General features: G+C 60.6%; 48 protein-coding genes, 1 tRNA gene and 2 pseudogenes (1 of these 51 only partly in view). 27 read left to right on the forward strand and 24 right to left on the reverse strand.

Annotation, left to right across the window (positions count from 1 at the left end; genetic code table 11):
- From HGHM_RS23390 to HGHM_RS14975, 3 genes and pseudogenes are all read right to left on the reverse strand, one after another.
- Positions 1-696: pseudogene (locus tag HGHM_RS23390) on the reverse strand (hypothetical protein); the annotation flags it as partial.
- A 75-nt stretch (positions 697-771) separates the two neighbouring features.
- The gene (locus HGHM_RS14970) at positions 772-1,092 is read right to left on the reverse strand and encodes a hypothetical protein (RefSeq protein WP_019142360.1); all 321 of its coding nucleotides are present in this window, start codon (positions 1,090-1,092) and stop codon (positions 772-774) included.
- 91 nt (positions 1,093-1,183) lie between these two features.
- On the reverse strand, positions 1,184-2,227 hold the full coding sequence (locus HGHM_RS14975; protein WP_075111752.1) for an AraC family transcriptional regulator: 1,044 nt from the start codon (positions 2,225-2,227) through the stop codon (positions 1,184-1,186).
- A 194-nt stretch (positions 2,228-2,421) separates the two neighbouring features.
- On the opposite strand from HGHM_RS14975, the gene HGHM_RS14980 reads away from it, so the two are divergent.
- Entirely contained in the window at positions 2,422-3,609 is a 1,188-nt protein-coding gene (locus tag HGHM_RS14980; protein ID WP_019142362.1) for an alkane 1-monooxygenase, read from the forward strand.
- A gap of 46 nt (positions 3,610-3,655) precedes the next feature.
- On the opposite strand, the gene HGHM_RS14985 is transcribed toward HGHM_RS14980, so the two are convergent.
- A complete protein-coding gene (locus tag HGHM_RS14985; protein ID WP_161603785.1) occupies positions 3,656-4,366 on the reverse strand; it encodes a response regulator in 711 nt (236 codons plus the stop codon).
- 223 nt (positions 4,367-4,589) lie between these two features.
- The gene (locus HGHM_RS14990) at positions 4,590-6,884 is read right to left on the reverse strand and encodes a putative bifunctional diguanylate cyclase/phosphodiesterase (RefSeq protein WP_019142364.1); all 2,295 of its coding nucleotides are present in this window, start codon (positions 6,882-6,884) and stop codon (positions 4,590-4,592) included.
- Positions 6,885-7,029: 145 nt separating this feature from the next.
- On the opposite strand from HGHM_RS14990, the gene HGHM_RS14995 reads away from it, so the two are divergent.
- The 4 genes from HGHM_RS14995 to HGHM_RS21445 all read left to right on the forward strand — a co-directional run bounded on the left by HGHM_RS14995 (position 7,030) and on the right by HGHM_RS21445 (position 12,818).
- Entirely contained in the window at positions 7,030-7,404 is a 375-nt protein-coding gene (locus HGHM_RS14995; RefSeq protein ID WP_019142365.1) for a nucleotide pyrophosphohydrolase, read from the forward strand.
- 402 nt (positions 7,405-7,806) lie between these two features.
- Positions 7,807-8,370, forward strand: a complete 564-nt coding sequence (gene ahpC, locus HGHM_RS15000; RefSeq protein WP_019142366.1) for an alkyl hydroperoxide reductase subunit C — start codon at positions 7,807-7,809, stop codon at positions 8,368-8,370.
- Between the two features lie 183 nt (positions 8,371-8,553).
- Complete coding sequence (ahpF, locus tag HGHM_RS15005) at positions 8,554-10,134, forward strand: alkyl hydroperoxide reductase subunit F (RefSeq protein WP_019142367.1); 1,581 nt, start codon at positions 8,554-8,556, stop codon at positions 10,132-10,134.
- A gap of 506 nt (positions 10,135-10,640) precedes the next feature.
- Positions 10,641-12,818: a putative bifunctional diguanylate cyclase/phosphodiesterase gene (locus tag HGHM_RS21445; protein ID WP_019142368.1), complete on the forward strand. Its 2,178-nt coding sequence runs from the start codon at positions 10,641-10,643 to the stop codon at positions 12,816-12,818.
- Between the two features lie 53 nt (positions 12,819-12,871).
- Here HGHM_RS21445 and HGHM_RS15015 read toward each other — a convergent pair whose 3' ends face one another.
- On the reverse strand, positions 12,872-13,765 hold the full coding sequence (locus tag HGHM_RS15015; RefSeq protein WP_019142369.1) for a DNA ligase: 894 nt from the start codon (positions 13,763-13,765) through the stop codon (positions 12,872-12,874).
- 257 nt (positions 13,766-14,022) lie between these two features.
- On the opposite strand from HGHM_RS15015, the pseudogene HGHM_RS23830 reads away from it, so the two are divergent.
- Positions 14,023-14,094, forward strand: a pseudogene (locus tag HGHM_RS23830) (methyl-accepting chemotaxis protein); the annotation flags it as partial.
- A gap of 69 nt (positions 14,095-14,163) precedes the next feature.
- On the opposite strand, the gene infA reads toward HGHM_RS23830, so the two are convergent.
- The 3 genes from infA to HGHM_RS15040 all read right to left on the reverse strand — a co-directional run bounded on the left by infA (position 14,164) and on the right by HGHM_RS15040 (position 17,727).
- Positions 14,164-14,421 (reverse strand): translation initiation factor IF-1, encoded by a 258-nt coding sequence (gene infA, locus HGHM_RS15030; protein ID WP_019142372.1) that lies wholly within the window; start codon positions 14,419-14,421, stop codon positions 14,164-14,166.
- 623 nt (positions 14,422-15,044) lie between these two features.
- Positions 15,045-15,239: a hypothetical protein gene (locus HGHM_RS15035; protein WP_019142373.1), complete on the reverse strand. Its 195-nt coding sequence runs from the start codon at positions 15,237-15,239 to the stop codon at positions 15,045-15,047.
- 451 nt (positions 15,240-15,690) lie between these two features.
- Positions 15,691-17,727 (reverse strand): NADPH-dependent 2,4-dienoyl-CoA reductase, encoded by a 2,037-nt coding sequence (locus HGHM_RS15040; RefSeq protein WP_026076065.1) that lies wholly within the window; start codon positions 17,725-17,727, stop codon positions 15,691-15,693.
- Positions 17,728-18,208: 481 nt separating this feature from the next.
- Between HGHM_RS15040 and HGHM_RS21450 the strand changes: the two genes are divergently transcribed.
- Positions 18,209-20,041, forward strand: coding sequence for an ABC transporter ATP-binding protein (locus HGHM_RS21450; protein ID WP_019142375.1), 1,833 nt, complete (start codon positions 18,209-18,211; stop codon positions 20,039-20,041).
- Between the two features lie 92 nt (positions 20,042-20,133).
- On the opposite strand, the gene HGHM_RS15050 is transcribed toward HGHM_RS21450, so the two are convergent.
- Positions 20,134-21,333, reverse strand: coding sequence for an MFS transporter (locus tag HGHM_RS15050; protein WP_081583587.1), 1,200 nt, complete (start codon positions 21,331-21,333; stop codon positions 20,134-20,136).
- Positions 21,334-21,552: 219 nt separating this feature from the next.
- On the reverse strand, positions 21,553-22,446 hold the full coding sequence (locus HGHM_RS15055) for a LysR substrate-binding domain-containing protein (RefSeq protein WP_019142378.1): 894 nt from the start codon (positions 22,444-22,446) through the stop codon (positions 21,553-21,555).
- A gap of 107 nt (positions 22,447-22,553) precedes the next feature.
- On the opposite strand from HGHM_RS15055, the gene HGHM_RS15060 reads away from it, so the two are divergent.
- From HGHM_RS15060 to HGHM_RS15070, 3 genes are read left to right on the forward strand one after another with little or no spacing between them, the layout of a single operon-like run.
- Positions 22,554-22,883 carry a carboxymuconolactone decarboxylase family protein gene (locus HGHM_RS15060; RefSeq protein WP_019142379.1) on the forward strand — a complete coding sequence of 110 codons (330 nt, stop codon included), beginning with the start codon at positions 22,554-22,556 and terminating at the stop codon, positions 22,881-22,883.
- Between the two features lie 16 nt (positions 22,884-22,899).
- Entirely contained in the window at positions 22,900-23,307 is a 408-nt protein-coding gene (locus HGHM_RS15065) for a tautomerase family protein (RefSeq protein ID WP_019142380.1), read from the forward strand.
- Between the two features lie 41 nt (positions 23,308-23,348).
- Positions 23,349-23,867: a DUF4865 family protein gene (locus HGHM_RS15070; protein ID WP_245549224.1), complete on the forward strand. Its 519-nt coding sequence runs from the start codon at positions 23,349-23,351 to the stop codon at positions 23,865-23,867.
- 64 nt (positions 23,868-23,931) lie between these two features.
- Here the strand turns inward: HGHM_RS15070 and HGHM_RS15075 are convergent, their stop codons facing one another.
- Positions 23,932-24,549 carry a LysE family translocator gene (locus tag HGHM_RS15075; RefSeq protein WP_026076067.1) on the reverse strand — a complete coding sequence of 206 codons (618 nt, stop codon included), beginning with the start codon at positions 24,547-24,549 and terminating at the stop codon, positions 23,932-23,934.
- Positions 24,550-24,976: 427 nt separating this feature from the next.
- Here HGHM_RS15075 and HGHM_RS15080 point away from each other — a divergent pair, with 427 nt between their 5' ends.
- The 7 genes from HGHM_RS15080 (at position 24,977) to cphA (ending at position 34,828) form a co-directional block, all read left to right on the forward strand.
- Complete coding sequence (locus tag HGHM_RS15080; protein ID WP_026076068.1) at positions 24,977-25,417, forward strand: carboxymuconolactone decarboxylase family protein; 441 nt, start codon at positions 24,977-24,979, stop codon at positions 25,415-25,417.
- 1 nt (position 25,418) lies between these two features.
- A complete protein-coding gene (locus HGHM_RS15085; protein WP_026076069.1) occupies positions 25,419-26,288 on the forward strand; it encodes a sigma-70 family RNA polymerase sigma factor in 870 nt (289 codons plus the stop codon).
- A 302-nt stretch (positions 26,289-26,590) separates the two neighbouring features.
- Complete coding sequence (locus HGHM_RS15095; protein WP_051155300.1) at positions 26,591-28,027, forward strand: sensor histidine kinase; 1,437 nt, start codon at positions 26,591-26,593, stop codon at positions 28,025-28,027.
- Entirely contained in the window at positions 28,017-28,562 is a 546-nt protein-coding gene (locus tag HGHM_RS21455; RefSeq protein WP_148415529.1) for a hypothetical protein, read from the forward strand. The genes HGHM_RS15095 and HGHM_RS21455 overlap by 11 nt, the downstream gene beginning before the upstream one ends.
- Positions 28,559-29,923: a sigma 54-interacting transcriptional regulator gene (locus tag HGHM_RS15105; RefSeq protein ID WP_019142388.1), complete on the forward strand. Its 1,365-nt coding sequence runs from the start codon at positions 28,559-28,561 to the stop codon at positions 29,921-29,923. The genes HGHM_RS21455 and HGHM_RS15105 overlap by 4 nt, the downstream gene beginning before the upstream one ends.
- Positions 29,924-30,138: 215 nt before the next feature.
- Positions 30,139-32,181: a cyanophycin synthetase family protein gene (locus HGHM_RS21460; RefSeq protein ID WP_019142389.1), complete on the forward strand. Its 2,043-nt coding sequence runs from the start codon at positions 30,139-30,141 to the stop codon at positions 32,179-32,181.
- 37 nt (positions 32,182-32,218) lie between these two features.
- Positions 32,219-34,828 (forward strand): cyanophycin synthetase, encoded by a 2,610-nt coding sequence (gene cphA, locus HGHM_RS21465; protein WP_019142390.1) that lies wholly within the window; start codon positions 32,219-32,221, stop codon positions 34,826-34,828.
- Positions 34,829-35,608: 780 nt separating this feature from the next.
- Here the strand turns inward: cphA and HGHM_RS15125 are convergent.
- From HGHM_RS15125 to dnaA, 6 genes are all read right to left on the reverse strand, one after another.
- Positions 35,609-36,055, reverse strand: coding sequence for a hypothetical protein (locus tag HGHM_RS15125; RefSeq protein ID WP_019142392.1), 447 nt, complete (start codon positions 36,053-36,055; stop codon positions 35,609-35,611).
- Positions 36,056-36,133: 78 nt separating this feature from the next.
- Entirely contained in the window at positions 36,134-36,637 is a 504-nt protein-coding gene (locus HGHM_RS23205; RefSeq protein WP_148415531.1) for a hypothetical protein, read from the reverse strand.
- A 772-nt stretch (positions 36,638-37,409) separates the two neighbouring features.
- The gene (locus tag HGHM_RS15140) at positions 37,410-38,048 is read right to left on the reverse strand and encodes a hypothetical protein (RefSeq protein ID WP_019142395.1); all 639 of its coding nucleotides are present in this window, start codon (positions 38,046-38,048) and stop codon (positions 37,410-37,412) included.
- A 549-nt stretch (positions 38,049-38,597) separates the two neighbouring features.
- Positions 38,598-41,096 (reverse strand): DNA topoisomerase (ATP-hydrolyzing) subunit B, encoded by a 2,499-nt coding sequence (gene gyrB, locus HGHM_RS15145; protein ID WP_019142396.1) that lies wholly within the window; start codon positions 41,094-41,096, stop codon positions 38,598-38,600.
- A 112-nt stretch (positions 41,097-41,208) separates the two neighbouring features.
- A complete protein-coding gene (gene dnaN / locus HGHM_RS15150) occupies positions 41,209-42,315 on the reverse strand; it encodes a DNA polymerase III subunit beta (protein WP_026076071.1) in 1,107 nt (368 codons plus the stop codon).
- Between the two features lie 211 nt (positions 42,316-42,526).
- Complete coding sequence (gene dnaA, locus HGHM_RS21470) at positions 42,527-43,906, reverse strand: chromosomal replication initiator protein DnaA (protein WP_034348554.1); 1,380 nt, start codon at positions 43,904-43,906, stop codon at positions 42,527-42,529.
- A gap of 392 nt (positions 43,907-44,298) precedes the next feature.
- On the opposite strand from dnaA, the gene rpmH reads away from it, so the two are divergent.
- From rpmH to mnmE, 5 genes are all read left to right on the forward strand, one after another.
- Complete coding sequence (rpmH, locus tag HGHM_RS15165) at positions 44,299-44,433, forward strand: 50S ribosomal protein L34 (protein ID WP_019142399.1); 135 nt, start codon at positions 44,299-44,301, stop codon at positions 44,431-44,433.
- A 32-nt stretch (positions 44,434-44,465) separates the two neighbouring features.
- Positions 44,466-44,840: a ribonuclease P protein component gene (gene rnpA / locus HGHM_RS15170; RefSeq protein ID WP_019142400.1), complete on the forward strand. Its 375-nt coding sequence runs from the start codon at positions 44,466-44,468 to the stop codon at positions 44,838-44,840.
- Positions 44,837-45,085: a membrane protein insertion efficiency factor YidD gene (gene yidD, locus HGHM_RS15175; RefSeq protein ID WP_019142401.1), complete on the forward strand. Its 249-nt coding sequence runs from the start codon at positions 44,837-44,839 to the stop codon at positions 45,083-45,085. Before rnpA ends, yidD begins: the two co-directional genes overlap by 4 nt.
- A 40-nt stretch (positions 45,086-45,125) precedes the next feature.
- Positions 45,126-46,787 (forward strand): membrane protein insertase YidC, encoded by a 1,662-nt coding sequence (gene yidC / locus HGHM_RS15180; RefSeq protein ID WP_020693854.1) that lies wholly within the window; start codon positions 45,126-45,128, stop codon positions 46,785-46,787.
- Positions 46,788-47,012: 225 nt separating this feature from the next.
- Positions 47,013-48,407, forward strand: coding sequence for a tRNA uridine-5-carboxymethylaminomethyl(34) synthesis GTPase MnmE (gene mnmE, locus HGHM_RS15185; RefSeq protein ID WP_019142403.1), 1,395 nt, complete (start codon positions 47,013-47,015; stop codon positions 48,405-48,407).
- Positions 48,408-48,473: 66 nt separating this feature from the next.
- Here the strand turns inward: mnmE and HGHM_RS15190 are convergent, their stop codons facing one another.
- Both HGHM_RS15190 and HGHM_RS15195 read right to left on the reverse strand, forming a co-directional pair.
- On the reverse strand, positions 48,474-48,701 hold the full coding sequence (locus HGHM_RS15190) for a hypothetical protein (RefSeq protein ID WP_148415534.1): 228 nt from the start codon (positions 48,699-48,701) through the stop codon (positions 48,474-48,476).
- Positions 48,702-48,797: 96 nt separating this feature from the next.
- Positions 48,798-49,004 carry a hypothetical protein gene (locus HGHM_RS15195; RefSeq protein ID WP_019142405.1) on the reverse strand — a complete coding sequence of 69 codons (207 nt, stop codon included), beginning with the start codon at positions 49,002-49,004 and terminating at the stop codon, positions 48,798-48,800.
- 317 nt (positions 49,005-49,321) lie between these two features.
- Here HGHM_RS15195 and HGHM_RS15205 point away from each other — a divergent pair.
- A tRNA-Thr gene (locus HGHM_RS15205) sits at positions 49,322-49,397 on the forward strand.
- Between the two features lie 157 nt (positions 49,398-49,554).
- On the forward strand, positions 49,555-49,758 hold the full coding sequence (locus HGHM_RS15210; protein ID WP_019142406.1) for a hypothetical protein: 204 nt from the start codon (positions 49,555-49,557) through the stop codon (positions 49,756-49,758).
- A gap of 42 nt (positions 49,759-49,800) precedes the next feature.
- Here HGHM_RS15210 and HGHM_RS21475 read toward each other — a convergent pair whose 3' ends face one another.
- The 4 genes from HGHM_RS21475 to HGHM_RS15230 form a co-directional block, all read right to left on the reverse strand.
- A complete protein-coding gene (locus tag HGHM_RS21475; RefSeq protein ID WP_019142407.1) occupies positions 49,801-50,229 on the reverse strand; it encodes a phage protein NinX family protein in 429 nt (142 codons plus the stop codon).
- A 70-nt stretch (positions 50,230-50,299) separates the two neighbouring features.
- A complete protein-coding gene (locus tag HGHM_RS15220; RefSeq protein ID WP_019142408.1) occupies positions 50,300-51,280 on the reverse strand; it encodes a CAP domain-containing protein in 981 nt (326 codons plus the stop codon).
- A 394-nt stretch (positions 51,281-51,674) separates the two neighbouring features.
- On the reverse strand, positions 51,675-53,099 hold the full coding sequence (locus tag HGHM_RS15225) for a sensor histidine kinase (RefSeq protein ID WP_019142409.1): 1,425 nt from the start codon (positions 53,097-53,099) through the stop codon (positions 51,675-51,677).
- Positions 53,096-53,779: a response regulator gene (locus tag HGHM_RS15230; protein WP_019142410.1), complete on the reverse strand. Its 684-nt coding sequence runs from the start codon at positions 53,777-53,779 to the stop codon at positions 53,096-53,098. Before HGHM_RS15230 ends, HGHM_RS15225 begins: the two co-directional genes overlap by 4 nt.
- 249 nt (positions 53,780-54,028) lie before the next feature.
- On the opposite strand from HGHM_RS15230, the gene HGHM_RS15235 reads away from it, so the two are divergent.
- From HGHM_RS15235 to HGHM_RS15245, 3 genes are all read left to right on the forward strand, one after another.
- Positions 54,029-54,991 carry a Bug family tripartite tricarboxylate transporter substrate binding protein gene (locus HGHM_RS15235; RefSeq protein ID WP_019142411.1) on the forward strand — a complete coding sequence of 321 codons (963 nt, stop codon included), beginning with the start codon at positions 54,029-54,031 and terminating at the stop codon, positions 54,989-54,991.
- Positions 54,992-55,069: 78 nt separating this feature from the next.
- A complete protein-coding gene (locus HGHM_RS15240; RefSeq protein WP_019142412.1) occupies positions 55,070-56,170 on the forward strand; it encodes an ABC transporter substrate-binding protein in 1,101 nt (366 codons plus the stop codon).
- Between the two features lie 128 nt (positions 56,171-56,298).
- Positions 56,299-57,671: the 5' portion of an ABC transporter permease gene (locus HGHM_RS15245; protein WP_026076075.1), read on the forward strand. Its footprint extends 424 nt past the window's final position; only the first 1,373 of its 1,797 coding nucleotides appear in the window; its start codon is at positions 56,299-56,301; its stop codon lies beyond the right edge, outside the window.

The raw sequence follows: 57,671 nt of genomic DNA on the forward strand, positions 1-57,671 counted from the left end.
CCATTTGAACTGCACGCCGTCAGTCTTGTATTGCCCGCCGAAAAATGCCTGATAGGCCAGCGGCGCATCGACGAAATCCCACGCATGCGCATGGATACTGTTGAGATAGCCGATCGAGGACAGCATGCGCCCGGCTGTCAGATTCAGGCCATTCGACAGGCCCTTGGCCTGGAAGAAGGCTTCCTCGACGCCGACGCTGTTGTCGGAACCGAGGGCAAAGGTCAGCTGGCCGGCGAACAGCGGATCGATATTCGCGCTGAGCGTGAGCTCCGACTCGCCGAGATTGAAGCTGCGGCTGCCCGGGCCGATCTCCTCGCCGCCCGGCACGAAGCCCTGGATGCGGAATTGTTTCGGGTCCTGCGACAGGTTGGCATAAGTGCCCCCCAAGATAGCGGAGATGGCGGGATTGAAGGCATTGGCAGATGCTGCGGCGACGGGAGAAGAAGGCACGGCTTCCTGCGCCATGGTGGTTGCTGCGGCCGGCTGTGCTGCTGCGGGCTGGGCGGGAGCGCTTACCTGGACTTCGGTTGCCTGGAGGCGCTGCTCGAGCGCTTGGATGCGCGCTTCATAGTCTTGCCTCATCTGCCGGATTTCTTCGCGCAGCTGCGCCAGTTCGCGCTCGTCCGCGGCATGCGCGGCGAAAGGCATGGCAAAGGCGGCCGCCAGCGCCGCCGCCAGAACGGTAGGTTTGAACACGATGGGTTCCTCGCTTGAAAGACGAAACGTAGCCAGCACAGCAGGCTGCGCCGGTTTGTGCGTGAACAGTAATCTTTAAGCGAGTACGGGTGGGGCGCGTGAATCGAATGCGCGAATCGTGGAAGGAAGCCGCCTTGCGGTCGGGGAAGCAATTGCCATTTCCCGGATGACCGGATCAGCGCGCCAGCTTGGCGGCGATCCGGTGAGCGCCGCGCCGATGGAGGCAAAGGCGGTGCACTGGTCGCAGTGCAGTTCACCCGGCAACTGCTTGCCGGGTGCGGTGCTCGAAGCGATATCCGTCGAAAGATGCGACACGGCGTGCGTCATCCCGAGTTGCTGAGACAGCAACAGGAACAGTGCCAGCACCAGGTGGATCGTAGTTTGGCGGAGTTTCACGGAGGGCGGCCTATAGGGAGCGGCGCAGGTTGGCGAAGCGCTGATATTAAATGCAAGCGGCCGAGGTTTGCAAATTCATGGTTGTCCGGAGTCACTCGTCAGGCTGTCGCGGACTTCCCGCGGGCTTCCGGAAAGTATTGGGCGGCACGCCGAACCAGCGGCGGAAAGTGCGGCTGAAGTTGGAGGTGTCGAGGTACCCCAGCCGTTCGGCGATCGATTCCACCGAATAGGTGGTGTGCGCCAGGTACCAGAGCGCCTGTTCCTTGCGCACTTCATCCAGCAGCGCCTGATAGCTGCTGCCGTGCTGCTTCAGCTTGCGGATCAGGGTGCGCGCCGACATGTGCAATTGCGCGGCCATGGCTTCGCAACCCGGATAGCTCTCGCCGCACATCCGCAGGCGCAGCCGCACCTGGCGCACCACATCCTGATCCGGAGCGAGCCGGGCGAGGGCATCTTCGCAATCGCGTTGTGCCGACAGGTAGGCGGCCGCATCGGAGGTCACGCAGGGCAGGGCCAGCAACTCGTCCGGCAGCCGGATCTCCATGCCGTCCGCATTGAAGCGGATCCTGCCCCTGAAGCGCGCGGTATATGCCGACTGCCAGGGCGGAGCGGCGTAGGGCAGGTGGAATTCCGCGTCCTCCGGCGCAAAGCCGAGCACGGCTTCGATCAATTGCATGACGCCCATCAGCACGGCTTCCAGGATCGGAATGCGCACATCGCCCAACGCGAACCGTTCATGCACCTGCAGGCGGAAATTCCCTTCGGCGCGGACTAGGCAAAAGTCGACGGCGCCGCTGCGCAGCCTGCCGTAACGGGCGATGCCTTCCAGCGCCTGCGCCAGGTTCCTGCTCGCCACGACTGCATTTCCGACCTGCCCATGGGCGGACACCGGCATGACGAGGCCCAATTGCATGCCCAGCCCGGGCGCGCCGCTCAGCTGGATGGCGGTGAGGATCAGACGGCGCATCTGGGCAAAGCTGACGTCGCGCCGGCCTTCCAGCAGGTCCGCCCATGCCAGTCCGGTACCGGCCAGGAGGCGCTGCGTCTCGATGCCTCGTCTGCGCAGGAGCGCGCACAGCACCCGGGCATAGGTGGGATGGAATACCGGTTCGGGCAATGGTAAAGCCGAGGCCATGTTTTCCTTCTGGAAAAGACAGTTGCATTGCCGGCGCAGCGCCTGCCGCTTGTCCGAAACCACGGACGCCATAATCAGGATATGGTCAGGCGCTCCTTGTCATCTTATGACGATAGATTGCCAGTTCTTTCGGTGTTCGGCGAAGCCATATCACGCCATTCTTTGCGCATCATCATGACAAGGAAGAGAACAACATGGAGACGATGCAACTGCCATCCACCCTCGGCGGCTATCGCGACCGCAAGCGCTACGCCTGGCTGATGTCGCTCGTGGTGCCCTGCCTGATCTGCACCGGACCGCTGCTGTACACCATGACGGGCCAGGCCCTGCTGCTGTGGACGCCGGTATTCCTGAATTACCTGGTGATTCCCTTCATCGACATCCTGCTCGGCGATGACCTCAGCAATCCGCCGGAAGACGTGGTGCCGGCACTGGAAGCCGACCGCTACTACCGCTATGTCACCTATGCGCTGGTACCGCTCCTGTGGGGCGGCTTCATCTTCGGCGTCTGGTTCTTCACCACCCATCCGCTGCCCTGGCATGCGATGGTCGCCGGCGTGATGACGACCGGCGGGGTGGGCGGCTTCGGCATCAACCTCGGCCATGAACTCGGGCACAAGCGCGGCCGGCTGGAACGCAACCTGGCAAAGGCGGTGCTGGCGATGACGGGCTACGGCCACTTCACCATTGAACACAATCGCGGCCATCACCGCGACGTGGCGACACCGGCCGATCCGGCTTCTTCCCGCATGGGCGAAAACATCTACCGCTTCCTGCTGCGCGAAATGCCGGGTGGCTTCAAGCGCGCCTGGCAACTGGAGAAACAGCGCCTGGCGCAGGAAGGCAAATCGGTATGGTCACTCCAGAATGAAATCCTGCAACCCCTGTTGCTGACGGTGATTTTCTTCGGCGCGATGACAGCCTGGCTCGGCTGGACCGCGCTTCCTTTCATGCTGCTCGCCGCCTTCTGGAGCAATTTCCAGCTGACTTCAGCCAACTACATCGAACACTACGGCCTGCTGCGCCAGAAGCTTCCCAGCGGCCGCTACGAGCCCTGCCAGCCGCGCCATTCCTGGAACAGCAACCAGCTGTTTTCCAACTGGGCGGTGTTCCACCTGCAGCGTCATTCCGATCATCACGCCCATCCGCTGCGGCGCTATCAATCGCTGCGCCACTTCGAGGATGTACCGCAGCTGCCGAACGGCTATTTCGGCATGTTCCCGATCTCTTACATTCCGCCGCTCTGGTTCCGGATGATGGACCGGCGTCTGGTCGAGGCCGTCAAGGGCGATCCGGAGCGGATCAATTTCGATCCGGCAAAGCGCGAGCGGCTGATGCGCCGTTATGGAATGCAGGTGAGGGCGGCCGAGGCTGCGGGCTGAAGGAGCGCCGACGAGAGGAAGGGAGTACCACCATCACAACGAGAAGTTACCGGCCCCGCGCCACCTTGATCGAGCGCTCCTGCAGGAATTCCGCCAGGTCCACCAGGCGGTTAATGTTCGACTGGGTCAAGGTGTGACCGGCAGCAAGCAGCAAGGGGCCTTCGCGGAAATAGATGTCTTCCGCCACCAGCATGTCGGGTTGCAGGTGGCGGATTTCGACCTGCTGCACCGGGTCATCGGCATGGCGCAGGATCCGGGCACCGGGCTGGCGACCGAAAGCCCGGGCGGGGGCAGAGCTGGTCGCATCGGTCGCTACGCCAAGATACGCCGCGGGCGGCCTGGCGGCAAAAGGCTCGTTGAGCGCCTGCTCGATCTTGCTCTGGGCGGTGCCGATGCGGATGGGCTTGACCAGGAAACCGTTGGCGTCGAGCGCGAGCGCGGCACTCAGGACTTCCACGTTGGAATATGAAGTGAGGATGACGGCGCGCAGATCCGGTGCGGCATGCGTCTGTCCGGTCCTGATGTGCTTGATGAGTTCCAGCCCGTTCATCTCAGGCATCTCCACGTCGGTCACGATCAGATCCCAGGGTTCGCGCTCGAACAAGGCCATTGCCGTTTTGCCGTTCGGCGCTTCCGCGAGCCGTAAAAAATGAAACGTCCGCAACACCTGAACGACGATTCTTCTGGTGAAGGCATCATCGTCCACCACCAGCACGCGGGTGTTTTGAAAAGAGCCAGGAGCGGGATTACTGTTCATGGATACGGCAGATGGACTTGACCGATGCGGATCTTGATCGTTGTGGAGAAGCTGCTCGCATCGAGCGCCCATTATGCGCTTGAACCTGCCCGTGATGGGCATGCCTGCCGCTCGCGCGCAACAATGCTGCGCATGCGGCGGACGCCATGTAACCGACTCTCTGATTGGAAAATTGACCGCAAATAGCACACGTGAGGGCGGACGTGTGCGCCACCCTCCTGCGCTATCTCGTCGACGGCACGAGGGATTGCATGGCCAGGCTGCGCCGAGGCTCATGGCTGGCGGCGAAATGCGAAACGATTTCCGAAGCCGGCATCGGTTTGCCCAGCAAGAAGCCTTGCATCACATCGCAGCCGGCCAGGCGCAGGAAGCGCGCCTGAGCTTCGGTTTCCACGCCTTCGCCCACCACCTTGAGCCGCATCTTGCGGGCAATCGCGATGATGGCTTCGGTGATCGCGATATCGTCCTGGTCGAGCGGGAGATTTTCCACGAAGCTGCGGTCGATTTTCAGGTTGTCGAGCGGGTAGTGCTTGAGGCTGTTGAGCGAGGAGTAACCGGTGCCGAAATCATCGATCGACAGCGATACACCCATTTTGCGGATGCGGTGCAGCAGGGTGACCGCTTCTTCCGGATCCTGCATGATCGTGCTCTCGGTAATTTCCAGCTCGAGCATCGATGGCGGAAAATCATGATCGTCGAGCGCGGCGCGGATGGTATCGAGCAGCCGGGAAGAAGAAAACTGCTGCGCCGACAGGTTGACCGCGATGCGCCCGAAGCGCCAGCCGGCGTCCAGCCAGGCGCGACCCTGGCGGCATGCCTCGTTCAGGGCCCAGGAACCGATCGGAACGATCAGGCCGTTCTGCTCGGCCAGGGTAATGAAGCTGGTGGGCAGCACCAGCCCATGCCCGGGGCGATGCCAGCGCAACAGCGCTTCCACACCGGTGATGGTGCCGCTCACGCTGGCAAACTGCGGCTGGTAGTACAGCTCGAATTCGCCGCGCTCGAGCGCATGGCGCAGGCTGTTTTCCAGCAGCATCTGGGCGATGGCCTGCGCCGTCATGTTGCTCTCGAAGAACTGGAAGGTGTTCTTGCCGCGCTGCTTGGCGCGATACATCGCCGCATCCGCATTCTTCAGCAGGGTTGCCGCATCCTGCCCGTCCATGGGATAGGAAGCGATGCCGATGCTGGCCGTCACGAACACTTCCTGGCCATCGATCACGAAGGGCTGCGCGATACAGGAAATCAGGCGCTCTGCCTGCTTGGCCGCGGCGCCGGAACCAGCCGGGTCGTCCAGCAGCACCGTGAATTCATCGCCCCCCAGCCGTCCGATCACGTCGCCGCCCTTGACCTGGTTGCGCATCCGTTCCGCCGCCGCGATCAGCAGCCGGTCGCCGGCGGCATGGCCGAGCGTGTCATTGACGGCCTTGAAGCGGTCGAGGTCGATGAACAGCAATGCCAGCTGCCGGTTCCAGGCGCGCGCCTGATCGATCTCGGTAGAAAAGCGCAGCATCAGGCCGCTGCGGTTCAGCATCCCGGTCAGGCTGTCATGGCTCGCAAGGTGCTGCAGCCGGTTCTCGGCTTCCTTGCGGCTGGTGTTGTCGCTGAACACGCCGACATAGTTCGTGATGTCGCCGTTCTCGTTGCGCACGGTCGAGATCGACAGCCAGGCGGGGTACCATTCGCCGGTCTTGCGCCGGTCCGGCATCTCTCCCTGCCAGCGGCCTTCCTGCGCCAGGTGCTCCAGCATGGCGCGGTTGATCTCGGCCTGCGCGCCGGGGCCGGTCATCATGCGCGAGAGCTTGCCGATCGCTTCGGCGGCGGGATAGCCGGTGATGCGGGTGAAGGCGGGATTGACGGCTTCGATGCGGCACTGGGCATCGGTAATGACGATGCCTTCGCCGGCTGATTCGAATACACGGTTGGACAGGCGCGATGCCTGTTCGAAGGCGACCTGCCGGCTCACATCGAGGGCCACGCCCATCACCGCCGGCTGGCCGTTGAATTCGCATACTGCGCCCTGCACCTCTGCCCACACCATGGAGCCGTCGCGCCGCACCGCGCGGTAGGTATAGCGGATGCTGGCGACTTCGCCGGACAAGCGGCGCCTGTGGTTTTCCAGCAGCAGGGGCAAGTCCTCGGGCGCGGTATGCGTCGCCACCGACAGGCCGATGAGCTGCGCCGGATCATCGTAGCCAAGCAGTTCCGCGGTCTTCTTGTTGACGTAGACGAAATTGCCATCCTGGACTACGTACAGGCCGACCAGCGACTGGTCGACGAAGCTGCGCAGCCTCAGCTCCGCTTCGCGCAGCACGATGTCGGCCTGGCGCACCGGCATGGTCACGGTGATCCAGGCAAAATACGCGAGCAGGCCGGCGATGACCATCACCAGCCAGTCCGGCAGCACGGTCGCCAGCAGGGCAAAGATGGCGATGCTTGCCCCCAATGCCGGCCCGGCCCAGCGGCGGTGCTTGCTGATCATGCGGATCAAAGCGTCCGGCTGTGTCAGGGGTTTGAACATCGGCCTGGGAATTGTCGTGAGTGGATGTCGCCGGACATACTAGCGGCATGTTTGCATTAGGGCAACTACGTTGTGAAGCTGCGGTGGCGCGCATCCTCCACTACTATGCGGGGGACATGTGACCCCACTCCATTTCCGAAAACCCATGACCGACCTTGATACCTTGCGCGACGCGCTCATCCGCTTCCGTGACGAGCGCAACTGGCAGCAATTCCATACCCTGAAGAATCTGATCGTCTCCGTCAGCCTGGAAGCATCCGAACTGCTGGAGCTGACGCAGTGGAAGACGGATGAAGAACTGGTGCAGCTGAAGGCGGACGAGAGCTTCCGGCAGCAGCTGAAGGATGAATGCGCCGACGTGCTCATGTACCTGCTGCTGGTCGCCAACGAGGCTGGCATCGACCTCGCCGCTGCCACGCGGGAAAAGATGGCCAGGAATGCGCAGCGCTATCCGGTGGAGGCATCGTATGGTTTGGCACGGAAATATATGGAGCGGGAGAGGAAGGACGGGCAGTCCTGAGCCGCACGCATGTGCATGGGCCGACACGGACTCTGACTCCTTGGAGCAGAGCTGAATATCTCGCGCGTCGTGCAAGCCGGTCGCATCACGGTGTGCATTCCACGGTGGCGTTGGCGCCGCTCGCTCGGTCGGACTGCTCCGGGTCCTCCAACGCGGTGGAGCATATTGAAATACACTAGCTTAGGCTCCACGTATTGCCGATATTGGCTGCTTTCCGGCACGTGCCTCATAGGCCAGATCAGGCTTTCTGCGCGGCCACACTCCGCACGACCAGATCCTAGGCATAACGCCCAGCCAATATAGTTCAGCTATTTGATTAATTAAATAAATCAAATTGCAAGAACAATAGATTTATTTAATAATTACACCTGTACCGTTCAACACCACAAAGAGAGGAAAAACATGTCTTTGATCAATACCACCGTTAAACCCTTCAACGCTACCGCCTACCACAACGGCAAGTTCGTGCCGGTATCCGATGCCGACCTGAAAGGCAAATGGTCCGTCGTGGTCTTCTATCCGGCCGACTTCACCTTCGTCTGCCCGACCGAACTCGGCGACCTGGCAGATCACTATGCCACCTTCAAGTCGCTCGGCGTGGAAATCTATGCTGTGTCGACCGACACCCATTTCACCCACAAGGCATGGCACGACACTTCGGACACGATCCGCAAGATCCAGTATCCGATGATCGGCGACCCGACCGGTGCCATCACCCGCAACTTCGACGTGATGATCGAAGAAGAAGGCCTGGCGCTGCGCGGTACCTTCGTGATCAATCCGGAAGGCCAGATCAAGCTGTGCGAAATCCATGACAACGGCATCGGCCGCGACGCCAAGGAACTGCTGCGCAAGGTACAGGCTGCCCAGTACGTCGCATCGCACCCGGGCGAAGTCTGCCCCGCCAAGTGGACTCCGGGCGCAGAAACCCTGGCTCCTTCGCTCGACCTCGTCGGCAAGATCTAAATCTAAACGCTGCGAACCTGCCGCATGCCTTTTCCTTCCCCGCAAGGGGAAGGAAACCGGCAAGCCGGCAACACCGCAGTACCACTCTCCGATCGGCATTTTCCTGATCCGGCAGCGAAAGGCTGATCCGGCAGTGGCACTGCACACCTGACAATCATCGACACCAGGAATGGGAGAACCATCATGCTGGATACCAACATCAAGAACCAACTGCAAGCCTATCTCGAAAAAGTCACGCAACCCATCGAGATCACCGCATCGCTCGACGACGGCGACAAGTCGCGCGAAATGCAAGCCCTGCTGAACGACATCGCCGCGCTGTCGAACCGCATCACGCTGATCGAACGGCGCGGCGACGGCGAACGCGCACCGTCGTTCGCGCTGAATCGCAGCGGCGCCGACCTCGGCATCCGCTTCGCCGGCATTCCGATGGGCCATGAATTCACCTCGCTGGTGCTGGCGCTCCTGCAGGTCGGCGGCCATCCGCCGAAAGCGGACGCCGATGTGCTGGAACAGATCCGCAACCTCGAAGGCGATTTCGTTTTCGAAACCTATGTGTCGCTGTCCTGCCAGAACTGCCCGGAAGTGGTGCAGGCGCTGAACCTAATGGCAGTGATCAATCCGCGCATCCGCCACGTCATGATCGACGGCGCCCTGTTCCAGGACGAAGTGAACGCGCGTCAGATCATGGCGGTGCCGACGATTTACCTGAACGGCCAGGTGTTCGGCCAGGGCCGCATGGGCCTGGAAGAGATTCTCGCCAAGCTCGATAGCGGCGCCGCGCAGCGCGAAGCAGCGAAGATCGCGCAGAAGGATGTGTTCGACCTGCTGGTGGTGGGCGGGGGCCCGGCCGGCGCGTCGGCGGCGATCTACTCGGCACGCAAGGGGATCCGCACCGGCGTGGTGGCGGAACGTTTCGGCGGCCAGGTGCTCGACACGCTGGGCATCGAAAACTTCATCTCGGTGAAGGAAACCGAGGGGCCGAAGCTGGCGGTCGCGCTGGAACAGCATGTGAAGGAATATGACGTCGATATCATGAACCTGCAGCGCGCTTCTGCACTGGTTCCCGGCGACGTCATTGAAATCAAGCTCGAAAGCGGCGCCAGCCTGAAGGCGAAGACCGTGGTGCTGGCCACCGGCGCGCGCTGGCGCGAGATGAACGTGCCGGGCGAGAAGGAATACCGCAATCGCGGCGTTGCCTACTGCCCGCACTGCGACGGTCCGCTGTTCAAGGGCAAGCGCGTGGCAGTGATCGGCGGCGGCAACTCCGGTGTGGAAGCGGCGATCGACCTCGCCGGCATCGTGGCCCATGTCACGCTGCTCGAATTCGGCAGCGAATTGCGCGCCGACGCAGTATTGCAGCGCAAGCTGCACAGCCTGCCGAACGTGACCGTGATCACGGATGCGCAGACCACCGCAGTCACCGGCGACGGCAACAAGGTGAACGGCTTGCGCTATACCGATCGCAAGAGCGGCCAGTCGCACGCCATCGAACTCGAAGGCATCTTCGTGCAGATCGGCTTGCTGCCGAACACCGACTGGCTCAAGGGCACGCTTGCGCTGTCGAATCGCGGCGAGATCGAAGTGGATGCGCGCGGACAGACCTCGGTGCCCGGCGTATTCGCTGCCGGCGACGTGACCACTGTGCCCTACAAGCAGATCATCATCGCAATGGGCGAGGGATCGAAAGCGGCGCTGAGCGCGTTCGACCACCTGATCCGCACCTCCGCGCCGGCGGAACAGCCGATCGCCGCTGTGGCATGACAAGAGTCCCGGCCCTGACGCACGTATGACAGGGCCGGGCTTTTGCATGACCTTTGCACGGGCGGCATTTCCTGAAGCCTCCCGGCGGCCGATGACACCGCGCCCCGCCCTTTCCTTTCATTGCGGTAACCCGGCAAGAAACAGCCGGTCCGCATCCACTGCCCTTCAGCCTCTGCAATCCCTGTCTTCATAATCTTCCCGCTTGACCGATGCGCTCAGCGCTTCATGAAGCGTGGCTCGTCAGTCGCGCAGGATCACGGACGCGGCATCGGTGTCGGCACTCCATCTGCGTAGGCGAATTGCTCGCTTCCAGCATCTATCGCGTCTTTCGGCGTTGCAAGGAACACTTTTTGCTCAAAGGACCGATGACGCTGGAATGAATTTCCCTATAACGCCTGCGTCTGATTCAGGGAAGGGCAAGCTGCGACAGCTGGTGTTGCACTTGCTCATGCTGCCGCGGTGTTTTTGCCGCTGGTCAAAAGAAACTGGAGCGCAGGAGAACCTTCATGCCCTTGTCTGAAAATCCCGCCGGAAGGCCGCTGGAGGATGGTTCGAAAGCCGGAATCCCCAAACCCGATGGCGAGGTCTTGCCGGTGACGGAGACGTGCCTGCGCGAGATCCTGGACAACCTGAATCCCTCTATCCTTGTCGCCCTGCTGACGGTGGATGGCAGGGTCACTTATGTGAACCAGACGGCACTGGAAATCGTTGACAGGGATCTCAAGGATGTCCTGTTCGAGCCCTTTCCCAGCACGCCGTGGTGGCAGTTTTCCGGCACTGCACGGGCCCGTCTGGCCGAGGCGATCAGGAAAGCTGGCACCGGCCAGTCCTCGCATTTTGAGCATATGCTGCGCGATCATGAAGGCAAGCCGCGCGCCATGGATTTCTGGCTGCATGCGCTGTTCAATCCGGAAGGTCGCGTCGTGGCTCTGGTGGCGTCGGCACAGGACATCACCGAGCGCATGCTGGCGGAGAATGCCTTGCGGCGCACGCAATTCGCGGTGGACCATGCGTATGGGGCGATGTTCGAGCTGGGAATGGACGGCCGGCTGCAGTATGCGAATGATGCGGCGTGCCGGCTGGTCGGCTATTCGCGGGAAGAATTGCTGAAGCTGTCGATCGGGCAGATCGACATTGAGCTGGAAGGCGCGAACTGGCAGTCCCGCTGGGACCGGCTGAAATCCGAAGGCAGCCTGCGCTTCGAATCGCGGTTCCGGCGGCGTGACGGGCGCGACATCCCGGTTGACGTGGCAACGGTCTATCTCGAGCACGAGGGACAGCAGTACGGCTTCGCCTATGTGGAAGACATCAGCGAGAGGAAGGCGGCACGCGAGCGGATCGAACACATCACCTACTACGACGCGCTGACCGGCTTGCCCAACCGGGCCCTGCTGAACGATCGCCTGCGCCAGGCAATCCAGTTCGCTGCGCTGCACCGGCTGCGGCCCGGCATCCTGTGCATCGGGCTGGACCGCTTCAAGCTGGTCAACGATACCCTCGGTTCGGCGCGCGGCGACGAGGTGCTGCGCATTGCCGCACGCAGGATCGCGGGCTGCGTGCGCTCGGTGGACACCGTGGCCCGCGCCGGTTCCGATGAATTCGTGATTCTGCTGGCTGACGGGCAGGAGGTGCGCTGCGACCCGGGCGCCACCGCCAGCTGCATCCTCGAAGCTTTCCAGGCGCCGATGGATGTGCCGGGGCACCAGCTGTTCGTCAGCTGCAGCATCGGCCTCGCACTCTATCCGGAAGGCGGGACCGACCCCGATGAATTGCTCAAGAATGCCTATGCCGCCATGCAGAGGGCAAAAGCCTATGGCGGCGGCTCCATGAGCACCTATTCATCCGCAACCAGCAGACGCGATACCGAACGGCTGGCGCTGGAAGCGGCATTGCGGCGCGCTTCGGAGCGCAGCGAACTGCGCCTGTTCTACCAGCCGCAGGTGGACCTCGACAGCGGCCGTATCGTCAGCGCGGAAGCGCTCCTGCGCTGGCATCCTCCGCACCGGGAAATGGTGGCACCGTCACGCTTCATTCCGATCGCGGAAGAAACCGGCCTGATCATCCCGATCGGCGAGTGGGCCTTGCGCTCTGCCTGCGGGCGTATCAAGGCCTGGTGCCAGCCGGGCTCGGCGCTGAAGCAGATCGCAGTCAACCTGTCCGCACGCCAGTTCCGGAACAGGAACCTGGTCAGGATGGTGGCAGGACTGCTGGAGGAATTCGGGATCGATCCCGGCTGCCTCGAACTCGAACTCACCGAAAGCATGCTGATGGAAGACATCGAAACGACAACGCGCACCATGGCCGAACTAAAAGACCTCGGCGTGCGCATGGCGCTCGACGACTTCGGAACCGGCTATTCCAGCCTGAGCTATCTGCGGCGCTTTCCGATCGATGCGCTCAAGATCGACCAGTCCTTCATCCGCGAGATCGCCACCGACCGGAACAGCGCGGCAATCTCCGAGGGCATTATCACCCTGGGTCGTTCGATGGGCCTGAGCGTCATCGCGGAAGGTGTGGAAAACGAGGATCAGTTCGCGGCGCTGCAGGCCAGTGGCTGCGATATCGGCCAGGGCAACCTGTTTTCGCGGCCCCTGCCGGCCGAGGAATTTTCCGGCCTGCTGGCGCAGGCGCCGCCCTTCGCGGGACATGCCGGCCGTGAAGGTGCGGCGGGCAGGCCGATGTAATTCGCATGCCGGCTGTGGCCAAGGGACCGGTCCGGCATGGAGCGGGCTTTTGCCTATTCGCTTTCCCGCACCCGCAAGAAGCTTGCAAACCTCGGCAAGCCGCTCGACGTCACGTCACGGTAGCGATAGGTGACGGTGCTGCCGATGGCCGGAGGCGTGCGGCGCATCGCGTCGCTGAAGCCGGTACCCAGCCGGAAGCGCCGGCCTTCCGGTGTCATCACGATGACGGCGCCCATCATGCCCTCGTATTTTCCCCGTCCTGCTTCATAGGCGACGACGACCGCCTCCGCATCCCGGTGGGGCTTCAGCTTCAGCAAGACATCCGAGCGCCCACTCTGCCACGATGCGTCGGCGCGATGCAGCATCAAGCCTTCGCCGCCCTCAGCCGTGACCTGCGCCAGCTTGCGCTTCAAGCCTGCCTTGTCGGCCACGCGCGTCTGCGGCAGCACCTGCAGCCAGGGCACGCCTGCTTGCGCGACACTCGTTTCCAGGGCGGCGATGCGCTCCCCAAAGCTGCCTGCTCCACCGGGCAATTCATAGACCTGGTAAGTGATGCCCTTCCACTCCGCATCGAGCGGCTCCTGCCTGCGCACCGCGGCCGACAGGCGATCGAAGCTGCGCCGCCCCATCCACAATTCCCCATCCAGTGCATGTGCCGGAAATTGCGCCGTGAACCAGGCGGGCGCATGGATAGGCTTGCCGCTGCGGAATTTCAGGCTGCTGCCATCCCAGTAGGCCCGCACGCCGTCGAGCTTTTCGCTGACCAGATACAGCGCGGGGTCGTGCCGGTCCGAATACTCCTGGGCGAGCAGGAGCGGCGGCGCCGAGAGGTCCACGCCAATCGGCGCATGTTCGGCGGAATGCGCCGGCAGGGTCGGCTGCAGGACGCCACTGAGAATCAGCAGGGCGAGCAAAGGATGCAGGGAAGGAAAGCGGATGGGCTTCATTGGGCTTGAAAGAGGTTGTTGGAATAAAAAGCCGGCTGCGCGGCCGGCTTTTTAATTATACATTTTGCAACTTTCCATCAGCCAGAAGACGCCCGTAATCCGGGTTCCTGCCCTTCGTCCTAATTGTGAAGATCCTTGAAGCTAGGCTGGCCGGCCACACGGAGGTAGCGCGCAACATCATGCTGGCACAGGCGAAACCGGCCTTCGCCGAATGGCCGGCATCGACAAATTCATCAACCTGCAGGAAAAGATGAGCTGCCTTCCAGACCAATATCTTGGCCTTGAATGCAGCGGTGGAAGCGGCGCGTGCCGGTAGAGAAGGGCGCGGCGAATGCCGCTTTCCTGCAAGATCAGGCCGCCATGCTTTCGCGGGCGGTGAGCGTGTTCAAGCTTTGAACTCAGTGGCGGCGCCGATGTGTCGGTGCCGGGCCGCGCTTTTCGAGGTGGCGGAAGGTAATGCGGCCCTTGGTGAGATCGTATGGCGACAGTTCCAGCGTCACCTTGTCACCCGCCAGGATGCGGATATGGTGCTGGCGCATCTTGCCGGCGCTATAGGCAACCAGCTGATGGCCATTCTCGAGGCTTACGCGATAACGGGAGTCCGGCAGGATTTCGGTAACCTGCCCCTGCATTTCAAGAAGTTCTTCTTTCATCATTCACACTTTCATGTCATGGGTCTGCGGTTGCATGAGCAACCGGCGGCAAGCCAACACGTGAAGCGGGCTTGCATGGGAACCCGGTTGGAGGACCGGCCTGCATGAGCGGTCGGACGGGAGTGCTGCCGTACAGTCTGTGTGCAGCGAACGAGCGAGGCGCCTCTGAAAGGTGCGTGGTCAGAATGCCATTGTGTGCATGGAACCAATGGGAGCCATCGTCATGCCGGAAGGGAGCGGAAGAGAAGGACGATGAAGGCCATCGAATCGGGGAGATCGTTCAGGCAGCTTGATATGGATATGGGGCCGTTCTTCCGGAACGCAAGACCTGATTTCGGGAGCAGCTCGATTCTTCGCCTCGATCACCCGCATGGTACTGCCATGGCACTTGTGTCATCGGGCGCAATCTGCAATCGGGACAGGACTGCTGCGGGAAAAGGGAACCGGCGGGGAACTGACAGGATGAGGAGCGGCTGATTCCGCATTTCTCTCGTGCTTGATCAGCACGTCATGTCTGTATCGCCATCGCAATGGAAGAACGGGTGGAGGGGAGATCGATCAGCCGTCGACGGGATGTTGAACGTCGATCATCATCCCGTCGATAAGCTGTCGGTCTTGCGTGCGATTTAGAGCGGATGCAGATCGCCGCGCAGATCCATCGACCATTTCGACCCGTCACCAAAAGTCAGGACACCGCTCGTCGCGTCGATGTGGGTCGGCTTCCCTGCCGGCTGTTTCTTGTCACCTCCGACTACACGGGCCATGGCCGATGCATCCATTTCTTCAGCGCGCTCCAGGTCAGCAATCTTCAGGGTTGTCATGGCAGTTCTCCTAAAAGTTGAATTAGCAAAAAGCTTCGGATTCATGATGAGCAAATACTGTTTCGCTCGTGAAGACATAGAGCATGGCGCGTGCCAGCCTCATCTTCGCGACTCGATGCCGATCCTAAGGGCCTGTAAACAAAGGAGATATCGATCGAGACCGGGAATTTTCAGTCCTTCTGAAGGAGGCGTGATGGTGGGTCAACTCCCAACAGTTCCCAAGCTGGTGTTGGTTGAGGCGCGACATGTTGAGGAATCTCCGCCAGTGAGCATGAATGCAGGCTTGCAGCGACGGCAAGCGAAGTGCGCGGCCCCCCACGGCAATTGCCATCAGCCGCAGAGTGGAGTCGGGGATTGCACTGTCGAAGCCGACAAGCCTTGTCAAACTGCGATGCAAGAAGTGAAAAGGCCGGCTGCCGCCGGCCCGAACTTGATCAGGTTGGTGCGCCTGTCAAAGCCGCGCCGCCAGTTCCGCGCCTTCGCGAATTGCACGCTTGGCATCCAGCTCCGCTGCCAGTGCCGCACCACCGATCAGATGAAAGCGCGGACTGCCCGCCTGCTGCTCCGCCGGCATCAGCTCCTTCAGTGAATCCTGCCCGGCGCAGATGATCACATTGTCCACTTCCAGCAGGCGCGCTTCGCCGCTTACCGTAATGTGCAGGCCCTGATCGTCGATCTTGCGATACTCGACGCCGGCGATCATCTGCACGCCCTTGCGCTGCAGCGTCGCGCGATGCACCCAGCCCGAGGTCTTGCCGAGACTGGCGCCCAGCTTGGACGCTGTCCTCTGCAGCAGATACACCTGGCGCACCGGTTGCTCGGGATGCGGCGGGCGCAGGCCGCCGGGCGTGCCGGCGTCGAGATCGACGCCCCACTCCGCCGTCCACGTCTGCACCGGAACCGGCAGCGGCACGTGCGGATCGTGCAGCAGGAATTCCCCGATGTCGAAGCCGATGCCGCCTGCGCCGACAATGGCAACGCGCCTGCCTACCGGCGCATTGTTCTTCAGCACGTCGAGGTAGGACAGCACCTTAGGATGATCGATGCCGTCGATGCGCGGCGTGCGCGGCAGGATGCCGGTGGCGACGATGATCTCGTCATTACCCTGCGCCAGCAGTTCCTCGCGCGTGACGCGCTTGTTGAGCAAGACTTCGACGCCGGTGAGATCCAGCTTGCGCCGGAAGTAGCGCAGGGTTTCGGCGAACTCTTCCTTGCCCGGAATGCGCATCGCCCAGTTGAACTGGCCGCCGATGCGGTCGCTTGCTTCAAAGAGCGTTACCTGATGACCGCGTTCGGCTGCAACGGTGGCTGCGGACAATCCCGCCGGGCCCGCGCCCACGACCGCAACGCGGCGCGGCTTGCCAGTCTTCAGGTACACCAGCTCGGTCTCGTAGCCGGCGCGCGGATTGACCAGGCAGCTCGCACGCTTGTTGGAGAAGGTGTGGTCGAGGCAGGCCTGGTTGCAAGCGATGCAGGTATTGATCTCGTCGGCGCGGCCCTGCGCCGCCTTGTTGACGAATTCCGGATCGGCAAGGAATGGCCGCGCCATCGACACCATGTCGGCGTCGCCGCTGGCGAGGATATCTTCCGCTTCCTGCGGCATGTTGATCCTGTTGGATGCCACGACCGGAATCGACACCTCCTTGCGCAAGCGCCCCGCAAGGCTGCGGAAAGCCGCGCGTGGCACCGAGGTCACGATGGTGGGCACGCGCGCTTCATGCCAGCCGATACCGGTGTTGATGATGCTGACGCCCGCCTGCTCCAGCGCCTTGGCCACAGCCACCACGTCATCCCAGGTATTGCCGCCTTCGACCAGGTCGAGCAGCGAATGGCGGTACATGATGATGAAGCGCTCGCCCACTGCCTGGCGCACGCGGCTGACGATTTCCACCGGCAGGCGCATGCGGTTTTCGATGCTGCCGCCCCAACGATCGGTGCGGCGGTTGGTGCGTGCGCAGAGGAACTGGTTGATCAGGTAGCCTTCACTACCCATGATTTCCACCCCGTCGTAGCCAGCCTGTTGCGCCAGCTTCGCGCTGCGCACGTAGGCGCGGATGGTTTTCTCGATGGCGGCTTCGTCGAGCGCACGCGGCTTGAATTTCGAGATCGGCGACTTGATGGCGGAGGCGGATACGACAAAGGGCTGGTAACCGTAACGGCCCGCATGCAGGATCTGCATCACGATCTTGCCGCCTTCCTCGTGGACCGCGTTCGTCACGCGCCGGTGGTTGGGCACGTCGAAGACGCTGTTCATCGTGCCGCCGAATGGCAGCAGCCAGCCTTCGCGATTCGGCGAGATGCCGCCGGTGACGATCAGGCCTACGCCGCCCCGCGCACGCTCACGGAAGTAGGCGGCGAGCTTGGGATAGTTCCAGAAACGGTCTTCAAGGCCGGTATGCATCGAGCCCATGATCACGCGGTTCTTCAGCGTGGTGAAGCCGAGGTCGAGCGGTGCGAGCAGGTGCGGGAATGCGGGCGTGGTCGTCATGGTCATGCGGTCCTTCCTGTCTGTCTTGTATGCGGCCGGAGTCTACCCAATGCGCCGGCATTAGTGCCTAGTGCCCTTGCTCTAATCGACTTGCCGAAACGCCATTGGATTACGCCTGTCGTTGGCAGCGCTGCGTGAATGCATACTTGTACACGCTATGGTTCGGTGTATCTGGAAACAATGCATGATCGCCAATCCATCATGCAACCCATGCAATCATTCCGCCCACACTCTTTGCAGAACAACATCGGAAAGCTTTCCTTTATGCCGTCTCGTGTCGCATAACGGCCAATCCCCATCGGTAAGCAAAGCTGCTGCGTGATAACATTGGCCCACGGAAATATCTCAACCAATCCTCCACGTACGACTTCTCCCTTGCAGTAACCACAGCCCGATCGGCTGCCATTGCTTATCCAACATGCTTCTCAAGTTCATGCCGTCCGCACGTCTCAGGCGAGCGGGTGCGCGCAACCCCATAGGGATGCGCAACATCTTCCTACCCAAACCGGATGGTCTCTACTTCAACATGTGGCGCTATGCGTCAGGCGCACGGCTCAAGCTGGCTTTCGCATGGCTGCTGCTGATTGGCGCTGCCTTGATGGAGTTGCTGTCTCCATGGCTGGGCGCGCAGGCGCTCAACGTGCTGCAGAAGGAAGGTACACAGGCACTCTCGACTGCCGCCTGGTATGGCGCTGCCATTCTGCTTGCCGCAGTGGTCGCCTGGTCCCTGCATGGCCCTGGCCGGGTGGGCGAGCGCAGGATTGCCCTGCTCGTTCGAAGAAACTTCAGCAACGCGCTGTATGCAAAACTGATGCGTCTTCCCATGGCGTGGCATGACCGTCACCATTCGGGCGAAGTGCAGCAGCGCATCAGCCAGGCATCGCTGGCCTTGCACAACTTCACGCAGAACCAGTTCCAGTACCTCAAGGCCACGGTCCACTTCCTCGGCGCTGCCATTGCCATCATGCTGTTTTCCCCGCTGCTCGGATTGGTCGCCATGCTTGGATACAGCCTGGTCGGCATTGTGATGATGCGCTTCGATGTGGTCCTGATGCAGCTGGCCAGGGAAGAAAACGCCGCCGAGCGCAAGTACCAGGCCAAGCTGCTGGATTTTCTGGGCAATATCGCCACTGTCATGGCGTTCCGCATGCAGGACAGTTCGGGGCGCCAGGTCGACGAAAGACTCGGCAAGGTCTTTGTCCCGGCCAGGAAAGCGATCACGCTGGTGGAGGTCAAGTGGTGCATCGCCGACCTCTTCAGCGTGGCGCTCACCTGGGGACTGGTGGGCGCAGCGGTATGGATGAGCAAGCGCAACGGGACCATTCTGATCGGCGGGATCTTCCTCGTTCATCAGTATGCGCAGCAGGCACGGACAGTCGTCCTCGGCCTGGCGGACAAATTTCAGACAGTGGCGCGCTCGCGCACCGACCTGGCCAGCGCGGATGCGATCTGGACTGCAGCCGAGCGGCCCGAATCGGGCGCGGCGATCGCGCCGGAGTGGCAGCGCATCGAGGTGAGCAATCTGCACTACGACCACAGCGCAGCCGGTGCATCGGATTTGCACGCCGACAGCGGAAGCAAGACCGCCCCTGCAGGTGCCGGCCTGAAGAAAGTCGCGATCACGCTCGAACGCGGCGACCGCATCGCGCTGGTCGGCCCCAGTGGCGCCGGGAAAAGCACCCTCATGCGTGTACTGGCCGGGCATTACAGCGCGCATGGCCAGCACATTGCTGTCGACGGAAATCAGGTCCCGGCCGCGCTCCACCTTGGCAGCATTGCCACGCTCATTCCCCAGGAAGCCGATGTGTTCGAAGCTTCCATCCGGGACAACATCTCGCTGTCAGGTGATCATGGCGACAACGAGATCGGCGAGGCCATTCATGTCAGCGCATTCGCCGCCGTCATGGCCGACATGGCCCTGGGGCTGGATACGCCGCTGTCGGAACGTGGCTGCAATCTATCGGGCGGCCAGCGTCAGCGGCTGTGCCTCGCACGCGGTCTGCTCGCCGCGCGTGGCAACTCTCTCATCTTCCTGGATGAGCCGACCAGCGCGCTCGACCCGGTCACCGAGGAAACCGTGTTCGCGCGCATCACGGCGGCCTTGCCCGACGCCTGCATCGTGGCATCCGTGCACCGCATGAACCTTCTGCGTCACTTCAACAAGGTGGTGCTGATGGCAAACGGCGAGGTTCAGGATATCGGCACCATGGGCGAATTGTTGAGTCGCCAGCCCGCATTCCGGGAAATGCTGGCGCAGCACGGGAGCGAGGACGGCATATCTGCGGTGCCATCCATGGAACAGATCGACCGCTGAGCACAACGGCGCAGGCCGCGATTCAATTTCGCGGTCCGGAAGAAAAAGGCCAGCCGAATCCGGCTGGCCTTTTTCTGTTTCAGGTATCGCAGTCACTTCTTCACAGCTGATCCGGCAACGAAGCGCACCAGCGCCAGCAGGGGAAACAGGCTGCCGGCGAGCGCTATCCACTGCCATCCGCCGTGGCTGTACAGAGGGCTCGCCACGCTCGAGCCTATGGCGCCGCCGATGAAAATGCTGGTCATGTACAGGGCGTTCAGTCGGCTGCGGCTTGCCGGATCCAGCGAATAGATTTCGCGCTGCCCCAGCACCATATTCATCTGCACGCAAAAATCCAGCACGATCGCGGCGAAGGCCAGTCCGATGAAGCCCCACTGCGGATGGACCAAACCCGGCAGGTAACTCAGCACGCCGCCAAGAAGCGCTGCCAGCGTGGCAACCTGTGTGTGACCGGCATCTGCCAGGCGCCCGCTGATGGGTGCCGCGATCGCACCGATGGCACCGACCAGGCAGAAGATGGCAATCTGCGACTGCGAGAATCCATGCACCCGCACCAGTTCCAGTGGAGCGGCCGTCCAGAACAGGCTGAACGTGGCAAACATGCAGGCCTGGAAAAAGGCGCGCTGACGCAAGGCCGGAAAGCGCAGCATCAGCGTGCCGAGCGAACGCAGCAGTTCACCGTACGTTGCCTTGTGATCGGGCTCGCGCTTCGGCATCTTGGCGAACAGCATGGTGAAACCGGCCATCAATACTGCTGCAATGCCGAACACGGCGCGCCAGCTCAGATGGCCGGCAATGAAACTCGACAGCGGCCGTGCCAGCAGGATGCCCAACACCAGACCGCTCATGACGGCACCCACGACGCGTCCGCGCGAGGCCTCCGGCGCGAGATGCGCAGCCAGCGGAATCATGATCTGCACCGACACCGAACTGAACCCGATGAGCAGCGACAGCACCAGGAAGATGTTTGCCGACGAGGTCATGGCCGCCGCGGCCAGACTCAGGATGGAAACCGAGGTCGTGAGCATCATGAGCCGCCGGTTTTCCACCAGGTCGCCCAGGGGCACCAGAAAGAACAAGCCGAGCGCATAGCCGATCTGGGTCAGCGACACGATCAGACTGGCCAGGAAGGGCGACATGTGAATGTCCGGCGCAATCAGGCCGATGATGGGTTGGGCGTAGTACAGATTCGCGACGATCGCTCCGCAGCAGAACGCGAACAGCCCGATCGTGCCACTTGTCATGGTCGCAGCGGGCGTTCCCGCAGAAGCAATGCCTTGACGCATTTGCATGATTCCATCCTTTTCAATCTTTTCAACAGCTGCCGGCTGGCGGCAAAAGCCGTGCATGATGCCAGCAAGTTGGAATTCGTGCTTCACGAGGCAGCAATAGAAGGCAGTCGGAAGGATGGATGGCCGAGCGACCGGGGGATCACCGGGAGCAGGATGTCGAACCGCCTCGCGTAGCGTGGTCGCCTTACTGAGCGCCGGCAGCAGCGACGCTTAGTCGCCTCACTGGAACCGATCTTGCTGGTCCCGGATGCTTTCGCGGATGATCACGTGCAGCCTCTCGCAGGCAGGGGTCAGTGCGGACTCGGCGCGATGAATTGCCAGCTCCATGCTCGGCAGAGGTGGCAGCCCCAGCTCCCCGTCTGCCATCACACGCAGGCTGGCCGTCATGCCGAAGCGGCTGCGCACCGTCACCCCCAGTCCTGCAGCCACTGCCGCCCAGACGCCACCCAGGCTCGGACTGGTAAAGACCAGCCGCCAGGGAATGCCGGCATGGTCGAGGGCCTCGGTGGCGAATGTGCGCATGACACATGGAGCATCGAATGCCACCAGCGGAATCGGCTCGCGCTTTTCCTGCCAGCGCAGGAGCGACCGGTCGGCCGGCCCGATCCACTGCAGGGCATACGTGCCGATGGTTTCCATGTGCGGCGTACCACTCCCCGCGTTCCAGGCAAGCGCGAGGTCGAGATGTGCCGCTTGCACCTGGGAGATGAGTTCCGCATTGCGCGCCACCCTGGCCTCGATCCGGACGGATGGATGGGTGCGCGCAAATCGCCCCAGCATCTCGGATAAGAGCTGTTCTCCGAAATCTTCCTGCAGGCCGAGCCTGACCCTGCCTTCGAGGCCCGCACCGCCCAGCGCCATGCATGCTTCGTCGTTCAATTCCAGAATCCGGCGCGCATAACTGAGCAGCAGCTCTCCGGCGTCGGTGAGCATCAGGCCGCGCCCGGACTTGCGCACGATCGCCGTGCCTGCCTGCTCTTCCAGCTTCTTCAGCTGCGCGCTCACCGCCGAGGTCGAGCGGCCGAGCCGGTCGGCGGCCTTGGCGAAACTGCCCAGTTCCACGCCCGCGCTGAAAGTGCGCATGGCATCCAGATCGAAATTGATTTTGCGCATTCAATCGTCCTGATTTTCAGGATCATGGGTTCAAAACTTTCTGATTTTCCAAACGATGATCCGGAAATATCATGAGCCTGTCAATTTAACCCGAAAGGAAAATCACGATGAGCACATCGACAGGAAATGGACAGAAGGCGCTGGGCGCAATCGCACCGAAGCTGGCCGAGGTGACGGATAAGGTGCTGTTCGGAGATATCTGGGAACGCACCGAGCTTTCCAGCCGGGAGCGCAGCCTGATTACGGTAGCGGCCCTCATCGCGCTGTATCGGCTGGAGCAATTGCCTTTTCATCTCGCCAAAGCCGTCGAAAACGACATATCGCGGGAAGAACTCGCCGAAGTCGCTACTCACCTCGCCTTCTATGCCGGGTGGCCTTGCGCGGCAAGCGCGGTGAAGCTGCTGCAGAACCTCGAACCCGCAGCCCGCGCCGCCTGAAGGGGAGGGCCGCTCCATGCCCTATGTTCGCATCACGCTTCTACGGGGAAAACCGCCATCGTTTCTGAAGGTGCTTTCGGACAGCGTGCACCGCGCGCTGGTCGAGGACTTCGAAGTGCCTGTTGCGGATCGCTTTCAGATCATCCACCAATGTGAACCGAGTGAACTGGTCTTTGACCGGCATTACCTGTGCGGGCCGCGTTCGGACGACTTCGTGCTGATCAACGTTACGGCCGGCCGGCCGCGCACGGATGAGGTCAAGCAGGCGTTCTATCGGCGTCTTGTGGAGTTTCTCGGCGCTGCACCCGGCATGCGGCCGCAGGACGTGATGGTGGTCATCCAGACCACGGAGGCGGTGGACTGGTCCTTCGGCGAAGGAATTGCCGCCATTCAGAAAATTCCACTCGAAAGGGATGCACGATGATCGCAATGCAATACAGCTTTGTTTTACCGGCGGACTATGACATGTCGATTATCGATCGACGCATCGCCGAGAAAGGCCGCTTCACCGACGGCCTGACGGGCCTCGTGTTCAAAGCCTACCTGAGCACCCGCAAGGCAGTTGCGCAGGGGCCGGAAAGCGAGAACCGCTATGCGCCCTTTTACCTGTGGGAGTCTTCGGCAGGAATGAACGACTTCCTGAGCGGTCCAGGCTTCGTCGCCGTGTCGCAGTCCTTCGGCTGGCCTTCGGTGAAGACCTGGTCGGTGTGGCATGCGGAAGTGTCAGAGTTCATTGCGAACGCCCGCTTTGCCAGCCGCGAAGTGATTCCCATCCGTCCCCATGCGCGGCTGGATGAGTTGCGCGGCAGGGAAACCCGGTACGCGCGGGAATTCGTGGAACAGCATGGCGCATTGGCCGCGGTGGCCGGCTTTGAACCGACGACCTGGAGCATCGTCCGCTTTCAGTTGTGGAAGGAGACTCCGCCAGCCGCCTTGGTTGCGGATGACTGCATTTATGCTGTCGGGCATATCTCGAGACGATAAGCCGAGCAAATCCTATCGTGCAAATGCCGCGGCTCGAATACCCGCCGGTGCAAAGAGCGAACCCTCAAGCCTCACGCCGTGCCAGCGCCAGGTAGGCACCCAGTCCCAGCATTGTGATGCCTGACGCCTTAGTGAGCAGTCGAGCGCGTGCGGCACGCGCGACGCCCGACTTGAGCAAGCGCGCAGCTGCGAAAACCGCAACGACATCGACGAGCGTATTGAGGGCAACACAGATGCTTCCAAGCAGCACCAGTTGCGGAATCAAGGGCTCGCCCGGCGAGACAAACTGTGGCAGGAACGCCAGAAAGAACAGTGCGGTCTTGACGTTGAAGGCTTCAACGACGATTCCCTCCAAAAAAGCGCGATGCGCTCCTTGCGAAGCGACAGGTTCGAATGAGAGCGCCTGATCCTTGCGCAGAAGCAGGCGGATGCCCATGTAGAGGAGATAAGCAGCGCCGAGGTACTTGACCAGGTTGAAGGCCAGGGCAGACTGGGCAACGATCAGCGACAAGCCGAGTGCCGACGCGAGAACGTGGAGCATTCCACCAATTCCGGTACCAAAGCACGAGGCCAAACCTTCTGCGCGACCACAGGCGACCGTACGAGCGACAACATAGGCAATGCCTGGACCAGGGGTGATGGCAAGGACGGCGGCGGCGATGACGAAGGTCAGGAATGACATGGTCTTGGTGGCATTCAGGATATGGGCCAGTACCATCCGGCGTCGAGCTTCGGATCGGTAAGCACCAGGAGCCGGACATTGTCACACTCATACTGGTGTTGCAAGCCAGAACAAAGGGCTGCCCGGATGGCCAGCCCTGCATTCCTCAATGTGCTTCAATCCAAGCCACATTTGATGCAATCAGCCAATTGTAGCGTCAAATATATTGCAGTCATAAACATCCGGCCTTCAGCTGAGTATCTGCTTGCTGTCCGCATTTGCGCGCCGCTTCGTGAACTACGGGTTTATTGGAGCTGCCTGGGCGGCTGGAACGCCTTCTTCATACCTTGCCTTCCCATTGGGTCGCAAAAAAGAGCGGAGCATGTCACATTTCTAAATTCCCATTCGTCTTTGCATCAGGAAGGAATTTTTGACGAAAGGAGCAAACATGAAAGCAAGACTGGACCCCTTTGCCGTAGCCCCTCAGATGATGCAAGCGATGCTCAAGCTTGAAAATGCCGTGCGGGAAAGCGGCCTGGAACAGAGCCTGGTGGAACTGGTCAAGATCCGGGCTTCGCAGATCAACGGATGCGCCTATTGCCTGCATATGCATACCCGCGACGCACGCTCTTACGGCGAGTCGGAGGAGCGACTATACTTGCTCAACGGCTGGCGCGAATCGCCTCTGTATAGCCCGAAGGAACGCGCGGCGCTCGCATGGACCGAGGCCCTGACCCTGATCGCACAAACCCAGGCGCCGGACGAGGTCTATGCCGGGCTGGATGCCCACTTCGACGACACGGAGAAGGTGAAGCTGACCTTGCTGATCATGACCATCAATGCCTGGAACCGCCTGGCGGTCGGCTTCCGCGCGGTCCACCCCCATTGACATGGCTGCCCTCCCATCAAACAGTGCCGAAAGCTTCATGCGGATCAGGCCGCGCCTGGTCCGCATTGCCTATCGCATGCTCGGCTCCGTGGCGGAAGCGGAAGATGTCGTGCAAGACGCGTATTTGCGCTGGCATCGTACTGACCATGACGCGATTGAAAGCCATGATGCGTTTCTGGTCAGGATGGTGACGAGGCTTTGCCTGGATGTGCTGAAATCCGCGCGGGTTCAGCGTGAAGAGTACATTGGCTCCTGGCTGCCCGAGCCCTTTATCGATACGGAAGAAAGCCGCAGCGACGACATTACGCTGTCCCTGATGATGGTGCTGGAAAGGCTGTCGCCGCTGGAGCGTGCCGCCTTTCTTTTGTACGATGTCTTCGGGCTGGACTTCGAAGAAGTTGCACGAGCGGTGGAACGCGACGCGTCCACTTGCCGCAAGTTGGCCAGCCGGGCTCGGGAGCATGTACAGCAGGCGCGCCCGCGTTACCCGGTGCCGCCTGAGCTCGGCAAGAAAATGGCTGCCGCTTTCTTTGCGGCTTCTCGGGAGGGAAATCTTCAGGTTCTTGAAACGCTGCTTGCCGCCGATGTGACGCTTTATTCCGATGGAGGAGGGAAGCGCGTGGCCACCATCAAGCCGGTTTACGGTTCTCAGAAGGTAATCCGGTTTTTCATAGGCCTGTCTCAAAAGCCTGACTATGTGGCAGGGCGATTGCTGGCGGAATGCCTGATTGATGGCTTGCCGGGATATGTCACGCTGGAGCGGGACGACATCGTGCAGACCACCGCGCTGTCGATTGAAGCCGACAAGATCACGGGTATTTACGTGGTACGCAATCCCGACAAACTCAAGCATGTCCTTTCTTTCATCTAGTGCTCTTTGAGTGATGGCAATGGGTCACCAAACATGGTGCAATCGTCCGCTTATGTGAGTCGATCACTTGCAAAGGATTGCGTCAAAGTGCGGAATCGGCCCAAGCCCGGCTTGATGCAGTGGATCTGATTTAGTGCTTGTCTATTGCAAGCGTGAATTCACCTGCGTAGTGCAGCACCGGCCGCCAGAAGCCCCCATTCTTTCCTCGGGCATAATCACATTGTTTCGGCGCCGGGCAGGCGCCGCCATGCAGGCGGTATTTGCCTTGCAGAGCCCCAATCATTTTCAGGCATTGAGAAGTAATGCGTAAACCTATACTGGACGGCATGTCGGTCCGCCATTTGTTGCTCCTGGTATTTACCCTGATCGTCCTTCCCTTAAGCGGCACCTCGATCCATGCGCTTTTCACATTGGAGCGCCTGGTCGAGGACAGCCGGGAAGCGACGTATGACGCCATTCGCCTGACGGAAGATGTGCAGCGTTTAAGCGGAAGAACCATTGCAATGGAACGCAGCGCGCGCCAGTACCTGATTCTGAACGACCAGACTTTCGAGGCGCTTTACGAGGACGCATGGAAGGATGCGCAGGAACTGCTTGGTTCGCTGTCTGTCGCCTTACCCGGCATGGCGCCCAAGGCGTTTGAACAATGGCGTAACGAAAGCACGGCGGCATGGGGCATTCTGCAGCATCACTCACAGTACCTGCCCGCCACCAATGCAGCGAACCTGAGCCAGATTTTTTCGCGGCTTGCGCAGATCAACAACCAGCTCGCGGCGGAAAGCAAGAATGAAGTCGAGCGGCAGAATCAGCGGCTGCTGGCGGATCTCAAGCAGCGGCAGAACGTGCTGGCCTGGATGGTCATTTCCATGGTGCTGCTAGCGGCAGGACTGGCATCCGTTTTCGGTATATGGCTGTCGCGCTCGCTCGCGCAGATCGAGTCCGCCATCGGCGATCTCGGCAAAAACCGCCTGGACCAGCCGATAGAAGTGAAGGGGCCTGCCGACCTGCGGCAATTGGGCCTGCAATTGAACTGGCTGCGGCAGCGGCTGGGCGACCTGGAAAACGACAAGGCGCGCTTCCTGAGGCATATCTCGCATGAATTGAAAACACCGCTGGCGGCCCTGTCCGAAGGCGTTGCGCTGTTGGGCGAGGAGGTGGTCGGCGGACTCACGCAGCGCCAGCATGAAGTCGTGCGCATCCTGCGCCAGAACACTTCCGCCTTGCACGGGCAGATCGAGGATCTGCTGCGCTACAACGCTGCCGCTTTCGACGTGCAGCATCTCAAGCTGCAGCCGGTTGACCTTGAAGCGCTGTTGCATCAGGTGATAGACAGCCAGCGCCTGCAATGGCAGGCGCGCTCCTTATGCGTAAAGTTAGCGGGTTCCGCCAAACCGGTCATGGCCGACAGTGACAAGTTTTCCATTGTCTTCGGGAACCTGCTGTCGAACGCCATTCGCTTCAGTCCCGATGGTGGTACCATTCAGTTCACTTTGTCGGATGGACACGAGCATGTCCATATCGACTGCGCCGACGAAGGGCCGGGCGTGGCGACTGCGGACGTAACGCGCATTTTCGAGCCCTTCTATCAGGGCATCCATCAGCCCGCAGGGGCCCGCCGCGGCAGCGGCATCGGCCTTTCCATCGTGCGCGAATACGTCGAAGCACACCGTGGTACCGTTCAATTGCTGCCCAGCGAGAGGGGAGCTCACTTCCGTATCGAATTAGCCAATGAGAATTAAATACCTGGCATGCTTGCTTACCGTGCTGATCACCGGATGCGCTGCGCAGCCTCCAGCGCCGCTTCCGCCGGAGCCACAGGAAGTCATGATCGTTTCCCGTCCCAGCGAAGTGGAGGAATTGCTTTCATATCATCAGTCCCTGCTGATCCTCCCGCGCGCCGAAATCACCAGGGAACTCGAGAAACTGGATGTCCAGCCGAAAAGCCCGAAGCTTGCTATCCAAAAGGCAATGGCCCTGGCGCTGCTGGGCCGCAAGGCAGACCTCGCGCTCGCCCAGACGCATCTTCAGGGCGTAATAAATACCGACGACACGGTGCCGCTGAATCTCCGTGCATTCGCGCAGATGCTGTCGTCGAATGTTGCAAGCTCCCAGCGGCTGGCCGAACAACTCGACAAGACGGAACGGCAACTCGCTGAAAGCCAGCGCAACGCGGAACACTTCCACAGAATGCTGGATCAACTCAAGGCGATCGAGAGCACGCTGCCGGCTCGCCGCAGCAATTCGCCCTTGATCAGGCAGGACGGAACACGATGAACGATTTGCATATTCTGCTGGTAGACGACGATCCCGACCTGCTGCGCCTGTTGTCCATGCGGCTGACGGCTGCCGGCTATCGCGTTACCGAGGCCGCCAGCGCGGAAGCGGCCCAGCTGCAGCTGGCATTGGGCCGCCCTTCGCTGGTCATCACCGATGTGCGCCTTCCGGGCCGCGACGGACTGGCACTCTTTGACGACATCCGCACCCAGTATGCCGGCCTGCCGGTCATCCTGCTGACCGCGCACGGCACGATTCCGGATGCGGTCGATGCCATCGCACGTGGCGCGTTCGCCTATCTGACCAAACCTTTCGACGGCAAGGTGCTGCTGGATAAAGTATCGCAGGCGCTCAGCCTGGCCATGCCTGTGGCGCCGCATGCCCACGGCGACGAATCATGGCGGGCTGATATCGTCAGCCGCAGCCATTGCATGGAAGAACTGCTGGCCGAGGCCAAGCTGGTGGCCGGATCGGATGCCAGCATCCTGATTCGCGGCGAAAGCGGCACCGGCAAGGAAATGCTGGCGCGCGCCATCCACCGCGCCAGCCCGCGCGCGCAGGCACCTTTCGTTGCCATCAATTGCGGCGCGATTCCCGAACACCTGCTCGAGTCCGAGCTGTTCGGCCACATGAAAGGCGCGTTTACCGGTGCCGCGCAGAACCGGCGCGGCCTGCTGCAGGCGGCCGATGGCGGAACCCTCTTTCTCGACGAGATCGGCGACATGCCGCTTGTGCTGCAGGTGAAGCTGCTGCGCGTGCTGCAGGAACGCATGGTGCGGCCCCTGGGCTCGGACGTCGCGACGCCGATCGATGTGCGCATTCTGTCGGCAACCCACCGCGACCTGGACAAGGCCATGGCCGAAGGCCAGTTCCGCGACGACCTGTATTACCGGCTGAATGTGGTGACCTTGTGGATGCCGTCGCTGAATGAACGGCGCGAAGACATCGCGCCGCTTGCCAAGCATTTCATCCGCCTGCTCGCGGCCAAGTACCAGAAATCGGTCAACGGCTTCGCCCCCGATGCGCTGGAAGCCCTGGTGTCCGCCTCCTGGCCCGGCAACGTGCGCCAGCTGTACAACGTGGTGGAACAGCTTTGCGCGCTGGCCATCACGCCGCTCATCCCCCTTTCCCTCGTGCAGAGGGCGTTGCGGGTGCCCTCGCTGGAAGTATTGAGCTACGCCGAAGCGAAGCTGCGCTTTGAACGCAACTATCTGATCCACCTCTTGAAGCTCACCGACGGCAATGTCTCGGATGCGGCCCGGCTCGCCGAGCGCAACCGTACCGAGTTCTATCGCCTGCTGCAAAAACACGAGCTCACGCCCAACCTGTTCCGGCAGGATGGCGATCCTGTCGCCGAATAGCGACAGGAACAAACCCTTTCGAATCAATCACTTGCCATAAGCAGATAGCAACCGTGTCGCCATACAGCGACAAGCTCGGCTGCTTCCGGCCGGCACGGCATGTCTTCTTTTCATTTAAGTCGCTGAATTCATTCACCTTTTCCTGAGTGGCACAGGCCTTGCTCTAAGCAAGGCATTGTTCATCTGCCCATGGCAGCAAAGAGTAAAGGTAAGAAATGAAAATAGAGGCATGGCAGCTGGCGAACCCGCAATCCGACGAGATGCCGCTTTCCCCGGAGAAGGAAAAGGCGCGCATCGACATCCTCAGGACATTTTTCCTGCGCGGCCCCAGCATCTGGACTTACCGTCCCATCCTGGAAGCATGGATCGACATCGGCCATCTTGAAGAACGGCCTTCCAATACCATCCCGGGCCTGTACGAGCGCCTGTGCGCCTGGCTGCCCGGACTGATCGAGCACCACTGCGGCGTCGGCACGCGCGGCGGTTTCCTGGAACGGCTGCGCGACGGGACATGGGCCGGCCATATCCTCGAACACCTCATGATCGAGCTGCAGATGCTGGCCGGCATTCCGACCGGCTTCGGCAGGGCGCGGGAAAGCTCCAGGCGCGGCGTCTATAAAGTCGTGGTCAGAACGCCCGACGAGAAAATCGGTCTGGCAGCGCTGCACGCAGCGCGCGACCTGCTGATTGCAGCGATCGAAGGCGACGCATTCGACGTCGACGCAGCTGTCCTGCGTCTGCGCGGCATGTTGTCGGAAAGCGGGCTCGATCCCAATACGCTCTGCCTGCTTGAAGCAGCCACGGAGCGGCGCATCCCCGCCATCCGCCTGAATGATGGCGGGCTGCTGCAGCTCGGCTACGGCAAGAACCAGCGGCGCGTCTGGATGAACAAGGTGCCGCAGGGCGGCGCGATTGGCCAGAGCATCGCCGACGACCCCATGCTGGCGCGTGGCCTGCTCCAATCATGCGGCATACCGGTGCCTTACATGGAGCGGGTGGAAAGCGCAGAGGAAGCCTGGGCGCTGCGGCAGGACCGGGAGCGGCCGCTGGTGATCACGCCGGCGAATGCCGATGGCCGCAATGCCGCGCGCCAGGCAGCGGATACCCGCGAACAGATTGAAGCGGCATACCGCGCCGCCCGCGAAGAAGACAGCGAGGTGCTGGCCGAGGATTACCTTGCCGGAAACGACTATCGGCTGCTGATCGTCGGCAACCGGATTGCCGCCGCCGCTCAGTGCAACGCGGCCGATGGCACGAGTATGGCGCAGATCGCGGTCGCTGCTATCCACCCGGAGTTCGATGCAATGGCTACCCTGGCGCTGCGTGTCGTAGGACTGGACATCGCGGAAGTGCGCCTTGTCGCGGCCAACCTTTCCCGGCCGCTTTCCGAGCAGGACGGCTGCAAGGCTTGCATCACCCGCATCAACCCCTTGCCTGACCTGCAACACTACGGCAGCCGGGAACAGGGCAGCCTGCGTCCGATAGGACTGGCGATCGTCGATCACCTGATGGGGCACGTCAAGGAAGATCCGCTGCCCATCGTCGGCGTCAGCGGAAGCAGAGGAAAAACGGCAGTGGCGCGCCTGGTGGCAAAGCTGCTGCAGGACAGGTACAAGAAAGTCGGCTTGGCATGCGCGGACGGTCTTTACCTTGGATCACGACAGGTCGAGCGCGGCAATCAGGCTGGCTGGCACGCCGCGCAGCGCGTATTGCGCAATTCGCACATCGATGCCGCGGTGTTCGAACACGGCTGGCAGGAAATCCTCTCCGAAGGCCTCGGGTACGAACGCTGCATGATCGCCGTCGTCACGGGCTGGGACAGCCGGGATACCGTGCCCGAATACGACATGCGCAATGCGGAGCAGATGAAGAAAGTGATCCGTACGCCGGTTGACGTGGTGCTGCCCGAGGGCGCGGCTGTGCTCAATGCCGACGATCCTGCGGTCGCCTCCCTAGCGGACTATGCAGACGGCGAAGTGATTTTCTTCAGCCGTAGCGGCGAGGCGCCGTGCCTGGCCGAGCACCGGAACAAGGGCGGCCGCGCCGTGTTCCTGCGCAACGGGGATATCGTCTTCGCCGTAGGGCGGCACACCATCGCCATCCAGCTCGCTGCGGTGCAAGCTTCCGCACACAGCGCGGACAACATGCTCGCCGCCGCTGCCGCCGCCTGGGCGCTGGGCATGTCTCCTTCATCCATCTGCACCACGCTGAAAGCCGTTCACACGCAGCCTTCCGTGGCCGCACTTACCGCTGAATAAGGAAAAAGGGCGCCCTTCCAGGGGCGCACAAGCAGTTATGGAAATAACACGCATCAAGGCCTTGCGCGGGCCAAACCGCTGGAGCAGGAAAACCGCCATCGAAGCGACGGTCACCTGTCTGCCGCATGAACGGAACATCGACGGCATTGCCCGCTTCCTGGACCGGCTGAACACGCTGGCATCGCCGGAATCCATCCTGCAGAAGAAGGAAGACGGCACGCTGACGCTTGCGCACATTCTGGGCTCGGCCGCCCTGCATCTGCAGCGGCGCGCCGGATGCGAGATCAGCACATGCGTCGTTACGCGCACCTCGGACCCGGCAGTACTGCAGGTAGTCGTCGAGTATGCGGAAGAACCGGTAGGCCGGCTGGCCTTCGACATGGCCGCCGCGCTCTGCAATGCGCTGATGGAAGGCGCGGCATACGATATGCCGGCCGCCGTTGCACAATTACACGAGCTGTATGAAGACGTGCGCCTGGGCCCGAGCACCGGAGCGATCGTCGACGCAGCGGTCAGGCGCGGCATTCCCTATCACCGTTTGACCGAAGGCAGCATGGTGCAGTTCGGCTGGGGCAAGCGCCAGCGCCGCATCCAGGCAGCCGAGATGGACCGTACCGAAGCGATCGCCGAAGCGATTGCACAGGACAAGGACCTGACCAAGAGCCTGTTGCGCGATGCCGGTGTCCCGGTGCCGCAAGGGCAGGTTGTTTCCAGCGCGGAAGCGGCATGGGAAGCGGCGCGCGCGCTGGGCGGCCGGGTCGTCGTCAAGCCGCGCGACGGCAATCAGGGCAAGGGCGTGGCGGCCGGCATCAGCACATGCGAAGAAGTGATGGCAGCTTGCGTGCGTGCACAGGAAATCGATAGCGACGTCATTGTGGAGCGCTATCTTCCCGGCCGCGATTTCCGCCTGCTCGTAGTGGATGGAAAGCTGGTTGCTGCAGCCCGTCGGGACCCTCCGCAGGTGCGGGGCGACGGCAAACGCAGCATCCGTGAACTGGTGGAGCACATCAACCAGGACCCGCGCCGCGGCGACGGGCATGCCACGCCACTGACCCGCATCCGTCTCGACAAGCTGGCGATCGCCACTCTTGAAAACCAGGGCTTTGGTCCGGACAGCGTGCCTCCTGCGGGCGTGACGGTGCTGCTGCGTAACAATGCCAACCTTAGCACCGGCGGCAGCGCGACCGACGTCACGGACGAAGTGCATCCCGAACTGGCGGCGCGTGCGGTTGAAGCAGCATTGATGGTCGGCATCGACATCTGCGGCGTCGATGTCGTCTGCGAAACCGTCAGCAAGCCATTGGAAGAACAGGGCGGCGGCATCGTCGAGGTGAATGCTGCGCCGGGTTTGCGCATGCATCTGCAACCTTCTTTCGGCGCCGGGCGCCCGGTGGGCGAAGCCATCATTTCAGCCATGTTCGAAGACGGTGACAACGGCCGCATTCCCATAGTGGCAGTCACCGGCAACAATGGCAAGACCACGACGGCTCGCCTGATTACGCATGTGCTAAAGCAAACCGGGAGGCATGTCGGCATGACCAATACCGACGGCATCTACATCGACGGCCAGCGCATCGATTCCGGCGACTGCAGCGGCCCCAAGAGCGCGCGCAACGTGCTGCTGCATCCGGACGTGGACGCTGCCGTATTCGAGACGGCGCGCGGCGGCATCCTGCGCGAAGGACTGGGCTTCGATTATTGCGACGTGGCAGTCGTCACCAATCTGGGCGACGGCGATCATCTGGGCATGAATTACATCGATACGGTGGAGCAGCTTGCCGAGGTCAAGCGCGTGATCGTGCAGAGCGTATCGCCTTCCGGCATGGCCGTGCTGAATGCGGCCGATCCTCTCGTGGCCGCCATGGCCGATCATTGCGCCGGGAATATCACTTATTTTGCGCACGACCCGGACCATCCGGTCATGCTTGCGCACGCCAAAGCCGGCGGGCGCATCGTGTACCGCGACGGCGACAGGATCGTTGCTTGCGAAGGGCAATTCCGGCATGCCATTCCGCTGTCCAAGATTCCATTGACCATGCGCGGTGCGCTCGGCTTCCAGGTCGACAACGCGATGGCGGCCATCGCCGCCGCCTGGGCGCTGGGCATTGCATGGGACGACATGGCTGCCGCGCTGGCCCGCTTTGCCAGCGATGCGCAGACCGTGCCCGGCCGGTTCAACCGCTTCGACTGGCGCGGTGCAACCATCATTGCCGATTACGGCCACAATCCGGATGCGATGAAGGCATTGGTCCAGGCAGTCGGCAATCTGCCCGCACGGCGGCGCACGGTCGTCATCAGCGGCGCCGGCGACCGCCGCGACGAAGACCTTCGCCGCCAGACCGAGATCGTGGGCGACTTGTTCGACCGCGTAATCCTGTATGAAGACCAGTGCCAGCGCGGGCGTGCCGACGGCGAAGTGATCGCGCTGCTGAAGCAGGGACTGTCGTCAGTCGGCCGAGTATCCGAGGTGCAGGAAATCCATGGCGAAATGGCAGCGATCGATGCAGCGCTGAGTGGACTGCACGCAGGCGACTTGTGTCTCGTTCTGGTCGACCAGGTGGAAGAGGCGCTTGCCCATATCGGCCGGCGCACCACGGAGGCGCCTGATGCATGTAACGGGACGGTGGTACACGAGGCTGTGGCATGACGAGGCGCACCTGGCGCTCTTTCTAGGAGAGGAAAGATTGGCGCGGCAGGGGATAGCACCTGGAGCGGTCGTGCGATCGCGCGGAACATTTCGTGAGCCGGCACGACCGCGCGGGCATGGTGAAGCTGCATGAACAGGATAGGCGGGTCGCCGCCTGAATTTAATCGAGTGCTTTGCCCGCACGCGCGACACAACCGGCCGTCGCGTAAGCCCACTACCCGCACTTCAAAACGGCGCTGGCATCTCCTTCCTGCGAGAAATGCGGGGTTTGCGATGCCGCGGCGGGTTTCATGAGCAGCTCGCACATTTTGACTGACAATAAAAAAGACCCATAAATTTTCCAATTTATGGGTCGGCTTTTCTCAGATTATCCGTCTATCTACACGGAGGCCACCAAAGTTATAGCAATCGCGGGAGCGGGGGAGGACATAAATCAACGGCTTAGGGATCTCTGCTTCAACACGCAGCCTGGCGGGTGGGCAGAGTTAATGCAATTTGCCTACTTCCGCACCATAGTTGTTGCAATGAGCCTATTGAGAGATACCGACCCTGTAGGATCGCGAGCAACCCTCTGGGAGGCCCTTAAGATTTCTGATCCGGACCAGTAGCGTCTTCAGTTCGGTCCACTTGTGGGCACTTACCGGATACAGCAAGAGCATGGGTGTACGCCGCCTGTCGATCCACAACGGACGTTCGTCTTGCTCCGAAGCGGGCGTGCAATGTTCACAATGACCGACCCAGAAGCGTTCGGTGTCGATTGAATCGGCAAGAGTCGTCACCTTATTTCTGGCGTGCTATTTTCCCATTCGCCCAGCGGTATCGTTTGACCCTTTGTTTCTGACCTGTGCCATACGGCGATCTTAGCTCGATGACCGCGCCCGTTGACAGATACTTTGCGCCGACTAACTCGTTGCACTCGCCGAACGGCTTTGAGAACTTTACCGCTGTCGCCGACGTAATCTCCAGTACAGCAAATTCATGTCTGCAATGTAAGCCGTTAGTGCCTATATCAACGATTAGGTATTCGGAATCGCCTTTAGGAATTATTCGATATAGATCGATCCCATTACCGTCATACCTGGCAATTTCCTTCCCATTAAAGAAGACGGCGTAGCTGCCTGCTTCTTCTCGTACTTCGGCCGCCCCGTAATGTGTTTCGACCGGACCGCAATAGGCGGTTGCGGCATGCAACGAGAACAGCAGGAGACACGAGCGAAAGAGCGACATTAGTCTCATCAACGGACCCGCTTAACGATATAGGTTGACCAGCGCGGAGCGCCAGCATTGAACCGCGAGTTAAACCAGCTATTCACCAAAATCCCCTTCCAGGACAACTGTTCCTAATCCGTCTAGCCTACCCTGAGCCGGTTCACTGCACTTTTTTGAAGACACAATGCCCTCAGAAGTCACATTGACGCCGTGTCGATATGCAGGCCGCTTGTCATCGGTACCATGGTCCTCAATGGAGTAGACGCTGTACACGAACTTTCCGGCTTTAAACGTGAGCCAAGTATCAAATACTTCAGCATGAGAGTTCGCTTTTAGCCTAAAAGCTCGTTGCGTCCCAATCTTTGAAGCGGGATATGTCATTTCAATAGCACCTAGCCGACCGTAGCGATATTGCATATATCCTGTGGTGGCGGCCAGTGGTTTTGAGCTGCAAATTGAAAGTATTTTGTCCGACTTCTCAATCCGGCAACTTAGAACGATCTCTTCATTTGAGGCGCATAACGTAACGCCTAACGCGTCTGTTGAGGTGCAAAGCCCTGCCGCGATCGCCCAAGTTATGCGCTTCGTCAGCTTCTTCATGTTGTTTAACGTGCGCAATTCCTGGAGCGCGTAAGCGCGTCCGCGTTGATTGAAACGTTGAACTTAGTCATTGTCGATAGACTTGACTGGTAGGCTTTTTCGATATTGATCGATGCTGACGAGGATAGCGCGGTCGCCTTTGATAAATCTGCCCGTACAGACCGCGTTATATCCGTCTCCGCAGAGCACTTCTGGATATTGACCATACGTCAGCTTTTGATGCACTCCGGAGCGGCCCCATTCAGAATCGAGTTTCCAACCTTGACGAAGCAATCTGGCGCGAGCGTTCGCGTAACCTTCACCCTCCTTATGCGTCGGCTTGACGTCGCCAGCAATAGCCAGGCCACTAAAGATAAGAAACGTTACGAGCAATAGTACAGCAGAGATTCGGCTAACCGGACGTATGCGGATTGCAGCAGAATACTGAAGACAACATGGGCATGGATGGCAACGTCCATTAACAAGGTTAAATTGGCCTAACATCTGCGGCTGATGGAAGTATGGATGATTAGTGATAGGGCATTTCAACCTAGTGTGCAAAACTCATCCCGTCAACGTGTTTGGGACAAAACGGAGATACCCGGCAATATCGGGACGGCTGCCGACAGCTTTGTCTTTAGGATGAGTTCGGCCTTCATTAACGGGGACCTCAGTGAAGTCAAATGGGCTTATGCCTTCCACGCATACTGCATTTATGCCGTACTGATTCGGGTTGGAGCGGCGCCGATGGTAGGTATAGATCCGGCACTCCGAACAAATTTGGTTCAACGACTTACTTTGCCAATGCGTTCTTTATAACAACCGACCCTAACCTTGGGTCCAGGCTTTTTAGCTCTCGCACATCTCGGTCGAAATCGTTTTTGACCGACATGTTGATGTAGCTCGGAACGAACTCCCCGCCATACTTGTTAGCCCGAGCATCAAACATCACCCCATAAGACATCTGGATGCTGCCGATATACGTCACCTGACCCGCGACGACCTCGAATTCCCTTGGGTTCGTTATGTTCTTTTCCTTGAGGAGAAACGATCTGTTTGACGCCATTGGCGTGACATCGCCCTGCGTCAAGCGGTACTTGCCCGGCTTGACGACGGCGAGGAGAAGTTTGGCATAGTCTTCGTCAGGCAGTGCGCGCGGGTCCTTGGACCAAAAATAGCGGTTGTCCGACCTGTTCAGCAGCCATTCCTCGCCCTGCCCATCCGTCGGCCCATAACGGAGGTGGAAGTTGAAATGCAACGTCGTAGGAGCAGGGTGCGGAGTCGCAAAATAGACGGTTGCCGCCACCAGGCCCGAACCTTCGGGCATCAATGGCTGGGTGGTGTCGCCAATCTTAGTTTGGGTGGCGCAAGCGGCTAAGCTAAGGAGAATTGCCGAAATCAGAAGACGGCGGCCAGCGTTAATAAATTGCATATCGTTTCTTCATGAAGGTAAAAGACAGCTGGAGCGTTCTCTCGAATGCGCTATATTGCCAATAAGCAATATACTGTTGCAACAGTTAAAGTTGTGTCAAGTAGGCTACCGTCTTTTCGCCAATAGCTTTAATTTCGGATGTGCAGGACTCGCTCTGACATCCCGATGTAGCGACTAATATGATTTGTGCTCACGCGCTTTTTCGAGATGTCCAAGGGGTCGTATGCCCGCCCGACCGGATTGGATGCAGCCAGTCCGGGTTTCGATGTCCGCTTTCGGGCATTGAACAGATGCTATGGGTGTCTGCAATTGGCCGGCTGTCGACATACACATCGCCTGTCGCTTTGACCAATTAGTGCCTGCAAGCGGACATAGCTGCCATCACTACTGTTCCCGCATCAGAAATGAAAAGGGCCAACCAAATGGTCAGCCCTCTACTCCCGAAACTACTCATTCCATCTTGTAGGCCAGTTGCATTAACTAGCACCCGCTAGTTGCACTTCTGTGGCGCCAGCTGCAATTACTTTGGCGGCCTCGCTACACAAAAGCTTAGACGTCAATATTCCCCGCCTGCAGCGCGTTCAATTCAATGAACGCGCGGCGCGGCTCGACATCGTCACCCATCAGCGTCGTGAAGATCTGGTCCGCGGCAATCGCGTCTTCGATCTGCACTTTCAGGAGACGGCGCACGTTCGGATCCATTGTGGTTTCCCACAGCTGTTCCGGGTTCATTTCGCCTAGGCCCTTGTAGCGCTGCTTGGACACGCCGCGCTCGGCTTCATCGCGCAGCCAGTCCATCGCTTGGCGGAAGTTGGCGATCGCGATTTCCTTGGCCTTGTCGCCCTGCCCGCGGCGCACCAGGGCACCCGGGCCGATCAAGCCCTTGAAGGTGGAGGCGGCGGACGACAGTGCCAGGTAGTCCGGGCTGTGCATGAAGTCGGCATCGATCACACTGACCTTCAGGTTGCCGAAGTGGCGACGCTGGATCTTCAGGGCGTGCTTGTCCGACAGTTCATCGGACGTGACGACGACTTCGACGGTCGGGTCGTTGATCGCCTTGGTGAGCGTCTGCGCGGAGGTTTCGGCGCTGGCCGTGGTGTCCAGGTTCAGTTGCGCACCGGTCGCGATTGCAATCAGGGCCGCTTCGTCAATCGCGCGCGACAGGCGCATGATGATGGCGTTGGCGGTGTTGTACTGGCGGACCAGTTCGGCCAGCGCATCGCCGGCAATCGGCTGCGCGCCTTCCTGCGGGATCAGTTCGGCGTCGTGCAGCGCGATCTGCATCATGTACTGCGATTCCTCGACGTCATCCTTGAGATAGCGCTCGTCCTTGCCATGCTTGACCTTGTACAGCGGCGGCTGCGCGATGTAGACATGGCCGCGCTCGACCAGCTGCGGCATCTGGCGATACAGCAGGGTCAGGAGCAGTGTGCGGATGTGGGCGCCGTCGACGTCGGCGTCGGTCATGATGATGATGCGGTGATAGCGCAGCTTGTCGACGTTGAATTCATCCGGGCCGATCGACGTGCCGAGGGTAGCGATCAAGGTCGTGATCTGCTCGGAGGACAGCATCTTTTCGAAGCGGGCCTTTTCCACGTTCAGCACCTTGCCGCGCAGCGGCAGGATCGCCTGGAACTTGCGGTCGCGGCCCTGCTTGGCGGAGCCGCCTGCGGAGTCACCCTCGACGATGTAAAGCTCGCACAGGGCCGGGTCCTTTTCCTGGCAGTCGGCCAGCTTGGCGGACAGGCCGAGGCCATCCATCACGCCCTTGCGGCGGGTAAGTTCGCGCGCCTTGCGCGCGGCTTCGCGGGCGCGCGCGGCTTCGACGATCTTGCCGCAGATGATCTTGGCGTCGTTCGGCTTCTCGTTCAGGTAATCGGTCAGCGTCTTGGCGACGATTTCTTCGACCGGGCCGCGCACTTCGGACGACACCAGCTTGTCCTTGGTCTGCGAGCTGAATTTCGGCTCCGGCACCTTGACCGACAGCACGCAGGTCAGGCCCTCGCGCATGTCGTCGCCGGAAATCTCAACCTTCGCCTTCTTGGCGAGCTCGTTTTCCTCGATGTACTTGTTGATGACGCGGGTCATCGCAGCGCGCAGGCCAGTGAGGTGAGTGCCGCCGTCGCGCTGCGGGATATTGTTGGTGAAGCACAGCACCTGTTCATTGAAGGCGTCGTTCCATTGCATGGAAACGTCGACGCCGATCATCGTGCCCTGCTCGGACACCTTCTCGCCGGTGGCCTGGAAGACGGTGGGGTGCAGCACGTTCTTGTTCTTGTTGATGTATTCGACGAAGCCGCGGGTGCCGCCTTCGAAGGCGAAATCCTCTTCCTTGCCGGTGCGCTGATCGGTCAGCTTGATGTGCACGCCATTGTTCAGGAAGGACAGTTCGCGGATGCGCTTGGCCAGGATGTCGTAATGGAATTCGACATGGCTGAAGATTTCCTCATCCGCCCAGAAGTGGACTTCGGTGCCGCGCTTGTCGGTCTCGCCGATGACCTTGATCGGGGAGACGACCACGCCGTCCTGGGTTTCCAGTTCGCGGTTCTGCACCACGCCCTTGGCGAATTCCATCGTATGTACCTTGCCGTCGCGACGGATGGTGAGCTTGAGCTTCTTGGAAAGCGCGTTCACGCAGGACACGCCCACGCCGTGCAGGCCGCCGGAAACCTTGTAGGAATTCTGGTCGAACTTGCCGCCGGCATGCAGCTCGGTCATCACGATCTCGGCCGCGCTGCGCTTCGGATCATGCTTGTCGTCCCACTTGATGCCGGTCGGGATGCCGCGGCCATTGTCGGTAATGGAAATCGAGTTGTCGGCGTGGATGGTGACGTGGATTTCGGTGCAGTAGCCGGCCAGCGCTTCGTCGATCGAGTTGTCCAGCACTTCGAATACGAGGTGATGCAAGCCAGTGCCGTCCGACGTGTCGCCAATGTACATGCCGGGACGCTTGCGCACTGCCTCCAGGCCTTCGAGGATCTGGATCGAGGATGCGCCGTACTGGTTCTGTTGCGCCTGGCTGGGAGTGGGTTGAGGGATTGCGGACATGGCTGCTTTCTGAAAGAACGATAACTACTGGGACATCAATATTTCTGCAATCGGCAAAGGGGCCGCATCCACTGCTGCGAGCCTCCCTTTGCCGTATTGTTTGCGAGCGATATCAAATGCGCATCGGCATCACGACATACTTGAAATCAGCATTGTCGGGCACCGTGATCAGCGCGGATGAGTTGGCGTCGCCAAGCGCGATGTTGATCTGGTCGCACTTGAGGTTGTTTAACACGTCGAGCAGGTAGGTGACATTGAAGCCGATATCGATGCTGTCGCCGCCGTAGTCGATTTCGATTTCCTCCACGGCCTCTTCCTGGTCGGCATTGGTGGAACTGATCTTCAGGCTGCCGGGGCTGATGATGCAGCGCACGCCCTTGAATTTGTCGCTGGTCATGATGGCGGCGCGCTGCAGAGAGCGCAGCAGCTGCTCGCGGCTCATCGTGAAATTGTTCTTGTATCCCTTCGGGACCACCCGGGTGTAATCCGGGAACTTGCCTTCGACCAGCTTCGAGATCAGTTCGATGTCGGCGAAGGTGAGCTTGACCTGGTTGTTGGCGATTTCCACGTCGACCGGATTGTCGTTTTCTTCCAGCAGGCGCTGCAGTTCCAGGATGGTCTTGCGCGGGATGATCACTTCCTGGCGCGCGAATTCCTGTTCCGCCTCGACTTGGCAGAAGGCGAGGCGGTGGCCGTCGGTCGCAACCGCAATCACGTTCTTGCCGTCAACTACCAGCAGCAGGCCGTTCAGGTAATAGCGGATGTCCTGCTGGGCCATGGCGAAATGGACCATGTTGAACAGGTGCTTCAGGGTCTTTTGCGGCAGTGTCACTTTCGCGTTGTACTGCTCGGCCTGCGCCACCGTCGGGAATTCCTCGGCAGCCAGGGTCTGCAGGGCGAAGCGCGACTTGCCGCTCTGCACCGTCATGCGCTTGTTGGCCAGGGACAGCGACACGTCGCCGGAATCGGGCAGGGCGCGCAGGATGTCGAGCAGCTTGCGCGCGGCGACGGTCGTGGCGGCGACATCACCGCCGGTGCCGACTTGCGCATGCGTCGTGATCTGCACTTCGATGTCGGTCGACAGGAAGGACACCTTTTCGCCGTCCTTGCGAATGAGGATATTGGCCAGAATCGGCAAAGTGTGCCGACGCTCGACAATACCGCTCACAATCTGCAGAGGCCGGAGTAGCGTGTCTCTCTGGGCTTTAACCAATTGCATGCTTTTATCCTTGTATGAGTGTGACGGTGAGGTTGATAAATGAAGTTAATAAGATGAGGCAAAATTCCGATAAATCAATTGCTTACCACGTGAATCCGGCGCAAAAACATCCTCTATTTTGACAGAAAGATTGCCGCCAAAAAACCGGCAGTTTTGCGGATCATTGCCTGTTTGCACATGCAAACTTATCCACAGGCTGCCGGGCAGCAGTTCATCCCTTCAAGGTTTGCTCCAGCACGTGCAGTTCATGATTGAGTTCGGGGTTCTTGGTACGGTCGGCGGCAATCTTGCGCACGGCATGTAGCACGGTCGTGTGGTCGCGGCCACCGAACAATTCGCCGATTTCCGGCAAGCTCTTCTGGGTCAGCTCCTTGGCCAGGTACATCGCAATCTGGCGCGGCCGCGCGATATTGGCCGGCCGCTTCTTCGAATACATGTCGGCCACCTTGATATTGAAGAAATCGGCGACCGTCTTCTGGATGTTTTCCACTGAAATCTGGCGGTTCTGCACCGACAGCAAATCCTTCAGCGCTTCCTTGACCACGTCGATGGTGATGTCCTTGCCGTGAAAGCGCGAGTACGCAAGGATCTTGCGCAGAGCACCTTCGAGTTCGCGCACGTTCGAGCGCAGGTGCTTGGCCACGAAAAACGCCACATCGTCGGACAGGCCCACGCCTTCCTGCGACGCTTTCTTGAGCAGGATCGCCACCCGCATTTCCAGCTCCGGCGGTTCGACCGCGACCGTGAGGCCGGAATCGAAGCGGGAAATCAGGCGGTCATCCATGCCGCTGATTTCCTTCGGATACGTATCGCTGGTGATGATGATCTGCTTCTTGGCGGCGATCAGGGCTTCGAAAGCGTAGAAGAATTCTTCCTGGGTGCGGCTCTTGCCGGCGAAGAACTGGATATCGTCGATCAGCAGCAGGTCGAGCGAGTGGTAATAGCGCTTGAAGTCATCGAAACCCTTGCGCTGGTAAGCAGTCACTACGTCGCGAACATATTGTTCCGCGTGAATGTAGCGAATCCTGGCGCTCGGATTTTCCTCCAGCACCTGATTCCCGATTGCATGGATCAGGTGGGTCTTGCCGAGACCGACACCGCCGTACAGAAACAGGGGGTTATACGAAACACCGGGATTGCTGGCAACCTGCACGGCGGCCGCGCGTGCCAGCTGGTTGGCCTTACCGGTCACGAAGCTTTCGAAGGTCAGCGCAGGATTGATCTTGCTCTGCTCGCGCCGCGGACTGCTGTCGATGACTATGTCCGGCCGCTCGTTGATTTCGCCGATATCCGGCACAGCATGGGGGGTGGCAGCGGCAGGAGTGGGTGCCGATTTTCTGGCACCGCCGGCTTTCGGGTCGAGCACGAACAGCACCTCGATCGGTGCATCCCAGTACTGGCTTGCAAGTGTGGTGATGCGGCTGGCGAACTGGGTCTTCACCCAGTCCAGCTTGAAACGGTTCGGCGCGGCAATGCGCAGGCGGCCATCTTCGAAATCAAGCGGCGCCAGTGGCTTGATCCAGGCACTGAACTGCTGCGGCGTGAGCTCCTGCTCCAGCATTGCGGAGCAGGTCTGCCAAAAATTTTCCATGAAACGTCTAAAGAAAGGGTGCGGAATAACGGGTCGCTTTTGCCCTTGAGTCGATCAACAGAACTCCCTCACTTCCTTCGCCCATCTTTTTATCAGGATATGCGAGCGTCTGGAAAATGAACTGTTTATCAACAAGAATGCGCCATACGATCCCGCTATTTTACCCTTCCCGAGGAAAGTTATCCACAGGCTGCACTGCTTTTCGGACGCATCCGCTTCCAGGCCGCACTTGACAAATCCGGCTAAGTGATTGACAGAGAAGCAGAAAATGCTGTCTAATTCAGGGTTCCCCGCTCGTTGCCTTGGCTTGCCCTGTGGCCGGCTGGCATCCGACACGCAAACAGGGCGAGGGGCTTCCTTCCCGTTTATTTTGCTGAATAGCGAGACCAATAATGAAACGTACTTACCAACCTTCCGTCGTTCGCCGCAAGCGCACCCATGGTTTTCGCGTGCGCATGGCAACCCGCAGTGGCCGCGCCGTACTGAACGCACGCCGCGCCAAAGGCCGCAAGCGCCTCGCCGTCTAAGCAGGCGCGGCATTGCTGTTCAAGCTGCTGGCGTGAGCGAAGATTATTCACGCGCTCGGCGCATCATCAAAACGGATGAGTTTTCATCCGTTTTTCGTTTGCGGCCCGTGCGGCGGACAGCGCATTTCGTGCTCTATGCCCGCAGCAATGCTTTGACACATGCGCGCCTGGGCATTGTCGCCGCCAAGCGCTTCGCCCCACGGGCAGTCACCCGCAACACCATCAAGCGCGTCACCCGTGAATTGTTCCGGCAGGCGTCCCTGCCTTCGACCGACTATGTTGTCCGGCTGTCCAGTCCGGTGAACGCCAGGACCGGCCCGGCGACTTCTTCACGCCTGAAAGCCGAGTTGCGCGTAGAATTGGCGCGCCTGCTGCTATCGCAGGGCAGGACGGAGACGGCATCATGAAGACGGTGCTGTTGCTGCTGTTGCGTGCTTATCAATTGGGAATCAGCCCCTTCCTCGGACAGAGGTGCCGCTTTTACCCGAGCTGCTCCAGTTATGCCGCAGACGCAATCCGCGAACATGGCGCTCTGAAGGGCAGCGTGCTCGCAACCAGGCGCTTGTGCAAATGCCATCCCTGGCATCCGGGCGGCTTCGATCCGGTGCCGAAAAAATCCTGCGACCATCCGGCCGACACCGCCCGCGGTTGAAGCCGTTCCGAATCCGGGATTACTTTTTTTAAATACATTTATGGATATTAAACGTACCGTCCTGTGGGTTGTGTTCTCGTTGTCCCTGCTTCTGCTTTGGGATAACTGGATGCGCTATAACGGCAAGCCTTCGATGTTTTTCCCGACTGCGACGCAGCAGCAGGCCAAGCCGGCAGCAGGTGCAGGCGCGCCGGCCGGCAATGTCAACCCGGATGTGCCGCAAGCGAGCGCCGCAGCCCCGACTACGCCCGCCGTCGTGCCCGGCACGAGTGCCGCAGCGCAAGGCGAGCGCATCACCATTACGACCGATGTGATCAAGGCGGATATCGATACGCTCGGCGGCGAACTGGTACGACTGGAACTGCTCAAGCAGAAGGACACGCTCGATCCGAGCAAGAACGTGGTGCTGTTCGATTCGAGCGCGCAGCGTACCTACCTTGCCCAGACCGGCCTGATCGGCGGTCCGTTCCCGAACCACAAGTCGAACTTTGTCGCCAAGCCCGGCCCGCGCTCGCTCGACGGCCGCAATGACGTGCAACTGGTGCTGGAGTCGGAGCAGAACGGCGTCAAGCTGACCAAGACCTATACCTTCCAGCGTGGCAGCTACACGATCGACCTCAAGCACGAGGTCGCGAACCAGAGCGGCGCGCCGGTCAATCCCTCGCTCTACCTGCAGCTGGTGCGCGACGGCAGCAAGCCGGAAGGCGAATCCCGCTTCTACAGCACCTTCACCGGTCCGGCGATCTACACCGATGCCGAGAAATTCCAGAAGCTGGATTTCAAGAAGATCGAAGAAGGCAAGGCCGAGCATGCGACCAAGGCCGACAATGGCTGGTTCGCGCTGGTGCAGCACTATTTCGTCTCGGCCTTCATCCCGCCGCAGAATGTGGCGCGCGAGATCTACACCAAGAAGGTTGGTAACAACCTGTATGCGGTCGGCGAAATCCTGCCGCTGGGCACGGTCGCACCGGGCGCCACCGCAACGATGGATACGCACCTGTATTCCGGCCCGCAGGAATCGGCCGTGCTGGAAAAGATCGCTCCGGGCCTGGAACTGGTCAAGGACTATGGCTGGCTGACGATCGTGGCCAAGCCGATCTTCTGGCTGATGACCCAGATCCACAAGCTGCTCGGCAACTGGGGCTGGACCATCATCGTGCTGACCATCCTGATCAAGCTGGCCTTCTTCCCGCTGTCGGCTGCCAGCTATCGCAGCATGGCGAAGATGAAAACGGTTACGCCGCGCATGCAAGCGATCCGCGAGCGCTACAAGTCCGATCCGCAAAAGATGAACCAGGCGATGATGGAACTGTACAAGACCGAGAAGATCAACCCGCTCGGCGGCTGCCTGCCGATCGTGGTCCAGATCCCGGTGTTCATCGCGCTGTACTGGGTGCTGCTGGCATCCGTGGAAATGCGCGGCGCGCCGTGGCTCGGCTGGATCCATGACCTGACCGCGCCCGACCCGTTCTACATCCTGCCCATCCTGATGGCCGTGTCGATGTTCATCCAGACCAAGCTGAACCCGACGCCGCCGGATCCGGTGCAGGCCAAGGTGATGATGTTCATGCCGATCGTGTTCTCAGTCATGTTCTTCTTCTTCCCGGCCGGCCTGGTGCTGTACTGGGTGGTGAACAATGTCCTGTCGATCGCCCAGCAATGGGTCATCACCAGGAACATGGCAGGCAGCAAGACCGCCTGATGCATAGTGCCCGGCACCGATGCCGGGCTGCCTAAGAAGAAAAAGGCCCGTGAATCGTATTCACGGGCTTTTTTCTTGGTTTGAAAAATCGTGGGTTGCCGCATCATCTGGTCGACATACCATCGGCAACCATGTCACTTCGCCGCTTGCAAGCGGCTCGGATGGTCGCGCCGCAAAGCAATGCTATGCGAAACCCCGCCTCCATTCCTCGCTACAATCACATCCATGAACTACGACTCTTCTCCCATCGCTGCAATCGCCACTGCACCTGGACGCGGCGGCATTGGCGTCGTGCGCATCTCCGGCAAGGATCTGACATCCGTGATTCAGTCAGTGTGCGGGCCGCAGGTGCAGCTCCAGCCGCGTCATGCGACTTATCTGCCGTTCAGGGATGCCGACGGCAGCGCGATCGACCAGGGCATCGCCATCTATTTCAAGGCGCCGCACTCCTATACCGGCGAGGATGTGCTGGAATTGCAAGGGCATGGTGGTCCGGTGGTAATGCAGATGCTGCTGACGCGCTGCCTGCAGGCTGGAAAGGAGATCGGGCTGCGGCTGGCACAACCGGGCGAATTCACGCATCGCGCCTTCCTGAATGACAAGCTCGATCTCGCACAGGCGGAAGCGGTGGCGGACCTGATCGAGGCTTCGACCGAAGCCGCGGCGAAATCGGCCTCGCAATCCCTGTCCGGCGTGTTTTCAAAAACGATCCACGAACTGGTCGACAAGGTGATTCACCTGCGCATGCTGGTCGAAGCCACGCTCGATTTTCCGGAAGAGGAAATCGACTTTCTGGAAAAGTCCGATGCACGCGGACAGCTTGAACGCATCCGCACCAGCCTTGATGCCATCTTTGCACAGGCATCGCAGGGCGCGCTGCTGCGTGAAGGATTGAACGTGGTGCTCGCCGGCCAGCCGAATGTCGGCAAGTCGTCGCTGCTCAATGCCCTGGCGGGCGCCGAAGTCGCCATCGTCACGCCGATTGCCGGCACCACCCGCGACAAGGTGACCGAAACCATCCAGATGGAAGGCATCCCGTTGCACATCATCGATACCGCCGGAATACGGGATGCACTCGATGCCAGCGACGAAGTCGAGCGCATCGGCATCGAGCGTACCTGGGGCGAAGTGCGCAAGGCCGATGTGATCCTGCACCTGCTCGACGCCACCCGCGGGCCGACACGCGGCGACGAAGACATCGTCGCGCGCCTGCCCGACAACGTACCGGTGCTGCGGGTATGGAACAAGATCGACCTGTCGGGACACAAGGCGGAGGTCGAACGCCTGCCGGAAGCAACGCACATCTACCTGTCGGCGACCGAGCGGCTCGGCATGGACCTGCTGCGCACGGAATTATTGCGGGTGGCAGGCTGGCAGCAGACAGGTGAATCACGCTTCCTCGCACGCGAGCGCCACTTGCTGGCGCTGAAAGCGGCGCGTGATCATCTCGACATCGCAGCCGAGTATGCGCAGAACAATAATCAGGTCAACGACCAGGCGCTGGACCTGCTGGCGGAGGAATTGCGGCTGGCGCAGGAACGCCTGAACAGCATCACTGGGGAATTCACGTCGGATGATTTGCTGGGGGTGATCTTCAGCCGCTTCTGCATCGGGAAATAGCGGGACCGCTTGAGCACGGCCGCATTCGGGCAATGCGGCACATGCCTGACGATGGGGCGCGGCTGATTACCAGCCGGTTCCAATGCCGATGCCGGCTCCGCCGCCATGGCCCCAGCTGCCGATCCCGAGGCCGAGGCCGATGTTCGGCGCAACGCTGCCGTGGTAAGGCGCAATCGGCCTGCCGTCCATGTCGGTCATCTGCTGCGTTTCGCGCAGGCCTTCATGTTCATAACCGGGACTTGCACATCCGGCAAGCATTGATGCGAGTGCCAATGGAAGAAACAGGCGTTTCATCTGCGGCGTCCTCATCGAAGGGATGAATATTCTTTCGACAGAATCTCGCCTGAGGGGTTCTGGATGCGCCGGGTTCCGGCGCAATGGGAGGGCGGCTTAGGACAGGGAGGCAGGCTGATCAGGATTGGTTGTATCCGGAGTACCGGCGAGCATCTCCTGCAATCGCCCGGCCATCCGATTCAGGTTGCGCAGCCTCGAATGATCAGTGTAGTAGCTGTCGCACAAGGGAGATGCCGTTGCCTTCTTGAGAGCATCGATCTCCGCATTAATCCTGTTGAGTTTCCACTTATAAAACCATTTCATTGCATTTCCCCTTTTGTTGCCAAACACGTGGCATTAGCGGATAGACCAATCCGCTCTCTATTTGTTCCCTTGGAGAAAAATGTTTTTGTCACTTCCGGCCAGGTCTCGTAAAGCAAGCGCAGGCAGGGTGGATGCTACGTCGGCCACATGCCGCGCGTGATGGCATTCGGCTTCAGCGCGATCATTCTCGCGCAGGCTGCCGGGCCTCCTGATGCAAGTCTGCTTGCCAATGCATCGCCAGGCGAACACTCAAGGCCTTTGCTATACCTCAATGACGGATTCGGCCTGCGGACTACCATTGGTCCTGTACACGGATTGCCGGCTTAGCTCATCGGGTAGAGCAGTTGATTTGTAATCATCAGGTGGGAGGTTCGAGTCCTTCAGCTGGCACCATCCTCAACACTCTCTGGCATCGCAGTTCCACCATCAACCGCGCGGATTGGCATTGCATCAACGTGCATGACCGCCGCTTCTGCGGGATGGATGCTCATCACGCTGAACCGGGACCGGTTTTATTTGTTCCTCTCCATACCGGATTGAAAGAGCGGCCATGAGCAACACTTCCATCGGAAAAACCGTCGAGCAGTTGGAGAACAGCTTCTCCTTCAGGGATGATCAGGTCAGACGCCTGGCGATCGTGATGTCGCATTTCCTGAAAATCCGGGAAGAACTGATTGCCGAGGGCATTACCGCCAATACCGATGAAATCGCAGCGCAGCTGACCCGGGCTGCCTTGTCCCTTCCGTCCGAATAATCCTGACCGGCATTGCTCCCCTGTGGCGGGACGCGCCAGCCGCTATAGCCTCAAGCGGTTGAGCACCCTCTGCTGTTCTTCCATTCCGCTCAATTCCGCCGGTTCCGCGTCGGGCACCGCAGCGCCGAAGCGGCTTGTCACATAAGCACGCATGGCCGCTTCCAGCATGGTGCTGCCATCGGACTTGATCTCGGGCGGATGCAGCTTCCTGGCATGCCAGACTTCACCTTGCTTCGACAGCTCGATGCATTCGCGCTCGATGATCGGGCCGCCCTGCGACCAGTCGGTCGAAGGCCGGTAATCGGTCCACCAGCCGTCGTCATCGGGAGCATAGTAATGATGGATGTACTGGCACCATTCCCTTTGTTCGCCGCTTGCGGTGACAATGTGGGCCACTTCCGGCTTTTCCAGGTGTTCGGCTCGCGCCACCCAATAATCCAGCAATGCGCCGTGCAGCTCCGCTGCTTTCATGATCAGGCCTCCGATTGGCTGTGCTCTCCCCGGATTGCCGTCGCTGCGCGGCCTACATCATCGATCACGCTTAGCGCGCCGCTGCCGTGGTGAAGGACCAGGAGCGGCTCACCGGCGCCTTGTCGAGCGTGCCGCTGAAACTGACGTCGTAGGTCGTGGCAGGCTTCAATACATCCAGGGGAATGATGGCTGCCGCCGACAAGGGCGTGTGCTCGGCATCATTGGAACCGGTCAGCAATTGCACCGGCAGGGTCGCGCCGCCGCGCTCCTGTACGGTAAAGCTGCGCACCGTGAGAATGGCAATACCATCCGCATGCACGCTGATCGGATAGCCGACGGCATTCTTGGAGGGCACAGGGTCGGGCACTTCATTGTCACTCAGGAAGCCGATCGGCACCAGCTGCTGGTCGGGATAGGGATAAGTGACGATCTTTGCATCCGCCAGCTGGCGCTGCAATCCCTTGCCGGACTCCGCCAGGACGGCGAAATTGGCAGTGAAAAATGTCTCGCCCCGAGCAGAAATGCTGCTGCCGGCACCAGCATCCCGGTACATCGGTTCGAACGCCACGAAGCGATGGTAGATCGCGGCAATCAATCCTTCTGCCGCATTGAAGCCCGAAGGATCGCTGGTCATCGAAATGACTTCGCCGATCGCATAGCCTTCCGCCGGTACCGCATAATCCGCCGCACGCAAGCGGTCTATCAGCGTCGCGCCGGTAAAGCCAGGCTTGCCGGCCGTCTCGTCATGGGAGATTCCGTTAAGCACCTGATAATCCGAATGGGCCTTGGCAGCCACATCGATCTTGGCATTGCGTTCGACGGCTTGCAAACCCATTTTCTGGCGACGGAAATTGAACCAGGCAAGCCCGTCGGTCGCGGTATCGCCTGTTGCCTGCGGCGCGCTCGGGTCCGAAGCGGTAACGGCATTCGCGGGCTGCAATGCCACGCTGCGGTTACCGCCGCCGCCGTCGCTTCCGCCACCGCATGCGGTCAGCAAAAGTGAAGTCAAGAGCGTTGACAGCAGCAGAGCCGCGCGTATCGATCGCACCATCCGCATTTCCTCGAAATGAAAAGTTAAACAGGTATTGGTTTAATTGCACCGGGCTACCAGGCGCTTTGTATCGCGACGGATAATCCCCCAGTCCCGGCCGACGCATGCAGGTTCGCCATGAGCGTGCAGGCCAGGGATGGGAGTTCCGCACGACACCAACCCGCGCCCGCAGCAAGGCTGCGTAAGAATCTGCGTTCGCACGGGAAGGGCATTCCTGGCAGGCCAGACCTGACGTACGGCATGAACTGCAAGCCGCAATTTTTCCTTTGATGCCCACGCAAGAAGACGGTTGCAGATTCGCTGAAAATTTTTTCGCTGAACAGGCATGATTGCGCGCCGGGTTTGCGGTTTGTCACGAAGGGAGGCGCAAACCGGAAGTGATGAGGTGGGCAGCTTATACCGGCGGGAAGCAAACAGTCACACGCAAACCAGCGCCGTCTGTTCCTTCTGACAAGTTGACCTGTGCTTCATGCAGGTCTGCGATGTCGCGCACGATGGTCAGTCCCAAGCCGGTACCGCCGGCATTCATTGTCAGTGCGGAAGCGACGCGATAGAAGGGTGCAAATACCTTTTCCCGCTCGCCGGCCGGAATGCCCGGTCCGGTGTCTTCCACCTGCAAGACCGGTTTCCCGTCATGCAATACGCGCAGAATGACTCTGCCGCCAGCAGGCGTATAGCGAATGGCGTTGTCCACCAGATTGACGATCAGCTCATGCAGCAGCAGGGCATGGCCGATCACCTTCACCTCGGCCTCTGCTTCCAGAGACAGGTCCAGGCCTTTCTTCACCGCTTCCTGCGCCAGCTCCAGTCCCACCTGACGCGCGGCATCAACCAGTGACAGCACCCGCATCTCGCTGTCGTTTCCATGCTCTGCCCTCGCCAGTGTCAACAGGCGATTGGCCAGGTGTACGGTCGCGTCGGTTGTCCTTGCGATGCTTTCCACGATTTCGCGCATCGCCTGTGCATCATTGGCCCGCAGTGCAAGTTCGGACTGGGTCTTCAGCACCGTCAGCGGCGTGCGCAGCTGGTGCGAGGCATCGGCAATGAAGCGGCGCTGGCCGGCCATCAACGCCTGCAGCCTTGCCATATAGCCATTCATCGCTTCCACTAGCGGCCGCACCTCCTTGTGTACCAGCGCCGCATCGAACCCGGACAAGTCGGTCGGCGCACGCGATGCCACATCGGCACGCAGCCGCATCAGCGGCCGCAGCCCGAAGCGCACCGCAACCCACACCAGCAGTGCCGCGGCCAGCACCAGGGCTGCCTGGCGCGCGAGCGTATCGAACAGGATCTTGCGCGACAGGCCGTGCCGCGCTTCGTAAGACTCGCCCACCTGAATCAAGGCGATGCCGCGCATGGAGTCGTCGTAGACCGGCTGGTACAGCGCGGCGATGCGCACCGGTTCGCCGTGGTAGTCAGCATGATAGAAATACACGAGAGCAGGATAGGCGTCGGAGCGCTTTACCTTGGCGGGCAGGGGCGGCAGATCGTCATAACCGGACACGAATTCGCCATGGATGCCCGTGACCTTGTAATAGATGCGGCCGAGGGTATCGGTCTCGAAACTGTCGAGGGCAACATAAGGCACATCGGCCACGACCCTGCCGTGGTCGATCGATACCCGTTCGGCAAGGGCGCGGGTCGAGGCGAGCAGCGAGCGGTCATAGGCGAGATCGGCCACTTCCAGAGCATGCCGGTAGACCGAAACGGCATTGATGGCCACCAGTACGGCCAGCGGGATCAGCAGCCAGCGCAGCAGCTGGTTGCGCAGGCTGCCGACCGGCTTGCCGGCAACCGGCCTTTCCGCTTGTTGCATCATCGCGTCTCCGGCGCTTCCAGGAGGTAACCGAGCCCGCGCAGGGTCGTGATCACCACCCTGCCCTGCTCGGCGCGCTCGAGCTTCTTGCGCAGGCGATGAATGTAAATCTCGATCGCATCGAGGTTGGCATCGTCATCCAGGGCGAACACTTCGTCGAACAGCTTTTCCTTGGACACTGCGCGGCCGGCGCGGGTGAGCAAGGCTTCCAGCACCGCATGCTCGCGCGGAGTCAGGGCCAGCGGCTCGCCGCCATAGGTGAACATGCGCGACACCGTATCGAAGGACAGGGCGCCGCAGGACTGGGTGACGGCTTCATTGCCCTGCGAACGCCGCAGCAGGGCCTTGACGCGCGCCTCGAGCTCGGCCAGTTCGAAAGGCTTGGAGAGATAGTCGTCGGCGCCGAGGTTCAATCCCTGCACCCGCTCATGCAAGCCGCCGCGCGCCGTCAATACCAGCACCGGCGTCTTGCTGCCGCGTGCGCGCAGCCGCTTGAGCACGTCGAGACCGTCCATCTTCGGCAGAGTCAGGTCGAGAATCACCAGCGCATACTCCTGGGTATGCAGCAGCGCATCGGCATCCGCGCCGTTCATCACGCATTCCACCGGAAGGCGTGCATCATGCAGCGCCCTCGCAATCCAGCGCGAGAGTTCGGCATGGTCTTCTACCAGCAGGATACGCATGAGGACAGGTGTCTAAAACGATTGGGTTCCGAATTCCGAGTATGGTGCGTCCGAGAAAAACAGACAAGGGGATGCTGTTTCGGCTTTTTTACGTATTTCGGATTCCTTAGGGCAAAACATCATGCACGATTTTTTCCCTCCTGCCTGCCGGATGGTGGTCCGGAATGAAAGCAAAATGAAAGAAAGGGCATTTACTATGTCCTGAGCTGACCCGGGACTTGGCAGGATGGCATGAGAATCAAGATAGCGATGATGCGGGCTGGACTGCTGCTGAGTGCCGCGATGACATGCGTACATGCAGTCGCGACGCCGCAATGCATCGTGCCCGCGAAGCCGGGCGGTGGCATGGATTTGACCTGCAAGCTGACGCGTCAGGGCTTGCAGCAGGAGACGCGGGATGCGGGCAAGGATGCGGAACTGCGCATCAGTTATATGCCCGGGGGGATCGGTGCCGTCGCATGGAATTCGGTGCTGTCGCAGAGGCGGGCGGAGCCCGATACCCTGATCGCCTTTTCCGGCGGCTCACTGTTCAACCTGGCCGAAGGCAAATACGGCAGGGTGTCTGCCTCGGACGTGCGCTGGGTGGCGGCGATCGGCATCGATTACGGCATGATCGCCGTGCGCAGCGATTCGCCCTACAAGAACTTGCGCGACCTGGTGGAAGCACTCAGGCGCGACCCGGAGAAAGTAAGCTTTGGCGCCAGCGGCACCGTGGGCAGCCAGGACTGGCTGAAAGTCGCGTTGATCGCCAAGCAGGGCGGTGTCGATCCCAAGTCCCTGCGGCCGGTGGCATTCGAAGGCGGAGGGGAATCGTTCACCGCCTTGCTTGCCGGTTACGTGCAAGCGGTATCCGGCGATGCATCGGAAGCGACCCTGCATGCGCTTGACGGCAAGATCCGGGTGCTGGCGGTGCTGTCGGATGCGCGCCTGAGCGGGGCATTGGCGAATGTGCCCACCGCGCGCGAACAAGGCTTCGATGTTACCTGGCCGATCATCCGCGGCCTGTACATGGGGCCGCAGGTGGGCGAGGCCGATTACCGGAAGTGGGTCAAGACCTTTGACCGCATGATGGCCAAGCCGGAATTCGATCGGATGCGCGCGGCCCATGGCCTGTATCCGTTTGCGATGACGGGCGCTGCGCTGACTGATTACATCAAGAAGACCGTGGACAACTACGGCAAGCAGGCCAAAGAGTTTGGCTTGGTTCGATAAGCCGACCTCTTTTCCCCAATGGGCGGGCGCATGCCTTTCCATCGGCGAAATATATTCTCAACAACAAGGAGCAGACAAATGTTTCCCAAGAAAACCATTGCCGCCGCATTTGCCACAGCCTTTGCCGCTGTTGCACTCCAAGCTTCCGCACAGGTGCCGGCCGGCTATCCTGCCGACTACGCCAAGATCGTCGATGGCGCAAAGAAGGAAGGCAAGCTGGTGATTTATTCGGCAACCGATACCAAGGCGGCCGAACCGCTGGTGCGGGATTTCAATGCGCTCTATCCGGGCGTCAGCGTCGAGTACAACGACATGAACTCGACCGAGATCTACAACCGCTACATTTCCGAAGCCGCGGCCGGCGGCGCAAGCGCCGACGTGCTGTGGTCGTCGGCGATGGATTTGCAGATCAAGCTGGTGCAAGACGGCTACGCCATGAAATACAAGTCGCCGGAAGCGGGCGCGCTGCCGAAATGGGCGGCGATGAACGACACTGCGTATGGCACCACCTTCGAGCCGGCAGTCTTCATCTACAACAAGCGCCAGGTGACGGGCGATGAAATCCCGAAGACGCATGACGATTTCGCCAAGCTGCTGACCACCAAGACCGACAAGTACCAGGGCAAGGTGATCAGCTATGACATCGAGAAATCCGGCGTCGGCTTCATGTTCATCACCCAGGACCTGGCCAACTACAAGAATTTCTGGAACCTGGCCAAGGCCTTCGGCGCGGTCAACCTGCGGGTGCAGTCCTCGACCGGCACCATGCTGGAGCGCGTCTCGTCCGGTGAGAACCTGCTGGGCTACAACATCCTCGGCTCCTACGCCCTGGTACGCGCCAAGAAGGATCCCAACATCGGCGTCGTGATCCCGAAGGATTACACACTGGTGCTGTCGAGGGTGCAGTTCATCAGCAAGAACACCAAGCATCCGAATGCGGCCAAGCTGTGGGTGGATTACATCCTGTCCAAGCGCGGACAGACCATGATCGCCAACGAAGCCAAGCTGTATGCAATTCGCAGCGACGTGACCGGCGAAACCACCTCGGCCGAGCTCATCAAGGAAATCGGTGACGGCTTGAAGCCGCTGCCGGTAGATGCGTCCCTGCTGCAGTATCTGGACCAGTCCAAGCGTCTGGCTTTCCTGAAGCAGTGGAAGGACGCGGCTTCCCGCAAGTAAGCGACTGATGCACCGGCGGAGGCTGCGCCGGCTCCCCGTGCCTCCCGCGGCCGGGGAGCCGGCTTCCTCCGCGGCCTGGCTGCCGTATGCCGCATTCCGCAGCCATACCACCTCACATCGAGATTTCCATGGAAACCCTGACTCTCCCCCATGCCGCTTCAGCGCGCCCCAGGTCTTGGTTGGCGCGGCTGAACTGGCCGCGCGGCATCGTCGTGACGCTCACGGCACTGGCGATCTTCCTGCCGCTGCTCCTGATCTTCTACCAGAGCTTCCTGTCCGCGCCGTTCTTCGTGCCGTCCAAGACTCTTGGCCTGGATTCCTATCGCTTCATCTTCGACGATCCAGATTTCCGCCAGTCCTTTACCAATGCCATGATCCTTGCCGGAGGCCTGACCTTGATCGCCGTGCCGCTGGGTGCCATGCTGGCTTTCCTGATGGTGCGCACCGACCTGCCGGGCCGCGGCTGGATCGGCCCTCTGCTGCTGGTGCCGGTCTTCGTGTCGCCGATGGTGATCGCCTTCGGTTACGTGGTCGCCATGGGGCCGGTCGGTTTCTATACGCTGTGGGTCAAGCAGCTGATCGGTGTGGAGCCATGGAACATCTATTCCTTCACCAGTATCGTGATCATTGCCGGCCTCACCCATGTGCCGCATGTCTATCTCTACTCCTCCTCGGCGCTGAAGAGCCTGGGCTCTGACGTGGAAGAAGCGGCGCGCGTGGCGGGTGCATCGCCGCTGCAGGTCGCACTGAACGTGTCGCTGCCGATGATCATGCCGGCGCTCGCCTATGCGGCAGTGCTGGTGTTTTTCCTCGGCTTCGAAGTATTCGGCCTGGTGCTGGTACTGGGCGATCCGGAAGGACACCTCGTGGTGTCAACTTATCTGTACAAGCTGACTAACAAGCTGGGCACGCCCTCCTACCACCTGATGGCGGCAGTGGCGGTGTGCCTGGTGGCAGTGACGATGCCGCTGGTGCTGCTGCAGCGCTGGCTGCTGAAATCGGCGAACAAGTATGTCTCCATCAAGGGCAAGGGCGCACGCCAGAAGCCACTTCCCCTGGGCAAATGGAAATGGCTGGCGTTCGCATTCATCACCGCCTGGCTGATCTTTACGGTATTCGTGCCGCTGTCCGGCGTTGCGCTGCGCTCCTTCGTGTCCTACTGGGGTGAGGGCGTGAAGCTGTCGGAAGCCTTCACCACCCAGCATTTCCGCGACATCCTCGAACAGCCTTCGCTGGTACGCGGCATCGTCAACACGGTGCTGATCGGCGTGGTCGGCGGCGCGATCGCGGTCGCCTGCTATGCTGCGATTGCACTGGCCGGTCACCGCAAGCAGGATGGCATCACCCGCTTCCTCGACTATAGCGTGCTGATTCCGCGCGCCGTGCCGGGGCTGCTGGCTGGCCTGGCCTTCCTCTGGGTGTTCCTGTTCGTGCCGGCCGCCTTGGAAAACCTGCTGCAATCCTTTGACAACAGCATTGCCCAATGGCTGGTCGATAACCT

The sequence above is a fragment of the Noviherbaspirillum massiliense JC206 genome, assembly GCF_000312045.1.
GTDB lineage: Bacteria > Pseudomonadota > Gammaproteobacteria > Burkholderiales > Burkholderiaceae_D > Noviherbaspirillum > Noviherbaspirillum massiliense.

Excerpts from the sequence above, each read along its gene's own strand:
- HGHM_RS14975 (WP_075111752.1), bottom strand. The coding sequence starts at position 2,227 with ATGGCCTCGGCTTTACCATTGCCCGAACCGGTATTCCATCCCACCTAT.
- HGHM_RS14980 (WP_019142362.1), top strand. The coding sequence starts at position 2,422 with ATGGAGACGATGCAACTGCCATCCACCCTCGGCGGCTATCGCGACCGC.
- HGHM_RS14985 (WP_161603785.1), bottom strand. The coding sequence starts at position 4,366 with ATGAACAGTAATCCCGCTCCTGGCTCTTTTCAAAACACCCGCGTGCTG.
- HGHM_RS14990 (WP_019142364.1), bottom strand. The coding sequence starts at position 6,884 with ATGTTCAAACCCCTGACACAGCCGGACGCTTTGATCCGCATGATCAGC.
- HGHM_RS14995 (WP_019142365.1), top strand. The coding sequence starts at position 7,030 with ATGACCGACCTTGATACCTTGCGCGACGCGCTCATCCGCTTCCGTGAC.
- ahpC (WP_019142366.1), top strand. The coding sequence starts at position 7,807 with ATGTCTTTGATCAATACCACCGTTAAACCCTTCAACGCTACCGCCTAC.
- ahpF (WP_019142367.1), top strand. The coding sequence starts at position 8,554 with ATGCTGGATACCAACATCAAGAACCAACTGCAAGCCTATCTCGAAAAA.
- HGHM_RS21445 (WP_019142368.1), top strand. The coding sequence starts at position 10,641 with ATGCCCTTGTCTGAAAATCCCGCCGGAAGGCCGCTGGAGGATGGTTCG.
- HGHM_RS15015 (WP_019142369.1), bottom strand. The coding sequence starts at position 13,765 with ATGAAGCCCATCCGCTTTCCTTCCCTGCATCCTTTGCTCGCCCTGCTG.
- infA (WP_019142372.1), bottom strand. The coding sequence starts at position 14,421 with ATGATGAAAGAAGAACTTCTTGAAATGCAGGGGCAGGTTACCGAAATC.
- HGHM_RS15035 (WP_019142373.1), bottom strand. The coding sequence starts at position 15,239 with ATGACAACCCTGAAGATTGCTGACCTGGAGCGCGCTGAAGAAATGGAT.
- HGHM_RS15040 (WP_026076065.1), bottom strand. The coding sequence starts at position 17,727 with ATGACGACCACGCCCGCATTCCCGCACCTGCTCGCACCGCTCGACCTC.
- HGHM_RS21450 (WP_019142375.1), top strand. The coding sequence starts at position 18,209 with ATGCGCAACATCTTCCTACCCAAACCGGATGGTCTCTACTTCAACATG.
- HGHM_RS15050 (WP_081583587.1), bottom strand. The coding sequence starts at position 21,333 with ATGCAAATGCGTCAAGGCATTGCTTCTGCGGGAACGCCCGCTGCGACC.
- HGHM_RS15055 (WP_019142378.1), bottom strand. The coding sequence starts at position 22,446 with ATGCGCAAAATCAATTTCGATCTGGATGCCATGCGCACTTTCAGCGCG.
- HGHM_RS15060 (WP_019142379.1), top strand. The coding sequence starts at position 22,554 with ATGAGCACATCGACAGGAAATGGACAGAAGGCGCTGGGCGCAATCGCA.
- HGHM_RS15065 (WP_019142380.1), top strand. The coding sequence starts at position 22,900 with ATGCCCTATGTTCGCATCACGCTTCTACGGGGAAAACCGCCATCGTTT.
- HGHM_RS15070 (WP_245549224.1), top strand. The coding sequence starts at position 23,349 with ATGTCGATTATCGATCGACGCATCGCCGAGAAAGGCCGCTTCACCGAC.
- HGHM_RS15075 (WP_026076067.1), bottom strand. The coding sequence starts at position 24,549 with ATGTCATTCCTGACCTTCGTCATCGCCGCCGCCGTCCTTGCCATCACC.
- HGHM_RS15080 (WP_026076068.1), top strand. The coding sequence starts at position 24,977 with ATGAAAGCAAGACTGGACCCCTTTGCCGTAGCCCCTCAGATGATGCAA.
- HGHM_RS15085 (WP_026076069.1), top strand. The coding sequence starts at position 25,419 with ATGGCTGCCCTCCCATCAAACAGTGCCGAAAGCTTCATGCGGATCAGG.
- HGHM_RS15095 (WP_051155300.1), top strand. The coding sequence starts at position 26,591 with ATGCGTAAACCTATACTGGACGGCATGTCGGTCCGCCATTTGTTGCTC.
- HGHM_RS21455 (WP_148415529.1), top strand. The coding sequence starts at position 28,017 with ATGAGAATTAAATACCTGGCATGCTTGCTTACCGTGCTGATCACCGGA.
- HGHM_RS15105 (WP_019142388.1), top strand. The coding sequence starts at position 28,559 with ATGAACGATTTGCATATTCTGCTGGTAGACGACGATCCCGACCTGCTG.
- HGHM_RS21460 (WP_019142389.1), top strand. The coding sequence starts at position 30,139 with ATGAAAATAGAGGCATGGCAGCTGGCGAACCCGCAATCCGACGAGATG.
- cphA (WP_019142390.1), top strand. The coding sequence starts at position 32,219 with ATGGAAATAACACGCATCAAGGCCTTGCGCGGGCCAAACCGCTGGAGC.
- HGHM_RS15125 (WP_019142392.1), bottom strand. The coding sequence starts at position 36,055 with ATGTCGCTCTTTCGCTCGTGTCTCCTGCTGTTCTCGTTGCATGCCGCA.
- HGHM_RS23205 (WP_148415531.1), bottom strand. The coding sequence starts at position 36,637 with ATGAAGAAGCTGACGAAGCGCATAACTTGGGCGATCGCGGCAGGGCTT.
- HGHM_RS15140 (WP_019142395.1), bottom strand. The coding sequence starts at position 38,048 with ATGCAATTTATTAACGCTGGCCGCCGTCTTCTGATTTCGGCAATTCTC.
- gyrB (WP_019142396.1), bottom strand. The coding sequence starts at position 41,096 with ATGTCCGCAATCCCTCAACCCACTCCCAGCCAGGCGCAACAGAACCAG.
- dnaN (WP_026076071.1), bottom strand. The coding sequence starts at position 42,315 with ATGCAATTGGTTAAAGCCCAGAGAGACACGCTACTCCGGCCTCTGCAG.
- dnaA (WP_034348554.1), bottom strand. The coding sequence starts at position 43,906 with ATGGAAAATTTTTGGCAGACCTGCTCCGCAATGCTGGAGCAGGAGCTC.
- rpmH (WP_019142399.1), top strand. The coding sequence starts at position 44,299 with ATGAAACGTACTTACCAACCTTCCGTCGTTCGCCGCAAGCGCACCCAT.
- yidD (WP_019142401.1), top strand. The coding sequence starts at position 44,837 with ATGAAGACGGTGCTGTTGCTGCTGTTGCGTGCTTATCAATTGGGAATC.
- yidC (WP_020693854.1), top strand. The coding sequence starts at position 45,126 with ATGGATATTAAACGTACCGTCCTGTGGGTTGTGTTCTCGTTGTCCCTG.
- mnmE (WP_019142403.1), top strand. The coding sequence starts at position 47,013 with ATGAACTACGACTCTTCTCCCATCGCTGCAATCGCCACTGCACCTGGA.
- HGHM_RS15190 (WP_148415534.1), bottom strand. The coding sequence starts at position 48,701 with ATGAAACGCCTGTTTCTTCCATTGGCACTCGCATCAATGCTTGCCGGA.
- HGHM_RS15195 (WP_019142405.1), bottom strand. The coding sequence starts at position 49,004 with ATGAAATGGTTTTATAAGTGGAAACTCAACAGGATTAATGCGGAGATC.
- HGHM_RS15210 (WP_019142406.1), top strand. The coding sequence starts at position 49,555 with ATGAGCAACACTTCCATCGGAAAAACCGTCGAGCAGTTGGAGAACAGC.
- HGHM_RS21475 (WP_019142407.1), bottom strand. The coding sequence starts at position 50,229 with ATGAAAGCAGCGGAGCTGCACGGCGCATTGCTGGATTATTGGGTGGCG.
- HGHM_RS15220 (WP_019142408.1), bottom strand. The coding sequence starts at position 51,280 with ATGGTGCGATCGATACGCGCGGCTCTGCTGCTGTCAACGCTCTTGACT.
- HGHM_RS15225 (WP_019142409.1), bottom strand. The coding sequence starts at position 53,099 with ATGATGCAACAAGCGGAAAGGCCGGTTGCCGGCAAGCCGGTCGGCAGC.
- HGHM_RS15230 (WP_019142410.1), bottom strand. The coding sequence starts at position 53,779 with ATGCGTATCCTGCTGGTAGAAGACCATGCCGAACTCTCGCGCTGGATT.
- HGHM_RS15235 (WP_019142411.1), top strand. The coding sequence starts at position 54,029 with ATGATGCGGGCTGGACTGCTGCTGAGTGCCGCGATGACATGCGTACAT.
- HGHM_RS15240 (WP_019142412.1), top strand. The coding sequence starts at position 55,070 with ATGTTTCCCAAGAAAACCATTGCCGCCGCATTTGCCACAGCCTTTGCC.